Here is a 54,014-nt window from a genome sequence, read left to right as displayed (position 1 = left end):
ATCGAGATGATCGGGTAGCGGCCGACCAGATCAGCCCAGTAGGAGACCATCTGCTCGGGCGCCAGCGACTTGCCCTCGCCGGCCAGCTCGTACTTCCCGTTCTTGAAGAACTCGGTCGAGGCGGCGTCGATCGCCAGCATGACGTCGTCGCCCGGCTTGTAGCCGGCGGCCTCGATCGCCTTCATGACGAAGCCCAGCGCGTCCTCGGTCGAGGCGAGGTTGGGGGCGAAGCCGCCCTCGTCGCCGACGTTGGTGTTGTGGCCGGCGTCCTTGAGCTTCTTCTTGAGCGCCTGGAAGATCTCCGAGCCCATGCGGATGGCCTCGGCGCCGTTCTCGGCGCCGACCGGCATGACCATGAACTCCTGGATGTCGATCGGGTTATCGGCGTGGGCGCCGCCGTTGATGATGTTCATCATCGGCACCGGCAGCAGGTTGGCAAACGCGCCGCCGACGTAGCGGAACAGCGGCAGCGCGGCCTCTTCCGCGGACGCCTTGGCAACGGCGAGCGAGACGCCGAGGATGGCGTTGGCGCCGAGGCGGCCCTTGTTGGGGGTGCCGTCCAGCTCGATCATGGCGAGGTCGAGGGCGCGCTGGTTGGAGCCGTCGAGGCCGGCGATGGCGTCGAAGATCTCGCCGTTGACCGACTCCACGGCCTTCAGCACGCCCTTGCCGCCGTAGCGGCCCTTGTCGCCGTCGCGCAGCTCCACCGCCTCGTGCGCGCCGGTCGAGGCGCCCGACGGAACGGCGGCGCGGCCGAAGGCGCCGGATTCGAGCAGGACGTCCACCTCGACGGTCGGGTTCCCACGGCTGTCGAGGATCTCGCGGGCGTGGATTTCGGTAATGGCGCTCATGTTTGTCCTTCCTCCGCGTTGCGCGCGTCCTCTGGATGATCTTTCCAGGCGGATGATCTTTCCAGGCGAAAAAGAAGCGCGCGGGCTTGATAGCCCCGCGTGCGGGGGGATGCAAGGCCGCTGGGGCGCCAACACGCAGGGAAAGAGGCCCGGACGGCGGAGCACCCTATCCGGTTGTGCAGCGCACCTGCTTCCAAAGTCGCATAGACCACCTTGTCCCGTACCCGTAGCGTTCTAACGTTCGCTAGCGGGGCCGCCCGCGGCGGGCGGCACCATCCCCTGGGAATCACCCCAAGGCCAATCCAAGCGCGGAGGACCCAACCATGAAGACCTGGCGCAAGCCCCAGATCGTCGAAATCGCCGTCGGCACCGAAATCAACGCCTACGCCTGCGCCCGTCTCTGAGCGCCGGCCGGTTCCCATGCGTGACGACCGCCGCCTGATTCGGGCCGCCTGATTAGGGAAGGCACCCCATGCTGACGATCCTCGTCCTTGGCTCCGCCGCGGGCGGCGGTTTTCCCCAGTGGAACTGCAACTGCGCGGGCTGCCGCCGCGCCCGCTCCGGTGACCCGGCGGCCCGCCCGCGCACCCAGTCGTCGCTCGCCGTCAGCGGCGGCGACGGGCGCTGGCTGCTGCTGAACGCCTCGCCGGACATCGGCCAGCAGATCCTCGCCAACCCGGCGCTGCACCCGCAGACCGCCGTACGCCACAGCCCCATCGCCGCGGCGGTGCTGACCAACGCCGACATCGACCATGTGGCGGGCCTGCTGACGCTGCGCGAATCCCAGCCGCTGGCCGTCTACGCCACCGACCGGGTGCACCGCGTGCTGGAGGCGAACGCCGTCTTCCGCGTGGTCAACCCGGAGCTCGCGCCGCGCCGCGTCATGGCGCTGGACCGGCCCTGGGTTCCAGCCGACGCCGCCGGCACCCCCTTCCCCTTCGAGATCGAAGCCTTCGCCGTGCCCGGCAAGGTCGCGCTCTATCTGGAGGACCCGTCCGCCGCCGGCTTCGGCTCGGTGGCGGAGGACACGGTGGCCCTGCGCATCCGCGACCGCAACGGCGACGGGGAGTTCTTCTACATCCCCGGCTGTTCGGCCATGCCGGGCTGGCTGGCCGACCGGCTGCGCGGGGCGCCGCTGGTGCTGTTCGACGGTACCACCTGGACCGACGACGAGATGATCCGCGCCGGCACCGGCAGCAAGACCGGCCAGCGCATGGGCCACATGGCGATGTCCGGCCCGGACGGCTCCATCGCCGCCTTCGCGGGGCTGGGCGTGCGGCGCAAGGTCTTCGTCCACATCAACAACACCAACCCGGCGCTGCTGGACGACTCGCCCGAACGGGCCGCCGCCACCGCCGAAGGTTGGGAGATCGCCCACGACGGGATGGAGTTCACGCTATGACGTCAGCGCTGTCGCGCGAGGACCTGGAACGCGAGCTGCGCGCCATCGGCGAGCGCCAGTACCACGACCTCCACCCCTTCCACAAACTGCTGCACGGCGGGAAGCTGAAGCGCGGGCAGGTCCAGGCCTGGGCGCTGAACCGCTTCTACTATCAGGTCTGCATACCGAAGAAGGATCTGGCCCTGATGGCGCGGATGGACGATCCGGCCCTGCGCCGCATCTGGATCCAGCGTGTGCTCGACCATGACGGTTTCGGCGAGAGCCGGGAGCGCGAGGAGGGCAAGGTCGGCGGGATCGGGCGCTGGCTGCGCCTGACCGACGGGCTGGGTCTGGACCGCGACTATGTCACCTCGCTGAAGGGTATCCTGCCGGCCACCCGCTACGCCGTCGATTCCTACGTCAATTTCGTGTCGGGCAAATCGACGCTGGAGGCCGTCGCCTCGTCCCTGACCGAGCTGTTCGCCCCGGCCATCCACCGCGAGCGCATCGCCGGGTTCGAGGCCTATTACGCCTTCGCCAACGACGCCACCCTGTCCTACTTCCGCAAGCGGCTGGACGAGGCGCCGCGCGACGTCGAGTTCGGGCTCGACTACGTGCTCGACAACGCCCGGACACCGGAGCAGCAGCAGCAGGTGATCGCCGCCCTGCGCCACAAGGCGGAGCTGCTGTGGGCGCAGCTCGACGCGCTGCACCACGCCTATGTGTCTCCCGGCCTGATCCCGCCCGGCGCCTTCGTGCCGGACGACATGGAACCAACGGTCTACCGGCGATGACGGACGGCGTGACCGAGGAGGACCGGGTCCGGCTGGCCCCCGGCGTCATGCTCCGCCAGGACCGGGTGCGCGGCCACTGGCAGCTTCTGGGGCCGGAGCGCGTGCTGATCCTGGACGAGGTGGCGCTGGAGGTGGTGCGGGCCGTCACCGCCCAGCCTCAGACGGACCAGCCTCCGGTCACGGTGGGCATGGCCATCGGGGCGCTGGCCGCGCAATTCGACGCGCCGCGGGACGAGATCGCCGCAGACGTGTTGGAACTGTTGGGCGACATGATTGCGAAAGGGTTCCTGACCCGATGACCTTCTGTGGCGCCACGATCGGACTCGAACCGCCGCTGGCCCTGCTGGCGGAACTGACGCACCGCTGCCCGCTGCGCTGCGCTTACTGTTCCAATCCGCTGGCCCTCGACCCGGCCAGCCGGGAGCTGGACACCGCCGCCTGGTGCCGCGTGCTCGACGAGGCGGCGGACCTCGGCATCATCCAGGTGCATTTCTCCGGCGGCGAGCCGACAGCGCGCAAGGACCTGGAGGCGCTGATCGCCCACGCCACCGCGGCCGGGCTCTACGCCAACCTCATCACCTCGGCGGTTCTGCTCGACCGGGCGCGGCTGGAGCGGTTGCGCAACGCCGGGCTTCAGCATGTGCAGATCGGCTTCCAGGACACCCAGCCGGCCAAGGCCGAACTGATCAGCGGCTTCCCCGGCGGCCAGGCGAAGAAGCTGGAGGTGGCGCGCGCGGTCACCGACGTTGGCATGGCGCTGACCGTCAACGCCATCGTGCAGCGCCACAACATCGACCGCGTCGACGACTTCATCGACATGGCGCTGGAGCTGAAGGCGGGCCGGATCGAGATCGCCAACGTCCAATATTACGGCTGGGCGCTGAAGAACCGCGCCGCCCTGATGCCGACCCGCGAGCAGTTGGTCCATATGGACGAGCGGGTGCGCGCCCGCCTGCCGGAGCTGAAGGGCCAGCTGGTCGTCGACTACGTGGTGCCCGATTACTACGCCAAGCGCCCCAAGGCCTGCATGGGCGGCTGGGGCCGCAAGTTCCTGAACGTGACGCCCAGCGGCTCGGTTCTGCCCTGCCACGCTGCCGAGACGATTCCCGGCATGACATTCGACCGGGTGACGGAGCGCCCGTTGGCCGATATCTGGGCCAACTCCGCCGCGTTCCAGCGCTACCGCGGCACCGACTGGATGCCACAACCCTGCCGGAGCTGCGACCAGAAGGAGATCGACTGGGGCGGCTGCCGTTGCCAGGCGCTGGCCCTGACCGGAAACGCCGACAACACCGACCCGGTGTGCGACCTGTCGGAGCATCATGGTCTGCTCGCCGAGATAGCCGCAGAAGACGGCGGCACGGCCGAGGCGCCGATCACCTACCGGAGCTTCAGCCTGTAGGGGCGGGCCACAGAACCATAGCCCTCTCCCCTCCCGGGAGAGGGTGGCCCGAAGGGCCGGTGAGGGGGTCCTGCATTACCGGTACGTCCGGCACACGCACATCCCCCTCACCCTAACCCTCTCCCCGCTTTCGGCGGACCAAAGGTCCGCCTGTCGCGTCAGCGCAAACTTCGTTTGCTCGTGAGCGGAGGGGAGAGGGAATTGTCTCATTTCTTCGGGGCGGTTGCCGCCGAGGCGCTGGTCTTGGAGCCGCCGACCGCGGCGATCCGGCCCTTGATGTCGTCGTAGACGTTCTGCGGGACGATCTTCTTGCTGACCAGCTCGTCCTTGGACCGGTAGGGGCGGTTCTTCACGATGGCCTCGGACCGTGCCTCGCCGATGCCCGGCAGGGTCTGAAGCTCATCCTTGCCGGCGGTGTTGAGGTCGATGACCTTTGCTTTCGCCGTCCCCGTGGAAGAGGAGGACCCGCTGCCCATCGGCGGCGCGGTGGTGGTGCCGCTGTGGCCCGGCGGCATGGCCGGCTTGGCCTGCGGCATGGGCGTGGTGGAAGGCGTTGCGGACGGCGCGGTCGATTGCGCAAAAGCGGGAACGGCGATCATTGCGCCAACACTGGCGATGGCGGCGATGGCGCACAGGCGGATCGGCTTCATGGCGTTGCTCCATGGCTCATTCCGCGGGCGCTCCACCATAAGCGCGGCGCCCGCGGTGCCAAGGCAACGCCGCGGCCGGCGCGCCGTTCCCGAACCTGTCCTTTCGTCAGCCCTTTGCAAGCCGATCGAAGGCCTGGAGCCGCGCCAGCAGGGCCGGCATCTCTTTCAACGGGACCATGTTCGGTCCATCGCTGGGGGCGCAGTCCGGATTCTCGTGGGTCTCCATGAAGACGGCGGCGACGCCCACGGCGATGGCGGCGCGCGCCAGCACCGGAACGAACTCGCGCTGGCCGCCGGAGGTGGTCCCCTGTCCGCCCGGCTGCTGCACGGAATGGGTGGCGTCGAACACCACCGGGAAGCCGGTTTCCGCCATGATCGGCAGGGACCGCATGTCCGACACCAGCGTGTTGTAGCCGAAGCTGGCGCCGCGCTCGCACAGCAGCACCTTGTCGTTCCCCGACGCCACCAGCTTGGCCGCGACGTTCTTCATGTCCCAGGGGGCGAGGAACTGGCCCTTCTTGACGTTGACCGCCCGGCCCGTCTTGGCAGCGGCGATCAGCAGGTCGGTCTGGCGGCACAGGAAGGCGGGGATCTGGAGGACGTCCATCACCTCGGCCACCGCGGCGCACTGGTCGGCTTCGTGCACGTCGGTGATCACCGGGCAGCCGAACCGCTCCTTGATCTCGGCAAAGATCGGCAGCGCCTTGTCCATGCCGAGGCCGCGCGCCGTGCTGATGGAGGTGCGGTTGGCCTTGTCGAAGGACGACTTGTAGATCAGCCCGATGCCCAGCGCGCCGGTCATCTCCACCAGCGCCGCCGCCGTCTCCAGCGCGTGGTCGCGGCTTTCCATCTGGCACGGGCCGGCGATCAGGGTGAAGGGCCGGTCGTTGGCGATGGTCAGGGTGCCGATCTGGACGGTCTTGGCGGTGGTCATCCCGTGCTCTCCAAAAAAGCAATGCGAGGGGACGCATGCCGAAGGTCCCCTCGCGCTGCCCATTCCTTCCCAGATATCGGCGATCCCGGTCAACCGGAATGGCGTCAACCCAGATGCTGCTTGAAGAAGGCTGCCGTGCGTCCGTTGGCAAGCTCCGCCGCCTCGGCGTCGAAATGGGCGCCGCCGGCGCGGGCGAAGGCGTGATCGACGCCGGGGTAGACGTGGGCGGTGACGTTCGGGTTGCCCCTCACCGCGGCCAGGATCGTCTCCCGCGCCTCCGCCGGGACGAACTGGTCCTTCTCGGCGATGTGCATCAGCAGCGGCTTGGTGATGCTCACCGCCTCGCCGGCCAGACCATCCAGCCCGACGCCGTAATAGCTGACGTTGGCGTCGGAGTCGGAGCGCGCTGCCATCATGAAGGCGAGCCGGCCGCCCAGGCAGTAGCCGACCGACCCGGCCTTGCCGGTGCAATCCGGGCTCTGGCGCAGCCACGCGAGCGTGGCCTTGAGGTCGTCCACCGCCTTGTCCTGGTCCATGCCGTTCATCAGGGCGAAGGCGCGGTTCCACTCCTCCTGGGTCTTGTCGGTGATCTGGACGCCCGGCTCCTGCCGCCAGAACAGGTCCGGGCAGACAGCCAGCCAGCCCTGGGCGGCGAAGCCGTCGCACAGGTCGCGCATGACCTGATTGACCCCGAAGATTTCCTGGATGACGACGAGTCCCGGCGCCGGTCCGCCGCCCGCCGGCTTGGCTACATAGGCGGAAAAGCTGCCGCCGTCGCCGGCGGGGATGCTGATGTCGGTCATGGTTGTGTCCCTTCCCTTGGTTTTTCCCTGGCCCGTAACGCAAAAGCGGCGACCGTTGGCTCGGCCGCCGCTCTCACTATACCCATGGGAAACCCGGAACCGGAACACGCGGGGGAGGAAGGCCCTCCCCCGTATAGTCACATCAGACCAGCCGGCTCTGCTCGATCGCCGCCTTGATGAAGGAGGTGAAGAGCGGGTGCGGGTCGAAGGGCTTGGACTTCAGCTCCGGGTGGAACTGCACGCCGATGAACCAGGGATGGTCCGGGATCTCGACGATCTCGGGCAGCTCGCCGTCCGGCGACAGGCCGGAGAACAGCAGGCCGACCTTCTCCAGCCGGTCCTTGTAATAGACGTTCACCTCGTAGCGGTGGCGGTGCCGCTCGGTGATGTCGGTGGTGCCGTAGACCTCGGCGACCTTGCTGCCGGGGACCAGCTTCGCCGGGTAGGTGCCGAGCCGCATGGTGCCGCCGAGGTCGGTGCCCTCGGTGCGCTTCTCCAGGCTGTTGCCGCGCATCCACTCGGTCATCAGGCCGACCACCGGGTTGCCGGGCTTGCCCAGCTCGGTCGAGCCGGCGTCGACGATCCCGGCCATGTTGCGGGCCGATTCGATCACCGCCATCTGCATGCCGAAGCAGATGCCGAAATACGGCACCTTGCGCTCGCGGGCAAATTGGGCGGCGCGGATCTTCCCCTCCGTGCCGCGCGAGCCGAAGCCGCCCGGCACCAGGATGCCGTGGACGTTCTCCAGCCGCTGGACGGCGGTGTCGTCCTCGAAGATCTCCGAGTCGATCCAGTCCAGCTTGACCTTCACGTTGTTGGCGATGCCGCCGTGGGTCAGCGCCTCGGCCAGCGACTTGTAGCTGTCAAGCAGGCTGGTGTACTTGCCGACGACGGCGATGGTCACCTCGCCCTGCGGCTTGCGCACGCGCTCCATGATGCTGGTCCAGCGCGACAGGTCCGGCTTGCCCTCGGTCGGCAGGCCGAAATAGGCCAGCACCTGGGTGTCGAAGCCTTCCTCGTGGTAGCTGACCGGCACCTGATAGATCGAATCGACATCCAGGGCGGCGATCACGCGCTCCGGCCGGATGTTGCAGAACAGCGCGATCTTGCGGCGCTCGTTGTCCGGGATCGGGCGGTCGGCGCGGCAGAGCAGGATGTTGGCCTGGATGCCCATGCCCAGCAGCTCCTTCACGGAATGCTGGGTCGGCTTGGTCTTCAGCTCACCGGCCGTCGGGATGTAGGGCAGCAGGGTCAGGTGGATGAACAGCGCGTTCTCCGGACCGACCTCGTTGCCGAACTGGCGGATGGCCTCCAGGAAGGGAGTCGACTCGATGTCGCCCACCGTGCCGCCGATCTCGCAGAGGATAAAGTCCTCATCGGTCGTGTCGGCGCGGATGAAGTCCTTGATCTGGTCGGTGACGTGCGGAATCACCTGCACGGTGGCGCCCAGATAGTCGCCTCGGCGCTCCTTGGCGATCACCGTCGAATAGATGCGGCCCGTGGTGATGTTGTCGCCACGGCGCGCGGCCACGCCGGTGAAGCGCTCATAATGGCCGAGGTCGAGGTCGGTCTCAGCGCCGTCGTCGGTCACATAGACCTCGCCGTGCTGGTACGGGCTCATCGTGCCGGGGTCCACGTTCAGGTACGGGTCCAGCTTGCGAAGCCGCACCTTGTAGCCGCGCGCCTGGAGAAGCGCCCCAAGCGCCGCCGACGCCAGACCTTTGCCCAGCGAGGAAACGACGCCACCGGTGATGAAGATGTAGCGAGTCATGTCCGTCCGAAGACCTTCAGAGCCTGATCCGTTCCCCGAGTTCGGACCGTCCCCCGGGCGCTGCCCGGATCGACGATCCTCAAAAGAAAGAGGCGGCTTCGGGGGAGGCCGCCTCGCGTCGGACCCGGCCGGAGCCGGGTCGCGTTTGCCGGGCCGCTGTTACTGGGCGACCGGCGGGGCGGGCTGCGCCGGCGCGGCCGGCTGGGCGGGTGCCGCCGGGGCCACGGGCTGGGCCGGCATCGTGTCGATGATCGAGGTCGGCGCCTTGTGCGCGCCCGCCAGGATCGCCAGGACCAGGCTGGTCGCCATGAAGCAGCCCGCCAGGATGCCGGTGGTCCGCGTCAGCAGATTGGCGGTGCCGCGGGTGGACATCATGCCCCCCATATTGCCGCCGCCGATGCCGAGACCGCCGCCTTCCGACCGCTGGATCAGGATGACCCCGACGAGCGCCAGGGCGATCAGCAGGTGAATGACCAGAAGCACCGATTCCATGCAACCCGTTCCCTTGATCCCTTCCCGGAGCGATCCGCAGGGACCGCCCAAACCAACAGCGCGCCACGGACCTTGGCAAGGGCCCGTGGCGCGCGCCCACTGTTTTTAACGCGGTCCTGCGCGATATGCTAGCGGCAACTGGTGGCAATCGCCCAGAAATCGTCCGCCTTCAGCGCGGCCCCGCCGACCAGCGCGCCGTCCACATTCTCCACCGCCATCAGTTCCGCCGCGTTGCCCGGCTTGACCGAACCGCCGTAGAGGACGCGCACCGCGTCGGGATCGGCGGTCTTGCCGGCCAGTTCCGCCCGGATGTGGGCGTGCATCGCCTTGACGTCGTCGGGCGTGGCGGTCTTTCCGGTGCCGATGGCCCAGACCGGCTCGTAGGCGATGACGGTGTTGGCCGCGGTGGCGCCCTCCGGAATCGAGCCCTTGAGCTGGGTGGCGACGACGCTGTTCGCCTGCCCGGCGTCGCGCTGGGCCTCCGTCTCGCCGACGCAGATGATGGCGATCAGGCCCGCCTTGTGGGCGGCGGCGGCCTTGGCGGCGACCTGGGCGTCGGATTCGGCGTGGTCGGCGCGGCGCTCCGAATGGCCGAGGATGACGTAGCGGCAGCCGGCGTCGGTCAGCATGGCCGGGCTGACGTCACCGGTGTGCGCGCCGGAGGTCTTGGCGTGGCAGTCCTGCGCGCCCAGCGCCAGCGGGCTGCCGGAGATGGCGTCGCCCACCGGGAACAGCAGCGGGAAGGGCGGGCACACCAGCATGTCAAAGGCGACCGTCCCGGCCCCCGTCAGGCGTCCGGCGAGGTCCGAGGCGAGGTCGAGCCCGTCGGCCTTCAGCCCGTTCATCTTCCAGTTCCCGGCAATCAGTTTGCGGCGTGCGGCCATGGCGTTTTCGTCCTCCGGCTCTCGTTTGTTGGTGCGGGTGTTCGTTGGCAAAGTGCGCCCCCTGTCTAGCAAGGAGTGCGGGGCTTTTCCACCCGCCCAACGGGTTCTTTCCGATGGGGAATCGCGGGGGAAATGGGGTGTTGCCGGGCTTTCGCGGGGTGCCTATGATGCCGCCCCGGCCGCAGGGCCGCCCTTTGCGCACTCACTTCGGGTCCCATGCTTCAGTTCATCCGCACTTACGCCGGTTCGTGGGTCGTCAAGATCCTGTTCGTGCTCCTCATCGTCAGCTTCGCGGCCTGGGGCATCGGCGACATGATCCGCACAGGCGGGATCTCCAGCACCGTCGCCTCCGTCGGCAAGGTGGACATCGACCGGGCGGAGCTGGACCAGGAGTTCCGCCGCCAGATGGAGCGGCTGCGCCCGATGATGGGCGGCAACCTGACGACGGAGCAGGCGCGCCAGTTCGGCCTGCTCGACCAGTCGTTGTCGGCGCTGGTGCAGCGCGCGCTCTATGATCAGGCGGCGCGCGACGCCGGGATCTCGGTCGGGCCGGATGTGGTGCGCCAGCGCATCGCCGAGGAGCCGGCCTTCCGCAACGCGCAGAACCAGTTCGACGCGGCCCAGTTCCGCAGCGTTCTGCGCAACAACCAGCTCACCGAGGACGGCTACGTCGCCCTGCTGCGCCGCGAGACCGCGCGCGAGTTGGTGGCGGGAGCGGTCGGCGCCGGGGTGACCCCGCCGAAGCCGCTGGTCCAGGACCTCTACCGCTTCCGCGGGGAGCGTCGCGTGGCCGAGGTGGTCACCCTGCCCAACGCCGCCATCGGCGACGTCGGCGTGCCCGACGAGGCGGAGCTGACCCGCTATTACGAGGACCATCAGGTCCGCTTCACCGCGCCGGAATACCGCGCGTTGAGCATCGCCCAGCTCTCCGCCGACGAGATCGCCAAGGACATCCAGATCCCCGACGCCGAGCTGCGCGCCGCTTACAATGAGCGCGCCGACGAGCTCGGCACGCCGGAGCGCCGCACGGTGGAGATGGTCCTGGCCGACGACGAGGCGAAGGCGAAGCAGATCGCCGAGGCCGCCAAGGCCAAGGGCCTGACCGCCGCCGCCAAGGACGCCGGGACCGACGTCATCACGCTCGACAACGTCACCCGCAACGAGCTGCCGGAGATCGGCGACGCCGCCTTCGCGCTGGCCCAGGGTGCTGTCAGCGACGCGGTGCGCAGCGGGCTGGGCTGGCACGTCCTGACGGTCACCGCCATCCAGCCGGGGGCCACCAAGAGCTTCGAGGAGGCCCGCGACCAGCTCCTGGCCGAGCTGCGCAAGGAGAAGGCGATGGATTCGCTCTACTCCATCGCCAACCGGGTCGAGGACCAGCTCGCCAGCGGCGCCCCGCTGGAGGAGGTCGCCCAGGCCCAGTCGCTGCCGATCGCCAAGATCGCCGCGGTCGACAGCAGCGGCAAGGCGCCGGACGGCAAGGACGCCGCTCCCGGTCGTCCGAACGTCGCCGCCATGGTGCAGACCGCCTTCCAGCTCGCCTCCGGCGCCACCTCGAACCTGACCGAAGCGCCCAACAACGTCTTCTACGCCGTTCGCGTCGACGGCGTGACGCCGGCCGCGCCCAAGCCGCTGGCCGAGGTGCGCGATCAGGCCGTCGCCGGCTGGCAGGACGACAAGCGCGCCAAGCTGGCCGCCGAGAAGGCCCAGGACATCGCCGCCAAGCTGAAGCAGGGTTCGGAAGCCGCGGCGCAGGACGTCGCCAGCCAGTCCGGCGCCAGCTTCGCCATGACCACGCCCTTCACCCGCGACGCCCGCTCGGTGGAGGGCCTGCCGGGCGAGCTGGTGCGCAAGCTGTTCGAGGTGAAGCCCGGCGAGACGGTGACCGGCGCCACCGCCGACAGCCAGGTCGTCGCCCGCCTGAAGGAGATCATCCCGGCGGACCCGGCGGCCAGCGACGCCACGCTGGCGACCGTGGAGAGCACCGTCGCCCAGGGGCTGGAAAGCGACATCATGGCCCAGTTCGGCAACGCGCTGCGCAACAGCTACCCGGTCGAGGTTCACCGCAACCGCATCGACCAGTTCTTCGCCAGCGGCAACTAACCACACTCAGTCGCCCCACTCACTCGAGGCCCGTCCCGTGAAGGTTCAGCCGGAATTCGCCGCCTTCCACACCGCTTATGAGGCCGGCAAGCCGCAGGTGGTGTGGACCACGCTGGTCAGCGATCTGGAGACCCCCGTCTCCGCCTACATGAAGCTGGCCGACGGGCGCCCCTTCGGCTTCCTCTTCGAGTCGGCGGAGCGCGGGGCGGGATCGCGGCGCGACCGCTACTCGGTGATCGGCTTCAAGCCCGATCTGGTGTGGCGCTGCCGCCGCGACCGGGCGGAGGTGAACCGCAACGCCCTGCACGACCGCGACGCCTACGAGCCCATCGACACCGCCCCGCTGGAGTCGCTGCGCGCCCTCATCAACGAGAGCCGGATCGATTTGCCGGACGCCCTGCCGCCGATGGCCGCCGGCCTGTTCGGCTACCTGACCTACGACATGGTCCGGCTGATGGAGCGGCTGCCGGACGACAACCCGGACGAGCTGGGCATCCCCGACGCCATCCTGTCGCGACCGAGCATCGTCGCCATCTTCGACAGCCACACCGATTCGGTGACTCTGGTCACCCCGGTCTGGCCGAAGCCGGGAGTCGACGCCGTCGCCGCCCACGGCGACGCCCGCGAGCGTCTGATGGACGCGGTGGCCGATCTGGAGCGCCCCCTGCCCTACCGGCGGGAGCCGCGGACCAAGGACGGGCTGCCGCTCGCCTGGACCTCCAACACGACGCGCGAGGAGTATCACGCGATCGTCGAGCGGGCGAAGGAGTACATCCGCGCCGGCGACATCTTCCAGGTCGTGCCGTCCCAGCGCATCCGCTTCCCCTTCAAGCCGTCGCCGCTGGCGCTCTACCGCACGCTGCGCCGTCTGAACCCGTCGCCCTTCCTGTTCCACTGCGACTTCGGCGAGTTGTCGGTCGTCGGCTCCAGCCCGGAGATCCTGGTGCGCGTGCGCGACGGCAAGGTGACCGTCCGCCCCATCGCCGGCACCCGCAAGCGTGGCGCCACGGCGGCGGAGGACCAGGCGCTGGCCGAGGACCTGCTGAGCGATCCGAAGGAGTTGGCCGAGCATCTGATGCTGCTCGACCTCGGCCGCAACGACGTGGGCCGCGTGGCGCGCACCGGCACCGTCAAGGTGACGCAGAAGATGATCGTGGAGCTGTACAGCCACGTCATGCACATCGTCTCCAACGTCGAGGGCGACCTCGACCCCAAGCACGACGCGCTGGACGCCCTGATCGCCGGCTTCCCGGCCGGCACCGTCTCGGGCGCGCCGAAGGTCCGCGCCATGCAGATCATCGACGAGCTGGAGAAAGCCCGCCGCGGCGTCTACGCCGGCTGCGTCGGCTATTTCGGCGCGTCGGGCGCCATGGACACCTGCATCGCGCTGCGCACCGCCGTGTTGAAGGACGGCATGATGTATGTGCAGGCTGGCGGCGGCGTGGTCGCCGACAGCGATCCGGAGGCCGAGTATCAGGAGACCGTCAACAAGTCGATGGCCCTGATCCGCGCCGCGGAGGAAACCGTCCGCGAGACCTCCGCCCGGTAAGGACCGCATGCCCCTCGATGCGCTGCTGCTGCCGCTGATCGTCAAGATCGTGGCGGCGGCCCTGGTCGTCGTCGTCGCCTCGCTGGCGGCGGAGAAGGCCGGCCCCTTCTACGGCGGCATGATCACCGCCCTGCCCGTCTCCACCGGACCGGCCTTCGTTCTGCTCGCGATGGAGCATGGCGACGGCTTCGTCGCCGACGCCGCCCTGTCGGGGTTGGTCGGCAACGCGACGATCGTCCTCTATCTGGCGCTTCTGGTGCGGATTGCCCCGCGCTGGAGCATGCCCACGACCGTCATCACCAGCTCGGCCTTCTGGATCATCGTGGCGGCCACCCTGCGCTCCGCCGTCGACTGGACACTGCCGCTGGCGCTGCTGCTGACCATGGTTTGCTACGGGATCGCCGCCTGGGCGGCGTCGGCGCCGATTCCGGCGGACACGGTGATTCGGACCGCGCGGTCGCGCTGGTACGACATCCCGGCCCGCGCCGGCCTCGTCGGCCTGCTGGTCGCCACCGTGACGACGCTCAGCCACAGCATCGGGCCGGCGGCCACGGGAATCGCCGCCGTGTTCCCCATCGCCCTGACCAGCCTGACGGCGATCCTGCACGGCCGCCTGGGCGGCGGCGTGGTCGCCGCGGCAATGCGCAGCGCGCTGCTGACCAACCCCGGGCTTGCCCTGGCGCTGACCACCGCGCATCTGCTGGCCGAACCCGCCGGACGGTTTGTCGCGCTCGGCGCCGCGCTGGCGGTGTCGCTGTCCTGGGCCGGCGGCCTGCTGGTGTGGCGGCTGCGCCGCCCTCAGACGGCCTGAGTCTGCCTCAGGCCTGACCGCCGAAATCGAAGCCGGCGCCTTCCACGGCCTTCTTCACCGTCTCCGGGGCGACTCCGCCCTCCACGGCCACGGTGCCGGCGTCGAGGTCCACCGTCACGGCGGCGCCCGGCGCCAGCTTGCCGATGGCGTTGGTGACGGAGCGGGCGCAGCCGCCGCAGGTCATGCCGCCGACCTTGTAGGTGTCAGCCATGGAACTCTCCTCAAGCGGACCCGGCGGTCACCCGCCGGTGTGATGGGCGCGCACGACGGCGCTGACCGGAACCAGGACGAAGCCGCGTTTCTGCACCTCCGGCATCCAGGAGGCCAGTGCGTCGATTGTCGCATCGTGCGGATGGCCGATGGCGATGGCGTAGCCCTGCTTGCGCGCCACCTGCTCCGTCTTGGCGAGCTGGCCGCGCACCGCCGACACGGTCATCTCGTTGTCCAGGAAGATGTCGCGCCCGGCGAAGGGCATCTGAAGCTCCCGCGCGAGTGTCAGGCCGGCGCTCTTCGCGGTGGTCCGGCTGTCCAGCCACAACAGGCCGCGCCGCGCGATCTCACCCAGCACGGGCGCCATGGCCGCGGAATCCGCGGTGAAGCGGCTGCCCATGTGGTTGTTCACCCCGACATAACCGTCGAAGCTGTCCAGCGCCGCCTTGGTCCGGCGCAGGATCTCGCCCTTGTCGAGCGACACGCGCAACGCCTGCGGCCCCGGATCGGCCGAGCCGCTCGGCTCCATGGGAAGATGCAGCATCAGCTCGTGCCCGGCGGCGCGGGCGGCGCGGGCCTGGGCCGGCAGCTCGTGGGCGTAGGGCAGCCACGCCAGCGTCAGCGGCGCCGGCAGCGAGACCGTCCGGTTCGAGCGCTTGCGGTCCACCCCCATGTCGTCGATGACGATGGCGATGGCCGGCTTGCCCGGCGGGGCGCGGAAGGGCAGCGCGTTCTTCTTCCACAGCGGCGAGCCGGGCGCCACCTTGGGCGGTTCCAGCGGGGCGACGGGGGGCGGCAGCATCGCCACCACCGGCTTCGGCGTCAGGGCCGGCGGCGGAGGCGGCGCTGGTACCGGAACGGGGGCCGGGGCCTCGGTCACCTGGGGAGGAGGCTCGGGAACGGGAGCCGGAACGGCTTCGGCCTCGCGAACCGGCGGCGGCGGGGGCGGCGCTTCGGCGACCTTGGACGGCGGCGCCTTGATCGGCGCAGCGGGGGCGATGACCGGCGCCTCCCGCTCGACCACGGTCTCCGTCTCCGGCGCGTCGCGCCCGATGATGAAGCGCGCGCCGAGCGCCACCGCGAAGACCGCGATCACGCCGGCCAGCGCCAGCAGGACCAGCGAGACGGCGCGTCCCGAGGCGGCGGCAGGCGTTTTCGGCGATGGCTTCCGTGCCGCGGCTTTCTGGGGCTTGCGCGGCGTTGTCTTGGCCATGGGAAGGAATCTCGAACCCTGGTTTCCGGTTTGCGCGCAAGGTGGCACCGCCGCACCGTCCCTGCAACAGCGGAGCGGGGTGGAGGCTCCCGCCGGCTGGGACTATGCTGTGACCCGCCATGCTCCGCCCCCTCGCCCCCCTTGCGCTCCTCGTCGCCGCCATCGCTCCCCCGGCCCTCGCCGAGGAGGTCCGCTGCCCGCCCAGCCTGACCGTGCAGGCCCAGCCCGAGGCGCCCGGCGGCTGGTCGCCCTACCCGGCGAAGGACCAGCACACCCTCGCCGGCGTCGCGCTGGTGGAGGGCGACCGCTCGGCGCTGATGGCCACCCCTGCCCCGGCGGCGCTGGAGCCGGACCGCAGCCTGCGGCGGGGCCGTTCGGAAATCCGGCAATGGGACTTTCCCGCCGCCCGGCGCAGCAACGTCGTCCTGATCTGCCGCTACGGCGGGACGCAGGCCACGCTGGCCATCGACCTGCCGCGCACCGTGCGGCGCTGCCAGATCACCGAGGAGATCGATGCGCGCGGCACGGTCCTGGACAAGCCGACAACGCCGCCGCAGTTCCTCTGCCGCTGATTCTCCGCCGTTTGCGGGTTCGGACGGGCTGGAAATCCGTTGCTTCAGCCGCTAGGGTAGCCGCCTTGGAACAAGGCCGGAACGCTAGTCCGGGATGATCGGGCCGTGACCGACGGACCGGAAACGACAGGCCGGAAGGATGCCGGGGCGCCCCATGCTGCTGCTCATCGACAACTACGACAGCTTCACCTACAACCTCGTCCATTACCTGGGCGAACTGGGCGCCGAGCTGGACGTCCGCCGCAACGACAGCCTGACGGTGGAGGAGGCCATGGCGCTCCGCCCCGAGGGGATCGTGCTGTCGCCCGGCCCCTGCGATCCGGACAAGGCGGGCATCTGCCTGCCGCTGATCGACGCCGCCGCCAAGGCCGGCGTTCCGCTGATGGGCGTGTGCCTGGGCCACCAGGCCATCGGGCAGGCCTTCGGGGGCACGGTGCTGCGCGCGCCGGTGCCGATGCACGGCAAGGTCGACCGCATGTTCCACCAGGGTCGCGGCGTCCTGAAGGACCTGCCCTCCCCCTTCCGGGCCACCCGCTACCATTCGCTGATCGTCGAGCGTGCCACCCTGCCCGCCTGCCTCGAGGTGACCGGCGAGACGGAGGACGGCCTGATCATGGCGCTGTCCCACCGCGAGCTGCCGATCCACGGCGTGCAGTTCCACCCGGAAAGCATCGAGAGCGAGCACGGGCACAAGATCCTGGAAAACTTCCTGAACACGACCCGCCGGCTGGAGACCGCCGCATGAGCACGCCGTCCGCGCCGCACGGCGACCTGACCGACATGAAGGCGATCCTCGCCAAGGTCGCCGCCGGCGACGCCCTGAACGAGCCGGAGGCCGCGCTGGCCTTCGACATCATCATGTCGGGCAACGCCACCCCGTCGCAGATGGGCGGCTTCCTGATGGCGCTGCGCGTGCGCGGCGAGACGGTGGACGAGATCACCGGGGCCGCCCGCGTCATGCGCGCCAAGGCGATCCCGGTGGAGGCTCCCGACGGCACCATCGACACCTGCGGCACCGGCGGCGACGGGTCGGGCACCTACAACATCTCGACCGCCGCGGCGGTCGTCATCGCGGCCTGCGGCGTGCCGGTGGCCAAGCACGGCAACCGCGCCATGTCGTCCAAATCGGGCGCCGCCGACGTGCTGGGCGCGTTGGGCGTCAACCTGGACTGCGACATGGGTCTGGTGCGCAAGGCCCTGTGGGACGCGCGCATCGGCTTCCTGATGGCGCCGCGCCACCACCTCGCCATGCGCAACGTCGGCCCGACCCGCGTCGAGCTGGGCACCCGCACCATCTTCAACCTGCTGGGCCCGCTGTCCAACCCGGCCAGCGCCAAGCGCCAGCTCCTCGGCGTCTACGCCCGGCAGTGGGTGGAGCCGCTGGCCCATGTGCTGAAGCGCCTGGGGTCGGAGGCCGCCTGGATCGTCCATGGCTCCGACGGGCTGGACGAGATCACCACGACCGGCCCGACCACCGTCGCCCAGCTCAAGGACGGCGAGGTCACGGTGTTCGAGATCGAGCCGGAGCAGGCCGGCATCTTCCGCGCCCGGCCGGAGCTTCTGAAGGGCGGCGACGCCCATGTGAACGCCGAGGCCATCCGAGCGCTGTTCGACGGCGCTCAGGGTGCCTACCGCGACATCGTCCTGCTGAACGCCGCCGCCGCGCTGCACGTCGCGGGCAAGGCCGGCGACCTGAAGGAGGGCGTCGAGCAGGCCCGCCACGCCATCGACAGCGGCGCGGCCCGCGCCGTGCTCCAGCGCCTCGTCTCCATCACCAACTCGTCTGCCACCAACGAACCGGTTGCCGCGCCATGAGCGACGTCCTGACCCGCATCTGTGACGACAAGCGCGCGCTGGTCCAAGCCCGCAAGTCCGCCCGCCCGCTGTCCGCGGTGGAGGACGCCGCCCGCAGCGCCGACCCGGCGCGCGGCTTCATCCGCGCCCTGCGCCGCACGGTCGATGGCGGCCGCTACGGCCTGATCGCCGAGATCAAGAAGGCCAGCCCGTCCAAAGGGCTGATCCGCCCGGACTTCGACCCGCCGTCGCTGGCCCGCGCCTACCGCGAGGGCGGCGCCACCTGCCTGTCGGTGCTGACGGACGAGCCCTACTTCCAGGGCTGCGACGACTATCTGCTGGCCGCCCGCGCGGCGGTGGACCTGCCGGTGCTGCGCAAGGACTTCATGGTCGATCCCTACCAGATCGCCGAATCCCGCGCGCTCGGCGCCGACTGCATCCTTATCATCATGGCCGCGCTGAGCGACGCGCAGGCCGCCGAGATCGAGGACGCCGCCATCGCCTGGGGCCTGGACGTTCTGGTCGAGGTGCACAACCGGGAGGAGCTGGACCGCGCGCTGGCGCTGAAGACCCCGCTGCTCGGCGTCAACAACCGGAACCTGAAGACTCTGGCGGTGGACATCGCCACGACGGAGGAACTGGCGGCCCACGTGCCGGCCGACCGGATGCTGGTGGCCGAAAGCGGTCTCTACAGCCCAGCGGACCTGTCGCGCATGGCGGCTGTGGGCGCGCGTTGTTTCCTGGTCGGTGAATCGCTGATGCGGCAGGAGGATGTGACCGCGGCCACCCGCGCCCTGCTCGCCTGACACCAAATAAAAAGCAATGGGGAGGAGCGACGCCGTGCCGAACGTGACCATTGCCCGTGAAAGCCCGCTCCAGGACGAGGTGGTCCAGCTCATCGAGGAGCTGGACCGCTATCTGGGCGACTTGTACCCGGCCGAGAGCAACCATCTGCTCGACCTGCAGTCGCTGGCCAAGCCGGACATCCGCTTCCTGGTCGCCCGGCGTTCGGGAACCGTGGTCGGCTGCGGAGCCATGCGCATCGACAGCGAGGGCGGCTATGGCGAGGTCAAGCGGATGTTCGTCCAACCGACCGCGCGCGGCGGCCAGATCGGTCGCCGCCTGCTGGAGTGCATCGAGGACGAGGCGCGCGCCGCCGGCCTGTCCCTGCTGCGGCTGGAGACCGGCGTGTATCAGGACGAGGCCATCGCCCTTTACCGCAAGCAGGGCTTCACCGACCGCGGACCGTTCGGCCCCTACGGCCCGGACCCGCTGAGCCTGTTCCTGGAGAAACCCCTATGACCGACCAGCCCGCAAGCGGCTTCACCCATTTCGACGCCGAAGGCCGCGCGGTGATGGTGGACGTGTCCGACAAGGCCGACACCGAACGCACGGCGACCGCCCGCGGCTCCGTCCTCATGCAGCCGGAAACGCTGGCGCTGATCCTCCAGGGCGGCGTCAAGAAGGGCGACGTCCTGTCGGTGGCCCGGCTGGCCGGCATCATGGGGGCCAAGCGCACGCCGGACCTGATCCCGCTGTGCCACCCGCTGATGCTGACCTCGGTCAAGGTCGACCTGACCTGCGACCCCGAGCGCAACGCCGTGGACATCACCGCCACCTGCAAGCTGAAGGGCCAGACCGGCGTGGAGATGGAGGCGCTGACCGCCGTGTCGATCGCCGCGCTGACCGTCTACGACATGTGCAAGGCGGTGGACCGCGGCATGACCATCACCGAGGTGAAACTGCTGCACAAGGCCGGCGGCAAGAGCGGCGACTGGGGGAGCGCGGTCTGATGCTGCAGGTCGGTGAAGCCCGCGCCCGCATCCTCGCCGCCTTCACCGCCCTGCCGGCGGAGACGGTGGCGCTGCCCGACGCGCTGGGGCGCGTCCTGGCGGAGCCCGCCGTCGCCCGCCTGACCCAGCCGCCCTTCGCCGCCGCCGCCATGGACGGCTGGGCCGTCCGCGCCGCCGACATCGTCCTGGCGGCGGCGGATGCGCCGGTCACTCTGCGCCGCGTCGGTGAGTCCGCCGCCGGCCACGCCTTCGTCGGATCGGTCGGCGCGGGTGAGGCCGTGCGCATCTTCACCGGTGCCCCCCTCCCCGCCGGGGCCGACGCCGTGGTGATGCAGGAGGATTGCGAGGACGACGGGGACCGCGTGCGCGTCGGGCGCGCCGTGCCCGCGGGCCGCTTCGTCCGTCCCGCCGGTCTGGACTTCACCGCGGGAGAGGCGTTGCTTCCCAAGGGACGGCTGCTCACCGCCCGCGACGTCGCCCTGGCCGCCGCCGCCAACCTGCCCTGGTTGCGCGTCCACCGCCGCCCGCGGGTCGCCGTGCTCGCCACCGGGGACGAGATCGCCCTGCCCGGCGATCCGCTGGGGCCGAGCCAGATCGTCAGCTCCAACGCGCTCGGCCTGTGCGCGCTGGTCGCCAGCCAGGGCGGGCTCGCCCACAATCTCGGCGTGGCCAGGGACGATCCGGAGCATCTTGCCGCCATGGCCGCGGGGGCGGCGGGCTGCGACCTGCTGGTGACTACGGGCGGCGCCTCGCAGGGCGAGCACGACCATGTGCGCGACGTGCTGGGAGGGCTGTCGCTGGATTTCTACCGGGTGGCCATGAAGCCCGGCAAACCGTTGATCTTCGGGACGGCGAACGGCGTGCCGCTGCTCGGCCTGCCCGGCAACCCGGTGTCCACCGGGGTGGCCGCACTGCTGTTCCTGGTGCCGCTGCTGCGCCGTCTTCAGGGGCTGCCCGCCGAACACGCCACGCTCACGGTCCGGCTCGGCGCGCCGCTGAAAGCCAACGACGACCGCACGGATTTCCTGCGCGCCACCCTGTCCCCCGGAGCGGATGGCGAGCCCGTCGCCACTCCCTTCCCACGCCAGGACAGCGCGATGATGTCCCGGCTGGCCCAGGCGGACGCCCTGATCGTCCGCGAGCCGCAGGCAACCGCCGCCTCCGCGGGCGACCGCGTGACGGCGATCCCGCTGAGCGGCGGCATTCTGTCGCTTTAATCCCTTCCGCATTCGCCATCCAATTGGGGATCCTTTCGGGAGTCCTGTCCGTCGATTTGCGATTGATTTCATTCGTAGGGCTTGACGGGGGTTAAGAACCAAACTAGAACAAGATGGAACGTTTTGCTTTTGTTCCATATCTAGTGCGGAACCGGCCGGGAGGCACAAATGCTCACGCGCAAGCAGCACGAATTGCTGCTTTTCATCAACGAGCGGCTCGGACAGGGCGGTGTGTCCCCTTCCTTCGACGAAATGAAGGACGCTCTCAACCTGAAGTCCAAGTCGGGCATCCACCGCCTCATCACGGGGCTGGAGGAGCGCGGCTTCATCCGCCGCCTGCCCCACCGCGCCCGCGCGCTGGAGGTGCTGCGCCTGCCGGAGGGGCTTGAGACCGCCCGCACCCGGCCGCCGCGCGCCAAGTTCCAGCCCAACGTCATCAAGGGCGACTTCAGCTTCGCGGGACGCGAGGCGAACCCGGCGTCGGAATCGGTGCAGTTGCCGCTCTACGGCCGGATCGCCGCGGGCACGCCCATCGAGGCGTTGCGCGACGCTTCCGCCTTCGTGGACGTTCCCGCCGCCATGCTCGGCATGGGCGATCACTACGCGCTGGAAGTCGCCGGCGATTCCATGGTGGAGGCCGGCATCCTCGACCATGACACGGTGGTCATCCAGCGTTGCGACAGCGCGGACAACGGCTCGATCGTCGTCGCCCTGGTCGACGACGCCGAGGTCACGCTGAAGCGCCTGCGCCGCAAGGGCAACACCGTGGCGCTCGAACCGGCCAACGCCGCCTATGAGACCCGCATCTTCGGCGCCGACCGCGTTCGGGTGCAGGGCCGCCTCGTCGGTCTGGTGCGGAAGTACTGACGGCGGGGTGCTCCGGGGCGACGGTTCAGCGCGCCTCGGCCCTTCCATCGGGCAGCTTTCCTCCCATCGTCCACGGGCGGTCGCCGCGCCGCCCGCGCACGCTTTCCACCCGGATGCCCTGGTCCGACAGGGTGAGCGCCTGCGCGCCTCCCCGCCGCAGTTCCCAACGGTCGATGACCAGCGGCGCCCGGCACCCGCGTGACGGGGCCGCGGTCACCACGGCATCGGCCACCGCGCAATCCTCCGGCAAGGCGTCCGGCTGGCGCAGCAGCGCCACCGTCTTCCCCTGCGCACGGTAAAGGCACCCCAGAGCGTCGCAGCGCAACCGCCCGTCCAGGCTGACCCCGGCAAGCGGCCAGACATCCTGACCGGCCTTGTCCTCCGGCTTCTCCATGCCGTCGCGCCGCCTCCAGCTGTTGGCAATCCGGCCGTCGCTGGCAGTGGAGAGGCTGAGAATTCCCTCCGCGCTGCGCACGGCCATCAGCTTTCCGTCCTCAGCCACCAGAATGTCGGGGCGCGGCGCAAACACCGGGGCGACCAGCCCTCCGACCACAGCGGCCAGCCCCAGCCAGCGCCAGCGCCTTGTCCAGATGGCCAGCCACAGCCCACCCAGCGTGACCGCCGCGATGGCGGCGTCCGGCATGGCCGGCAGGAAGGCGGTGGCTCCGGGCAGCGCCGCGGTCCGCTCCGCCGTTTCGATGACCAGCCGAACGCCCCAGCTCATTGCCGTCACCGCCGGCCCCTCCAGCCCAAAGGGCAGCAGCAGGTAGGACAGCAGACTGAAGGGCATGATCCACACCGTCGTGATGGGGATCGCCACCATGTTGGACAGCACGCCGTAAAAGGCGACCTGCTGGAAATGGTAGAGTCCGTAGGGCGTCGTCGCGACCGTCGCCACCACGCTGGAAAAGGCGATGCCGCCCAGCGCCATGACGCCCTTGCCGAGCCAGCCCATTTCGCGCCGCCGCCGCACTGCCCAGGGCGTGAAGCGTTCGAAGGCGGCGATCAGGGCGACCACCGCCGCGAAGGACATCTGGAAGCTCGGCCCCAACATCCCCTCCGGGTCGTAGAGGACGGTGACGAAGCCGGCGAAGGCGACCAGCCGCATGCTGATCGGCGACCGGTCGGCGATCACCGCGCCCATGACGAGGCCGGTCATCAGCACCGACCGCAGCGTCGGCAAGGGCGCCCCCACCAGCAGCGTGTAGACGATGGCCGACAAGATGCCGGCCAGCGCCGCGATCTTCTTGATCGGCCAGCGCAGCGCGATCCAGGGAACCAGCGCCAGCAGGGCCCGCACCACCCAGAAGACGATCCCCGCGGCGATTCCCACATGCAGGCCGGAAATGGACAGGAGATGCGCCAGACCGCTGTCGCGGAAGGCGTCCATCATCGGCTCGGGGATTGCCGCAGCGTCGCCGTTCAGCAGGGCGGCGGTGACGCTGGCCTCCGCGGAATCGGCCACGACGGCGCGCACCCGCTCGGCGATGACGGCACGCGCCTGCTCAAAGGCCACGGTCACGCGTCGCCAGCCGCCGGGCGGCGGCGCCTCCTGCGCGACGGGGGCGCCCAGGACGAAACCGACCGCACCGAACCCCTCGAAATAGGCGCGCCGCTGCAGGTCGAAGGCCCCCGGCTCCGCGGGGGCGGCCGGCGGGTGGAGCATGGCGCGCAGCCGGACCACCGTCCCGGCCTCCGGCGGCGTCACCTTGGCCGGCAGATGCAGGCGGACCCGCTCCGGCGTCGCCTCCGGAGCCAGCCGCTCCACCGTCGGCTCACCGATCATCAGCCGCGTGCCCGTGGGCTGCCGCTCGATCGCCAGCACCCGCCCGGTCAGTTGCACCGGCCCAAGCTCCCGCGTCAGCATCGGTGCCGCCGCCGCCACGCTGTGCAGCTGCGCCGCGGCAAAACCCAACGCAACGCTGAGCAGCCCCAGCAGCAGGACGACCGGCGCCAGACGCCGCCGCGCCAGCCACAGCAGAGGCAGACAGCTGGCCGCGGCGCCCGGCCCGAGCCAGAGCGGGGGCTCGGCCGGCAGGCTGAAATACAGGGCCACGCCCGCCCCGGTTCCCACCGGAAGCCACAGCGCCCAGCGCTCCCGCTCGGCGGCGAGGCACTCCGCCGCCGCCGAGGCAAGGCGCATGGCGACGCCGCGTCGGACGGGACCGGCATCGTCCTCCTCCGCCGCCAAACCTCCGGCTATGCCCTCTTCAACCCCGTGGGCCATACTGCCGCCTATGCGCGCAAGGCAAATGCCTCCGGCGCCCTTAATGTGTTACACCACCGCACCAGCGCAGTCGCACCGCAGCAGTCGCGACCCCGCAGCCGCATCATTGTAGCAGCGCCGAACCCGGAATTGAGCCACCCATGACCGTCGTCACCCGTTTCGCCCCGTCGCCCACCGGCTTTCTCCACATCGGCGGTGCCCGCACCGCGCTGTTCAACTGGCTGTACGCCCGGCGCAACGGCGGCACCTACCTGTTGCGCATCGAGGACACCGACCGCCAGCGCTCGACGGACGCCGCGGTGGACGCCATCCTCGACGGCCTGTCCTGGCTCGGCCTCGACTGGGACGGCGACGCGGTCAGCCAGTTTGCCCGCAAGGACCGCCACGCCGAGGTGGCGCAGCAGATGCTGGCCGCCGGCCGCGCCTACTACTGCTACGCGAGCCCCGAGGAGCTGGAGGAGATGCGCGCCGCGCAGAAGGCCGCGGGCCAGCCGGTGCGCTACGACGGGCGCTGGCGCGACCGCGACCCGTCGGAGGCTCCGGCCGGCGTGAAGCCGGTGATCCGCCTGAAGGCGCCGCAGGATGGCGAGACGGTCCTGAAGGACCGCGTCCAGGGCGAGGTGACGGTGCAGAACGCCCAGCTCGACGACCTGATCCTGCTGCGCGCCGACGGCACCCCGACCTATCTGCTGGCGGTGGTGGTCGACGACCACGACATGGGCGTGACCCACGTCATCCGCGGCGACGACCATCTGACCAACACCTTCCGCCAGATCCAGATCTACAACGCCATGAGCTGGGACCTGCCGGAGTTCGGCCACATCCCGCTGATCCACGGCCCGGACGGCGCCAAGCTGTCGAAGCGCCACGGCGCGCTCGGCGTCGACGCCTACCGCGACATGGGCTACCTGCCGGAGGCGATCCGCAACTACCTGCTGCGGCTCGGCTGGGGGCATGGCGACGACGAGATCATCTCGACCGAACAGGCCGTGGAGTGGTTCAACCTGGAGGGCATCGGGCGCTCCCCCTCGCGCTTCGACTTCGCCAAGCTGGAGAACCTGAACGCCCACTACATGCGGCAGGCCGACGACGCCCGCCTCGTGGGCCTCGCCGCGCCGCGGCTGGAGGCCGAGCTTGGCCGCGCGCTGACCGAGTCGGAACGCGACCTGCTGACCCGCGCCATGAACGGGCTGAAGCAGCGCGCCCGCACCGTGGTCGATCTCGCCCAGAGCGCCCGCTTCTACCTCGCCGCGCGCCCGCTGGCGATGGACGACAAGGCCGCCGCGCTGTTGGACGGGAAGGGCCGCGGTGTCCTCGCCGAGCTCGCCGCCCGCTTCGAGGCCGAGGCCGACTTCACCGCCGCCGCGCTGGAGGGTCTGGTGCGCGCCTTCGCCGAGGAGCGGGGCGAGAAGCTGGGCAAAATCGCCCAGCCGCTGCGCGCAGCACTCACCGGCTCCACCGTGTCGCCGCCGATCTTCGAGGTGGCGGAGATCCTGGGCCGCGCGGAAACGCTGGCCCGGATGAAGGATGCCGCAACTGCAGCACGGGGATAACTTCCGTGCGTTGATATCCGCCCGGCATAGAACTATGCTGCGCGCATTCGAAAAGGGCGTTAAGCCCCAACCCTAAAGATAAGGACGTGCCGAGATGACCCAAACCGCGGACAAGGCCGATACCTTCACCCTGATCGACAACCGGACTGGAAAGCAGGTAAGCCTGCCCGTGATGAAGGGAAGCACGGGTCCGGACGTGATCGACATCCGCAAGCTCTACGCCGAGACCGGTTGTTTCACCTACGATCCGGGTTTCACTTCGACGGGCAGCTGCGAGTCCAAGATCACCTACATCGACGGTGATGAGGGTGTTCTGCTGCACCGCGGTTACGCCATCGACGACCTTGCCGAGCACGCGACCTTCCCGGAGGTCTGCTTCCTTCTCCTCAACAACCACCTGCCGAACGCCGCCGAGAAGGAAGAGTTCGAGGGCATCCTGCGCGGCCACTCGATGGTGCATGAGCAGCTGACCCGCTTCTACAGCGGCTTCCGCCGCGACGCCCACCCGATGGCGGTTCTCTGCGGCGTGACCGGTGCCCTCTCGGCCTTCTACCACGACTCGACGGACATCGAGGACCCGGTGCAGCGCAAGATCGCCGCGCACCGCCTGATCGCCAAGATCCCGGCGATCGCCGCGATGGCATACAAGTACTCGGTCGGCCAGCCGTTCATGTACCCGCGCAACGACCTGTCCTACGCCGAGAACTTCCTCTACATGACCTTCGGCACGCCGTGCGAGCCGTACAAGGTCAACCCGGTCCTGTCCAAGGCCATGGACAAGATCTTCATCCTGCACGCCGACCACGAGCAGAACGCCTCGACCTCGACCGTCCGTCTGGCCGGCTCGTCGGGCGCCAACCCGTTCGCCTGCATCGCCGCCGGCATCGCCTCGCTGTGGGGTCCGGCCCACGGCGGTGCCAACGAGGCCGTGCTGAAGATGCTGGAGGAGATCGGCTCGGTCGATCGCATCCCGGAGATCGTCCGCCGCGCCAAGGACAAGAACGACAACTTCCGCCTGATGGGCTTCGGCCACCGGGTCTACAAGAACTACGACCCGCGCGCCCAGGTCATGCGCAAGACCTGCCATGAGGTTCTGGCCGAGCTGGGCATCAAGGACGAGCCGCTCCTCGACATCGCCATGGAGCTGGAGAAGATCGCCCTCGAAGACCCGTACTTCGTCGAGAAGAAGCTGTACCCGAACGTCGACTTCTACTCGGGCATCATCCTGAAGGCGATGGGCTTCCCGACCAGCATGTTCACCGTGCTGTTCGCCGTGGCGCGCACCGTCGGCTGGATCTCCCAGTGGAAGGAGATGATCGAGGACCCGGTCCAGAAGATCGGCCGTCCGCGTCAGCTCTACACCGGCGCGACCAAGCGGGACTTCATCCCGCTGGCCGAGCGTGGCTAACCGGCCGACAGCACACATCGGGACGGGTGGCTCCGACGGAGCCGCCCGCAGCCCGGCTGCGTTCATCGTTCCGGCGCGGCGGGTCCGTCAGGGCCAGCCCGCCGCGAACGACAACAAGCCGCCGCTGTCGCGGCGGCTTCGCCGCATCGTCTTCTATGCGGTGATTGTGGCGATGATCGCCGCGGTGGTGCTGATCTGACCGTTTAGCCCTGGGTGATCGGGATGTGCGGCCCTTCCGCCGCCACACGCTCCATCCATGCGCGCACCGCCGGATAGCCGGACAGATCGAACCCACCCTCCTCCGCCACATGCGTGTAGGCGTAGAGCGCGATGTCGGCGATGCTGAAGCGATCGCCCACGAAGAAGCGGCGCTCCGCCAGATGCCCCTCCATGACGCCCAGCGCGTCGTAGCCGAGCCGGCGCTTGGTCACCAGCCCCAGCTTGCGCTCCTCTGTCATCTCCACATGGTGCGTGATCCAGAAGCGCACGGTCGCGACGTTCGGTTCGTGGCTGTACTGCTCAAAGAACATCCATTGCAGGACCCGCGCGCGGCCCTCCCGGTCGTCGGGCAGGTAAGGCGTGCCTTCCGCCAGATACCACAGGATCGCGTTGGATTCCGGCAGATGCCCGCCGTCCTCCATCTGCAGCGTCGGGATGCGCCCGTTCGGATTGCGGGCCAGGAACTCCGGCTTGCGGGTTTCCGCCCGGTCGATGTCCAGCTCGATCCGCTCATAGGGGATGCCGAGCTTGTGCAGCAGCAGCCGGCACTTGTAGCCGTTTCCGGAAGACAGGTTGTCGTAAAGGCGCAGCATGGGGGCGTGTCTCCGCTCCAAATCCATCCGATGGCGGATATAAACACGAAACGGGATCAGACGCCAGCGCGCCCCAGAGGAAGCGGCAGGCCGAGCCGTTCCAGCCGCGCCTGGTCCGCGGCGGCCTCCGCCAGCAGCCAGTGCCGGAAGGCGCGGAGCACGCCGCGCCCGCGCCCTTCCGCCGGCGCCGTCAGCACGTAGCGGTCGCCGCAGGGCACTGCCGGTCCGAAGGGGCAGACGAGCTGTCCCGTCTCCAGCGCCTCCAGCACCAGCGACGGGCGCCCCAGCGCGATCCCCTGACCCGCGATGGCCGCTTGAATGACCATCACCGATTCCGAAAAGCTCAGCCCGCGCGCTCCGTCCAGATTTGCTCCCGTGGCGGCGCGCCACAGGCTCCAATCCGGCGACGCCTGATAATGCAGCAGAGTCTGGCGGGACAGGTCGGCCGGGCCGGACAGCCGTTCCGCCAGCGATGGCGCACAGACCGGAAACAGCGGCTCTTCCGACAGGAGCGCCCCGTCTGGACCGGGATCGCCGCCGCGCACATAGCGGATCACCGCCCAGCCCGCCTCGGCCTCCGATGCGCGGTCGCTGTTGCCGCCCTCGATGTCCAGGCGCAGGTCCGGCCGGCCGTCCAGGAAGCGCCCCAGCCGCGGCACCAGCCACAGGGCCGCCCAAGTGCGCGGCGCGGCGATGCGCAGCCGCTCCGGCCCACGGTCGGCGATGCGGTCCCAGCTTTCCTGAAGGCGTCCGAGCCCGGCGGTGCAGGCCTGCGCGAGGTCGCGCCCAGCGTCGGTGAGAAGGAGGCCCTGCGGGGTGCGGTCGAACAGACGGACCTTCAGCCGCTTCTCCAGGTCCCCCACCTGCCGGCTGACCGCGCCATGGGTCAGTCCAAGCTCGTCGGCGGCGCGGGTCATGCTGCCGTATCGGGACGCCGCTTCGAAAGCGGCCAGAGCGGTGAAGGGAAGACGCGGCATCGGCGCTGCTGCTGGGGTTGACTGTGAGGATTCCTCACACCCCCGCCCGGCAAAATCAATTGTGGAGCGCAGGCGCAGCGGGCAGGCTTGGGCCGCGAACAGAACCATCCCGGCGCGTCCCATGACCACCCCCCTTGCCATCACCGACATTCCCGCTCTCGACGACCGCCGCCTGAGGGCAGAGCTGGAAGCCCTTCTGGAGGACGCGGTGAACAGCGGCGCCTCGGTCGGCTACCACGCCCCGCTGGAATCTCACTGGAAGCGAACCTTCTGGGACGGGGTGGAGGCCCAACTGTACGGGGGCGCACACCGTCTGCTGATCGCCCACGGACCGGAGGGAGAGTTGCTGGGAAGCGTGCAGTTGGCGCTGTGCACCAAGCCCAACGGCGCGCACCGTGCCGAAGTGCAGAAGCTGCTTGTCTTCACCCGCCATCGCCGGAACGGAGTCGCGCGGCGGCTGATGGCGGCGGTGGAGGACGCGGCCCGCGGTCTGGGGCGGTCCCTGCTGGTGCTCGACACGCTGAAGGGCGACAGCGGCGAGCCCTTCTACGAGGCGACGGGCTGGCGGCGGGCCGGACTGATCCCCGGCTACACCGTGGAAGCGGACGGCGCCTTCGGCGACACCGTCCTCTTCTACAAAACGCTGTGACGCCGCTTACTTCGTCTCGATCAGCTCGACTTTGTAACCGTCTGGGTCCTCGATGAAGGCGATCACGGTGGTGCCGTGCTTCATGGGACCGGGCGGACGCGGAATCTTGACGCCTTCCTTGGCGAGCTGCTCGCAGGTGGCGTAGATGTCCGGCACGCCCAGCGCGATGTGGCCGTAGGCGGTGCCGATGGCGTAAGGCTCGGCCTGGTCCCAGTTGTGGGTCAGCTCAAGGACGGCGGTGTCCTTCTCGTCGCCGTAGCCGACGAAGGCCAGCGTGAAGCGCCCACCCTCGTAATCGTTGCGGCGCAGCAGCTTCATGCCGAGCAGGCGGGTGTAGAAGTCCAGCGACTTCTCCAGATCATAGACCCGGAGCATCGTGTGCAGCAGGCGGAATTGGCTCATGGTCTCGTCTCCCAAGCGGGTTCTTGCGCTCTCGTCTTATCCGGCTTTGTCTTCTCCGACCGACCGGCGGCGACCTCCAGCACGACCTGGGCGGCGCGTTCGCTGGGCGGCGTCCCGCCCTGCCCCAGCCAGCGCGCCACCTCCGCCACCCCGTCGATCTGCGTCGCGCGGGCGGCGGGATCGTCGAGCAGGCGGCCCAGTTCGGACGCCAGCCGGTCGGGCCGGCAGTCCTCCTGAAGCAGTTCCGGCACCAGCATGCGGTCGAGCATCAGATTGACCAGATTGACGTATTTGACCCGGATCAGCCGCCGGTACAAGGCCACCGTCACGGGATTGAGGCGGTAGGCGATCACCGTCGGCAGGCGGGCCAGCGCCAACTCCAGCGCCACCGTCCCGGACGCCGCCAGCGCGGCCTCCGCCGCCACGAAGGCGTCGTATTTCGGGCCGTCGCCCTCGACGAGAATGGTGCGCAACGGCCAGCCCGCGACCTCCGCCGCGACGCGGTCGCGCACCGTCGCGACGGTCGGCACCACGGCGACCAGCTCCGGATGGGTCGGTAGCAGGCGTTCCAGCGTGGCGCGGAAGTCGGGGAGCAGGCGCGACACCTCGCCCTTACGGCTGCCCGGCAGAACGGCGACGATACGCGCCTCCGGTCCCAGCCCATGGGCCGCCCGGAAGCGTTGCGCATCGCCATGGCCGGCGCCGCTCTCCACCACCGAATGGCCGACGAAGGTGCAGGGAAGCCCTTCCTTCTCGAAATAGGGCGGTTCGAAGGGCAGGATGGCCAGCAGGTGATCGTAGACCGCCGCGTATTTGGCGGCGCGCTTCGGCTTCCAGGCCCAGACGGTGGGCGCCACATAGTGGATGAGCGGAATATCCGGCGCCTTCGCCTTGACCCGCTTGGACACCCGCACCGTGAAGCCCGGCGAATCGATGCCCACCACCGCGTCGGGCTGCAGCCGCTGGATCTCTGCGACCGTCTGGTTGATGCGGCGCAGCAGGTTCGGCAGATGGGGCAGCAGTTCGAACACGCCGAACAGGGTCAGCTCGCCCATCGGGAACAGGCTCTCCAGCCCTTCCGCGATCATCTTCTCGCCGCCGATGCCGGCGAAGCGCACCCGCCCGCCGGTCAGCCGCTTGCAGGCGGCCATCAGCCGCGCGCCCAGCGCGTCACCGGAAGGCTCCCCGGCGATCAGGAAAATCAGCGGATCGCTCATGACCGGGTCTCCGGCGGAACGGTGATGCCGACGACGAACAGACCCAGCCGGTCGGCGGCCTCGGCCACCGCGGCGCGGTCCACCAGCAGGCTGCCGCCCGCCTCGACGGCGATGCCGCGCAGCCCCGCGCGGGCGGCGTTCTCCACCGTTGTCACCCCCATGGTGGGCAGGTCGAGGCGGCGGTCCTGCTGCGGCTTCTTCACCTTGACCAGCACGCCACCTGACCCCGGTCGCGCCAGCCCGGCGCAACGGGCCAGCATGGCGTCGGTGCCCTCGATGGCTTCCACGGCGAGCACGATCCCCTGCTGCACCACGGCGCCCTGCCCGACGTCGAGCGCGCCGAGCGCGCGGGCGACCTCGACGGCGCGGGCGATGTCGCGCTCCGACTCGGCGTCCGGCCGCAGCCGGCCCACCGGCCCGGACGGGGTCAGAATCTCGCCAAGCAGGTCGTGCAGACCGACGACGCGGAACCCCTCCCCTTCGAGTTCGCGCGCGACGGAGCGCAGAAGCCCGTCGTCGCCGAGCGCGCGGGTGCCGACCTTGGCGAGGAACTTGGTGGTGTACCAGTCGGGAAGAAGCTCGGTGAAGGACGGCCGGCGCACAGGACCGGCGAAGACCAGATCCGCGACCTTTTCCTTCTTCAACCGGTCGATGATGCCGCCGGCGGCACCGAAGCGGCTCCACAGATGGGGAAGGCCCGCGACGGTGGCGGGGTCGGTGTGGCCGTCGAAGGCGACGACGAAGACCTCGCGCCCCTGGCCGCGCACCGCGGCGGCGATGCGGGCCGGCAAGGTGCCGCCGCCCGCCAGGATGCCGAGCTTGGGAAGAGGCTGCGACATGGCCGGGACTCTCCCAGGAAGCAGAAGCCAAAAAGAGGAGCGTGAAGGCTCCTCAGCCCTCGCGCGGCTGGCAGAGCGACCGCGAGGCGCGCGCGAAGGTCAGCACGTCGGCGACCAGCGTCTGCTGCCCCATGTCGCGCCCGACCTCGTCCATGCGCTCGGCGAAGGTGCCCTCGTTGCCGAACAGCAGGCGATAGGCGGCGCGCAAGGCGTGGATCTCGTCCTTCTGGAAGCCGCGACGCTCCAGCCCGACGAGATTCAGGCCGGCCAGACGGGCGCGGTCGCCCATGACGAGGCCGTAGGGTATCACGTCCTTCTCCACGCCGGACATGCCGCCGATCATGGCATGCGAGCCGATGCGGACGAACTGGCGGACCGCCGACAGACCGCCGATGGTCACGAAATCGCCCAGATGGACATGGCCGGCCAGGGTGGCGTTGTTCGCCAGGACCGCGTTGTTGCCGACGACGCAGTCGTGGGCGATGTGAACGCCGACCATGAACAGGCCGTTGTCGCCGACCCGTGTGACCATGCCGCCGCCCTCGGTGCCGGGGCTCATGGTGACATGCTCGCGGATCTGGTTGTTGCGCCCGATGATCAGCTCGGACGGCTCACCCCTGAATTTGAGGTCCTGCGGACGGTGGCCGATGGACGCGAAGGGGTAGATGACCGAGTCCTCGCCGATGCGCGTGCGGCCTTCGACCACCACATGGGAGGTCAGCCGCACGCGGTCGCCGAGTTGGACATCCGGTCCGACCACGCAGAAGGGACCGATGGAAACGTCTTCGCCCAGCCTGGCGGCCGGATCGACGACCGCCGTCGGGTGAATGGAAACGCTCATTTCTCGTCCAGGATCATGGCGGAATAGACGGCTTCGGCGACCAGGACACCGTTGACCTTGGCCTCGCCCTTGAACTTCCACACGTTGGCGCGCTGGCGCTGCTTGCTCACATGGATGTGGATGGTGTCGCCGGGGGTGACCGGGCGGCGGAAGCGCGCTTCGTCCACGGTCATGAAGTAGACCAGCTTGCCCTCGGACTCCTTGCCCAGCGTGGCGACCACCAGCACGGCGGAGGTCTGGGCCATCGCCTCGATGATCATCACGCCCGGCATCACCGGTCGCGAGGGGAAGTGACCCTGGAAGAACGGCTCGTTGATGGTGACGTTCTTCACGCCGGTGGCGCTTTCGCCCAGCGTGATGTCGATCACCCGGTCGATCATCAGAATCGGATAGCGATGCGGGATCATTTCCATGATCCGCATGATGTCGAGGTCGGCTATCTTCTTGTTGTCCGCCGTCACATCCATGGTCCGGCCGCCCGCCTTTCAAAATCCACGAAAACGCCCCGCGCTTCGCCTGCGGCGGCACGGGACGAAGCCCCTTGTGCCCCATTTCCAGGGATTTGGCAATCCCGACACCGACGGCTTTCCGGCTCCGCCCTTTGCGCAAAGAAAAAGCCGCCACGCCCCCCTTGCGGAGCGTGGCGGCTCGTTCCGGTGCGCCTTACTGCTTGGGAACGGTCAACGCGACCTGGGGCAGCTTCTTGTTCACCCGCTCCAGCACCACGTCGGTGACGTCGAGCTGGGTGTCGACCAGGACGAACTGCTGGCGGGCGAGGACCAGGTTGGCGCCGCGCTCGCGCGCGACGTCGGCCACGATCTCCACCATGTTCTTGTGGACGACGGCCATCGCCTCGTTCAGCGCGTTTTCCAGGGCGCGCTTGCGGCTCTGCACCGTCTTCTGAACGTCGCCGACCTGCTTCTCGAAGTCGCGGCGCTTGTTGGCCAGGGCGTCGGGAGCCAGCACGGTCTGCTGCTTGCGCAGTTCCTCCTCGGACTTGCGCAGCTTGTCCTCCAGCGAGGCGATTTCCTTCTGATAGGTCTCGCGCAGCGATTCGAAGGACTTCGAGACGCCCTTGGAGGCGTTCGACTCCTGCATGATCTTCTGAACGTCGACCACCGCGATGACCGGCGCCTTGAGGTTGTCGGTCGGCTTGTCCTGGGCGAAGGACGGCGTCGCCATCGCGACGCCCGCCATCACCGCACCGGCGGCGACCAGCGCCCTGAGCTTGCTGAACTGCATGTTAGAACCTGGTTCCAAAGCTGAAGCGGAAGATCTCTTTCTTGTCGTAATCTTCCTTGATAATCGGGACCGCAAAGTCAAGGCGGATCGGCCCGAAGGGCGAGCGCCAGGACAGACCGGTGCCGACCGACAGGCGGACCGATTCGTCGTCGGGAACGAGCGGGTCGTTGATGTCGACCTTGCCCAGCGTTCCGACATCGGAGAAGGCGTGGCCCTTCAGCCCGAACTCTTCGGGCAGGCCGACCGGGAAGCTCATCTCCACCGAAGCGCGGTAGTAGCGGGTGCCGCCCAGGGCGTCGCCGGTGCGCAGGTCGCGCGGGCCGATGCCGGCGGTGTTGAAGCCACGCAGCGTGTCGCCGCCCAGGAAGAAACGGTCGGACAGGGCGATGCCATCGTCACCGATGCCGACGATGTAGCCGATTTCGCCCGTCGTACTCAGCACCCAGCTTTCGTCGAACAGCGGCAGGTAATAGCCGGCGCCGAGACGGTTGCGCAGGAAGCGCGCGTCGCCCCCCAAACCCGCAAGATCGTTCGTCAGGCGGATGTAATAGCCTTCCGTCGGGTTCAGGCGGCTGTTGCGGCGATCGTAGGTGAGTTCCTGGCCGATCAGCGAAGTCAAGCGGGCGCCCTTCTGCTCCTGAATGTAGCGGGACGCCGAGCTGGGAACGCTGGTGATGTCGGTGTTCTGGAGCTGGTAGTAGACGCGCTGGCGCAGGTTCTCGGTCAGCGGATAGCCCATGCGCAGGGCCATGCCGGTGCTCTTCTCGTCGAAGGAGCTTTCGTCCTGATAGTCGCGGGTGATGCGGAACAGGTCGAAACCGGCCGACAGGTCGCGGTCGAGGAAGTACGGCTCGGTGAAGGAGACGTCGTATTCCTGGCGGCTGCCCGACACGGTGGCACCGAAGCGCAGGTCCTGGCCGCGGCCCAGCAGATTGCGCTCGCGGATCGAGAAGTCGGCCAGCGGACCGTCGGAGGTCGAGTAGCCGGCGCCGATGGAGATTTCACCGGTGGACTGCTCGGTCACTTCGACGTTCATCACGGTGCGGTCGGGCGCCGAGCCCTCCGCGGTGGTGATGTTGACGCGCTCGAAATAACCCAGGTCCTTGATGCGCTGCTCGGAGCGGCGCAGCTTGGTCGTGCTGAACGGGTCGCCTTCGGACAGCAGCATCTCGCGCCGGACCACCTTGTCCAGCGTGCGGACGTTGCCGGTCACGTCGATGCGCTCCACGAAGACACGCGGCCCCTCGACAATGTCATAGACAATGTCGATGGTCTGGTTTTCACGGTTGCGCGAAATCCGCGGCCGGACGTCCACGAAGGCGTATTGCAGGTCGCCGACCGCGTTGGACAGCCTGGTGATGGTGTTCTCCACCTCCTGCGCGTTGTACCAGTCGCCCTCGCGCGTGGTCAGCACGCTGCGCAGCTGCTCCGGGTCAAGCGCCTTCAGGGAGGTGCTGATGTCCATCTTGCCGAACTTGTAGCGCTCGCCCTCGTCCACCGTGAAGGTGATGACGAAGTCCTCGCGGTCCGGCGTCAGCTCCGCCACGGCGGAGACGACGCGGAAGTCGGCGTAGCCTTCCTTGAGGTAGTAGCGGCGCAGCAGGTCGCGGTCGTAGTTCAGCCGGTCCGGATCGTAGTTGTCGTCCGACGTCATGAAGCGCCACCAGGCGCTCTCCCGCGTCTGGATCGCCTCGCGCAGCGTCCCGTCGGAGAACTTCTCGTTGCCGATGAAGGTGATGCTGCGCACGCCGGTGCGCACACCCTCGTTGATCTCGAACACCAGATCGACGCGGTTCTGGTCGAGCTGGATGATCTTCGGCTCGACGGTCGCGGCGAAGCGGCCCTGGCGGCGGTAGATGTCCAGGATGCGCTGCACGTCGCTCTGGACGCGGGTGCGGGTGTAGACGACGCGGGGACGGAGCTGGATTTCCTTCTCCAGGTTCTCCTTCTCGATGCGCCGGTTCCCCTCGAAGGCGATGCGGTTGATGATCGGGTTTTCCGCCACCTGCACCACCAGCGCGTCGCCGTCGCGCTTCAGCACGACGTCGGCGAACAGGCCCGTGTTGAACAGGGCCTTCAGCGACTGGTCGATGCGATCGGGATCGAAGGGATCGCCGGGCGCCACCGCGAGGTAGGAGCGGACCGTCGTCGGCTCGATGCGCTGGACGCCCTCCACCCGGATGTCCCGGATGGTGCCGCCCGAGAACATCTGGGCGACCAGCGTCCCGTCGCCGAACGCGGCGGATTTCGCCGCGCCCGGTTTGGGCGCGCCCGCCTGGGCCCAGGCTGCGTGGGAAAGGGCAAGAGAAACCGTCGTCATGGCGCAACCGGCCATCAGGCCGAACGCCAGAACCCTGCTCGACACCCGCAAAGCTCGCTCCCTGGCTTTGGGGGCATCCCTCAGGAAATGAGCCCCCTAAAGAAATCCACCACGCGAAGCTGAACGAGATCGTTCCACGTGGCGAAAACCATGAGCGTTAATACCAAAGCAAGCCCGATGCGGAAACCGTATTCTTGCGCTTTAGGTCCGAGAGGACGCCCACGGAGTCCTTCAAGGGCGTAAAACATCAGATGCCCGCCGTCAAGCAGCGGAACCGGAAACAAATTGATCATGCCGAGGTTCACCGACAGGAAGGTCATGAACCAGATCAGCGGATACCAGCCGGATTGCGCGACCTCGCCGGACATCTGGGCGATGCGCAGCGGCCCGCCCAGCTCCTCGGTGCCGCGCGACCCCTCGATCATCTGGCCGAGCGCCACGAAGGTGCCGGACACCATGCCGACGACCTCCCGGCCCGCCTGCCACAGGGCGGTCACCGGGTCATGGCGCTTCGTCTCAGCCCCGCCGCGCATGATTCCGAGCTGGCCGATGCGATGGGTGTTGCCGAGTCGGTCGGTGACCTCGCGCACGTCCGGAGTCGCCGTCAGATTGACCGGGCGGCCGTCGCGCTGCACCACCATTTCCAGCGGCGCCCCCGGCTGCATGGAGACGATCTGCCGGATTTCCTCGAATCGCTGGATGCCGCTGCCGTTGATCGAGACGATCAGGTCGCCCGGTTGGAGACCGGCGCGCTCCGCGGCGCTGCCCGGCTGCACGCCGCCGACGTCCGGCGGTGTGAAGGACTGGCCGGCGGTGGCGAAGAGAATGGTCAGGGCGACGATGGCGAACAGGAAATTCGCGATGGGTCCCGCCGCCACAATGGCCGCGCGCTGGCCGAGCCGCTTGTGGTGGAAGGAGACCGCCTGCTCCTCGGCGCTCATGCTCTGCGTGTGGGCGCCGGGCGTGCTCGCCGGGTCGGCGTCGCCGAACATCTTCACATAGCCGCCGAGCGGAATGGCGCTGAACTTCCAGCGCGTTCCGGAGCGGTCGGTCCAGCCGAACAACTCCGGGCCGAAACCGATGGAGAAGACCTCGATCCGCACGCCGTTGCGGCGCGCCACGAGGTAGTGGCCGAGTTCGTGCACAAACACGAGCACGGTGAGGACCAGCAGAAAAGACAGAAGCGTGGTCCCGAAGCCGCCCATGACGTCCATCACATCCTTTGCATCCCGGAGCGGCCCCGTCGCGGTCCGCGCCCGGAAAAAGACTCAGCGTGCCAGCGCTTCGACCCGGTCCGCCGCGACGCGGCGCGCCTCGGCGTCGGTGTCGCGCACCGCGCCCAGGTCGCGGAGCGGCCGGTGCGGCAGCGTGCCCAACACCCCCTCGACGATCCGTTCGATGTCGAGAAAGCCGATCCGGCGGTCGAGAAACGCCTGCACGGCCACCTCGTTGGCGGCACTGAGAATAGTAGGAGCGCCCCCACCGCTTTGCAAGGCGGCCCGGGCGAGCCGCAGGGCCGGGAAACGCTCCGGGTCCGGCGCCTCGAAGGTCAGGGTTGCGGCCTTGACGAGGTCCAGCCGTTCGGCGGGCGTGGGGATGCGCGCCGGCCAGCCGAGCGCGTAGGCGATCGGCGTGCGCATGTCCGGCGTGCCGAGCTGCGCCAGGACCGAGCCGTCCACATACTCGACCAGCGAATGCACGACCGACTGCGGGTGGACCAGCACGTCGATCTTCTCCTCGGGAACCCCGAAGAGGAAGTGCGCCTCGATGATCTCCAGCCCTTTGTTCATCATGGTGGCGCTGTCGATGGAGATCTTGGCGCCCATCTCCCAGGTCGGGTGGGCCACCGCCTGCTCGCGCGTCGCCGCGGCCATGAAGGCGCGGTCCCTGGTCCGGAAGGGGCCGCCGGACGCCGTCAGGATCAGGCGCTGCACGCTGTCCAGACGGTCGAAGTCGAAGACCTGGTATATCGCCGAATGCTCGCTGTCGACCGGCAGCAGGTTGGCGCCGTGGCGGCGCACCTCCTCCATCATCAGGGCGCCGGCACAGACCAGAACCTCCTTGTTGGCGAAGGCGACGCAGGCGCCGCGGCGCACCGCGGCCAGCGTGGGCTCCAGCCCGGCGGCGCCGACGATGGCGGCCATCACCCAGTCCGACGGACGCTCCGCGGCCTCGGCCACGGCCTGCGGCCCGGCGGCGGCCTCCACGCCGGTTCCGGCCAGAGCCTCCTTGAGGTCGGCGTAGGCGGCGGGGTCGGCGACCACAGCCAGCTTCGGGCGAAGTTGCCGCGCCTGTTCGGCGAGGAGGGCAACGTTGCGGTTGGCGGTCAGCGCCTCAACCGGGAAGCGCTCCGGATCGCGGGCGACGAGGTCCACCGTCTGCGTGCCGACCGACCCGGTCGAACCGAAGATCGTCACGCGGCGCGGCGCGTCCTCCGCCCCTTCAGCCTTCACAACCATGACCCCGTCACCACCATGCGATTGCCGTGCCGATGGTCGCGTGGAACAGGGCCAGCACCGGGGCGGCGGCGAGCAGCCCGTCGATGCGGTCCAGGATTCCCCCGTGACCAGGAATGAGATGGCCGCTGTCCTTCACGTTGTAACGGCGCTTGACCGCGGATTCGAAGAGGTCGCCCGCTTGCGCCACCACAGCCAGGACGGCGCCCACCGCAAGAGCCAGCAGCGGCCGTTGCGCGCCCGCGGCCAGAGCCACCCCCCACCCCACCAGGGCGGAGGAGGCCATGCCGCCGATCAGGCCGGCCCAGGTCTTCTTCGGGCTGATGCGCGGAGCCAGCTTCGGCCCGCCGATGCTGCGGCCGGCAGCGTAGGCGCCGATGTCGGTCGCCCAGACGCCGAGCATGGTGAAGAGGAACAACGCGAGGCCGGACTCCGGATCGTCGCGCAGCCACATCAGCCCGGCCAGACCGGCCACGACATAAAGGATGCCGCCCCCGGACAGGCCGCGATCCGGCCCGCCCGAGGCCACCGCGACGCCGGCCGTGGCCAGGATGGCGACGACGACGGCCGCCCACGGCCCGGCGGCGATCTGCGCGGCCAGCGCCAGCAGGACGCCCGCCACCGATAACGCGATGGCAGCACCCTTGCGGCGGCAGGGAACGAGGTTGCCCCACTCGATGGCGGAAGCCACGGCGCCGAGCGCGATCAAGGCGTGGAAAATCCAACCGCCGGCCCAGACCGCGGCCAGGACGAGCGGAGCCAGGACGAGCGCCGAGATGGCGCGCGTCTTCAAATCGCCGGATTTAGCGGGTGCCGGTGGTTGCGCCGAAGCGACGTTCCCGTCGGTGGAACTCTTCAATCGCCGCCTCCAGGTCACGCTTGGAAAAATCAGGCCAGAGCGTGTCCACGAAGACCAGCTCGGCATACGCCGCCTGCCAGAGCAGGAAGTTGCTGATGCGCTTCTCGCCGCTGGTGCGGACGATCAGGTCGGGGTCCGGGATGTCGGCGGTGAACAGACGTTCGGACAGCCGATCCTCGGTGATGTCCGCAGGATCGAGCGTCCCCGCCTTCACCTCTTCGGCCAGACGCCGCGCCGCCAACGTGATTTCCTGGCGGGAGCCGTAGCTCAACGCCACCACGAGGGTCAGCTTGCGGTTGTCGCGCGTGAGGGTCTCGGCGTTCTCGATCAGGCTGACGATGTCCTTGGACAAACGGGCCCGGTCGCCGATGACGCGCAGGCGCACGCCGTTGCGGTGGAGGTCGGCAATCTCGCTGCGCAGATAAAAGCGCAGGAGCTGCATGAGGTCGGACACCTCCTCCTCCGGCCGACGCCAGTTCTCGGACGAGAAGCTGAAGATCGTCAGATAGCCGATCCCCAACTCGCCCGCGGCTTCGACCGTCCGGCGGACGGCGTCCACGCCCTTTTTATGGCCGGCGGTGCGGGGCAGCCCTCTGGACTTCGCCCAACGCCCGTTGCCGTCCATGATCACGGCCACGTGCGCGGGCGGGCGCAGGGGGCGGCTGTCTTCCGCGTCGCGCATGCCGTCAGACCTGCATGATGTCCTTTTCTTTCGCCGCAAGCGCATCATCGACCAGCTTGATGTACTGGTCGGTCAGCGCCTGGACCTTCTCGCCGAGCCCCTTGTGCTCGTCCTGCGAGATGTCGCCGGCCTTCTCGGCCTTCTTCAGGCCGTCCATGCCGTCGCGGCGCACGTTGCGCACGGCGACGCGGGCCTGCTCGGCGTACTTGTGGGCGACCTTGGCGAGCTCCTTGCGGCGCTCCTGCGTCAGGTCGGGCAGCGGCACGCGGATCGACTGGCCTTCCGTCTGCGGATTCAGGCCGAGGCCCGAATCGCGGATGCCCTTCTCCACGGCCTTGACCATGCCGCGATCCCAGACCTGCACGACGATCAGGCGCGGCTCCGGCACGCTGACGGTGCCGACCTCCTTGAGGTGCATGCGGGCGCCGTAGGCCTCGACGGTCACGGGCTCAAGCAGGCTGGCGGAGGCGCGGCCGGTGCGCAGGCCGCTCAACTCCTTGCGAAACGCCTCAAGCGCTCCTTCCATGCGGCGCTTGAGATCCGACTGGAGGTCCGATGTATCAGGCGCAGCCACGGCTCACTCCGTTTCTTCGTTGATGATCGTAAACTTGCCCCGGCCCTGCATCACCTCGGCGAAGGCGCCGGGGGTGTGGATCGAGAACACGAGTATGGGGATGTGGCTCTCACGCGCCAAGGAGATCGCGGAAGCGTCCATCACCTGCAGGTCGTTCGCCAGGACTTCGAGATAGCCCAGGCGCTCGTAACGCTGCGCGTCCTTCACCTTCTTCGGGTCGGCGGTGTAGACGCCGTCCACCTGCGTGCCCTTCAGCAGGGCGTCGCAGCCCATCTCCGACGCGCGCAGCGCGGCGGCGGTGTCGGTGGTGAAGAAAGGGTTGCCGGTTCCGGCGGCGAAGATCACCACGCGGCCCTTCTCCATGTGCCGGATGGCGCGGCGCCGGATGTAGGGCTCGCACACCGACGACATGGGGATGGCCGACTGCACGCGGGTCGCGACACCCATCCGCTCCAGAGCGCTCTGCATCGACAGGGCGTTCATGACGGTGGCGAGCATCCCGATGTAGTCGGCCGAGGCGCGCTCCATGCCGCTCGCCGCACCCTTCACCCCGCGGAAGATGTTGCCCCCGCCGATGACCAGGCTGACCTGGACGCCCAGCTGGATCACCGCCTTCACCTCGTTGGCGACGCGGTTGACCACCTCCGGGTCGAGGCCGTAGTCGCGCTGACCCATCAACGCCTCGCCCGACACCTTCAGCAGGACTCGTTTGAAGCGGATGCCGTCAGCCGGCTCGGTGGTCCCGGTGGTCTGGGCCATGGGGGGCTTTCTCCCGGTTGGTGTGAAGAGTGCGTGCGGCGGGTCGCCGGGTCCTTACTTCTGGCCGGCGGCGGCGGCGACTTCGGCGGCGAAATCGCTCTCCGCCTTCTCGATGCCCTCGCCCAGCGCGAAGCGGACGAAGCCCGTCACCTTGACCGGGGCGCCGACGTCCTTGGCGGCGTTCTCGACCACCTTGCGGACCTTGGTCTCGCCGTCGATCACGTAGGTCTGCTCCAGCAGCACCACTTCCTCGTAGTACTTGCGGATGCGGCCTTCGAGCATCTTCTCGACGATGTTCTCCGGCTTGCCCGAGGCGCGGGCCTGGTCGGCGAGCACGTTGCGCTCACGCTCCAGGGCGGAGGTGTCGACGTCGGCGATGTCCAGAGCGTCCGGACGGGCGGCGGCGATGTGCATAGCGATCTGCTTGCCCAGATCGTTCAGCTTCGCGGCGTCCCCGGTCGACTCCAGGGCGACCAGGACGCCGATCTTGCCGAGGCCCGGCGCGATGGCCGAGTGGACGTAGGACACGACGACGCCCGCCGGAACCGACAGCTTGGCCGAGCGGCGGATGTTCATGTTCTCGCCGATGGTGGCGATCAGGTTGGTCAGCTCTTCCTGGACCGTGCGGCCGGCGTCCGGATAGGCGGTGCCCTTCAGACCCTCGACGTCGCCCGAACCCGACAGGACCAGCTCGGCGGCCTTCAGGGAGAAGGCCTGGAACTTGTCGTTGCGCGCGACGAAGTCGGTCTCGGCGTTCACCTCGACGACGGCGCCGGCGGTGCCGGCGGTGGCGACGGCGACCAGGCCCTCGGCGGCGACGCGGCCGGACTTCTTGGCGGCGGCGGCGAGGCCCTTCTTGCGCAGCCAGTCAACGGCGCCCTCGAGGTCGCCCTGGGTCTCGGCCAGCGCCTTCTTGCAGTCCATCATGCCCGCGCCGGTCTTCTCGCGCAGTTCCTTGACGAGCGCGGCGGTAATCTCGGCCATGGTTTCGCCCTCTTCCTTCCGAACGGATCCAAGCGGATCGGGTTGATCCTAACAACTCATAAAAAAGGCAGCCGGGCCATAGGTCATAAGGCCCGGCTGCCCCGTATCACCGGGTTCAGGCCTGGGCTTGCTCAGCCGGCGCGGCCTCTTCCGCTTCGGCTTCCGGCAGCTGCTCGGCCGGAGCCTCCTCGCTGGAGCCGACGTCGATGCCGGCGGCGCTCATCTCAGCCTGCAGACCGTCGAGCACGGCGCCGTTCACCAGCTCGCAGTACAGGTCGATGGCGCGCAGGGCGTCGTCGTTGCCCGGAATCGGGAAGGCCACGCCGTCCGGATCGGAGTTGCTGTCGATCACCGCGATGACCGGGATGCCCAGCTTGTTGGCTTCCTTGACCGCGATCGACTCCTTGTTGGTGTCGATGATGAAGAGGACGTCCGGCAGGCCGCCCATCTCCTTGATGCCGCCCAGCGCGCGCTCCAGCTTGTCGCGCTCGCGGGTCAGCTCCAGGATTTCGCGCTTGGTCAGGCCCGAGGTGTCGCCGCCCAGACGCTCTTCCATCTCGCGCAGGCGCTTGATCGACTGGGAGATGGTCTTCCAGTTGGTCAGCATGCCGCCGAGCCAGCGGTGGTTGACGTAGTACTGGCCGCACTTCGACGCGGCCTCGGCCACCTTCTCCTGGGCCTGGCGCTTGGTGCCGACGAACAGGACGCGGCCGCCGCCGGCGACGACGTCACGGACGGCCTGCAGGGCGCGGTGCAGCGCCGGGACGGTCTGCTCCAGGTCGATGATGTGCACGCCGTTGCGCACGCCGAAGATGTACGTACCCATCTTCGGGTTCCAGCGACGGGTGTGGTGACCGAAGTGGACGCCGGCTTCGAGCAGCTGGCGCATGGTGAAAGACGGGATAGCCATTTGGAAAAGTCCTTTTCCGGTTGCTCCGCCGCGGGCACTGTCCGTTTGACAGGACACCGGATCGGGCCATCGGGGTAAAGCCGAGGGACCGCCAGCCCGCGTGAGGTTTTGACGACGGCGCTTACATAGCCCGCCGCAACCGCTTTGGCAACACCGGTTTGCCAATTGGTTGGGGCCAATTGCGGAGCTGCGCGCACCGCTTCGTCATGGCAAGCGTGTTCTTTACAGCTCCACCACCTCCACCACACCGGGCACCGCCTTGAGCGCGGCGCGGCTCTGGTTGGTGATGTTGAAGGAACCGGGAAGCTGGATCTCCACCTCCTTCAGCGGGTCGATCTCGACCAGCAGGTGGATCTTGCCTTTGCCCCGGGCCAGCCGCTCCAGCATGCCGCGGATGCTCTCCACCGGCGCGTTGTCGCGCACCACCACCTTCAGGCCGTCCGAGACTTGGGCGACGGCGTCCTCCAAGGGCTTCACCTCCTGGCAGGTCAGGCGGATGTCCTCGCCGTTCATCTGGACGTCCACGGTCATCAGCACCGGGCGCCCGGCCTCCAGGAGGTCGCGGTTGGTCGCCAGCACCTCGGAGAAGACCGTCACCTCGTAGCCGCCGCTGCCGTCGGACAGCTCCACGAAGGCGAAGCGGTTGCCCGACTTCGCGGTCTTCTCCTTGCGGCTGACCACGATGCCGGCGACGCTGCGCCGGGTCGAGCCGCCGCCGGTCACCGCCGTGGCGAGGTCCGCCGAGCGCACCACCCGCATGCGGGCCAGCGGGCCGGCGAAGGCGTCCAGCGGGTGGGCGGACAGGTAGAAGCCGATGGCGCCGAACTCGTGCTTCAGCTTTTCCAGCGGCTCCCACTCCTTCACCTTGGGCAGGTCCGGTTCCTTCAGCCCGCCACCGGCGCCGCCGAAGAGATTGCCGATGCCGCTGTCGCGCTCCGCCGCCTCGGCCTGGGCGTAGCGGATCAGCGTCTCCAGCGCCGCGTGCACCTGGGCGCGGTTCGGGTTGATGCCGTCGAAGGCACCGGCGCAGGTCAGGTTTTCCAGCTGGCGCTTGTTGATGGTCTTCAGGTCGAGGCGGCGGGCGAAGTCGAACAAACTCTTGTAGGGACCGTTCTTGCGCCGCTCCTCCACCACCGCCTTCATGGCGGGCAGGCCGACGCCCTTCACCGCGGCCAGCGCATAGCGCACCGCCTTGGTGCCGTCGGGCAGCGCCTCGACCCCGAAGATGCTGTCGGACTTGTTGATGTCCGGAGTCAGCAGCTTGATCTTCAGCCGCACCAGCTCCTGCCGGAAGACGTTCAGCTTGTCGGTGTTGCCGAGGTCGAGCGTCATCGACGCCGCCATGAACTCCACCGGGTGATTCGCCTTCAGATAGGCGGTGTGGTAGGCGACCAGGGCGTAGGCGGCGGCGTGGCTCTTGTTGAAGCCGTACCCGGCGAACTTGGCCACCTGATCGAAGATCATGCTGGCCTGATCGGGGTCCACGCCCTTGCCCTTGGCACCGACGACGAACTTGTCGCGCTCCTTGTCCATCTCCTCCTTGATCTTCTTGCCCATGGCGCGGCGCAGAAGATCGGCGCCGCCCAGCGAATAGCCGGACAGCACCTGGGCGATCTGCATGACCTGCTCCTGGTAGATCATGATCCCGAAGGTCTCCTTCAGGATCGGCTCCAGGGCCGGATTCATGTAGTCGGGCAGCTCCTCCCCGTTCTTCACCTTGATGTATTTGGGGATGTTGTCCATCGGACCGGGGCGGTAGAGCGACACCAGCGCGATGATGTCCTCCAGCCGGTTCGGCTTCAGCCGGCGCAGCACGTCGCGCATGCCCGAGCTTTCCAGCTGGAACACGCCGGTCGATTCGGCGCGGCCGAGGATCTCGTAGCTTCGCGGGTCGTCCAGCGTGACGGTGGTCAGGTCCGGCTTCTCGGGGATCAGGTCCACCGCCGTCTTCAACACGGTCAGCGTCTTCAGGCCGAGGAAGTCGAACTTCACCAGCCCAGCCTGCTCGACGAACTTCATGTTGAACTGGGTGACCGGCATGTCGGAGCGCGGGTCTCGGTACAGCGGCACCAGATCGTGCAGCGGCCGGTCGGCGATCACCACGCCCGCCGCGTGGGTCGAAGCGTGGCGATACAGCCCCTCCAGCTTCAGCGCGATGTTGACGAGGCGCGCCACCGTCTCGTCGCCGTCGCGGGCTTGGCGCAGCATCTCCTCGCTGTCGAGCGCCTGCTGGAGAGTCACCGGGTTGGCCGGGTTGTTCGGCACCAGCTTGCAGATCTTGTCCACCTGCCCGTAGGGCATCTGCAGCACGCGCCCGACGTCGCGCAGCACGGCGCGGGCCTGCAGCTTACCGAAGGTGATGATCTGGGCGACGCGGTCGTAGCCGTACTTGTCCTGGACGTAGCGGATCACCTCCTCGCGGCGGTCCTGGCAGAAATCCACGTCGAAGTCGGGCATGGACACGCGTTCGGGATTCAAGAAGCGCTCGAACAGCAGGCCGAAGCGCAGCGGGTCCAGGTCGGTGATGGTCAGCGCCCAGGCGACGACCGAGCCGGCGCCCGAACCGCGGCCCGGCCCCACCGGGATGTCGTGCGCCTTGGCCCACTTGATGAAGTCCGACACGATCAGGAAGTAGCCGGGGAACTTCATCGACACGATGACGTCCAGCTCGAACTCCAGCCGCTGGAAGTAGGTTTTGCGGGTTTCCGCGCGCTGCTCCGGCGTCATGTCGGGCGTGTAGACGACGCTGTTCAGCCGCATCTCCAGGCCCTCGCGGGACTGGGCGCGCAGTTCCTCCCCTTCGTCGCGGCCGCCCTCGCAGGGGAAGGGCGGCAGGATCGGCTTGATCGGCTTCAGCAGGAAGGAGCAGCGCCGGGCGATGGCGACCGTGTTGTCCACCGCCTCCGGCAGGTCCTTGAACAGGTCCCGCATCTCCTCGGCCGACTTGAAACGGTGGTCGGGGGTCAGGCGGCGGCGCTCGGTCTGGCTGATGTAGGCGCCCTCGGCGATGCAGAGCAGCGCGTCATGCGCCTCGTACATGTCCTCGGTCGCAAAATAGCAGTCGTTGGTGGCGACCAGCGGCAGATCGTGGGCGTAGGCGAGGTCGATCAGCGCCGGTTCGATGGCGTCCTCGATCACCGCGAAATGGTCGCGGTGGCGCTGAAGCTCGACGTAGAGCCGGCCGGGGAACAGCCGCTTCAGCCGTTCCAGCACGTCGAGCGCCAGATCCTTCTGCCCTTCGCCCAGCAGCCGACCGACCGAGCCGGCGGGACCGCCGGTCAGCGCGATCAGCCCGGCCGAATGGCCCTCCAGCGCGTCCAGCGGAATCTGCGGCCCGGCCATCGGGTCCGATTCCAGGAAGGCCTTGGAGACCAGCTTCATCAGGTTCCGGTAGCCCTCGTCGGTCTGGCAGAGCAGGACGAGCTGGTCGGGGACCGACGCCGCCTTGCCCGGCAGGCCCGGCTTGCCGTTGGCGGGTCCGACTCGGGTGATGCCCAGGACCGTGCCGATGATCGGCTGCACGCCCGAATCCGCCGCGGCCAGCGCGAACTCCAGCGCGCCGAACAGGTTGCCGGTGTCGGTCACGGCCACCGCCGGCATCTCCTTCTTCTGGCAGAGCTTGACCAGCTCCTTCACCTTGATGGCGCCCTCGGACAGGGAATAGGCGGAGTGGACGCGCAGGTGGATGAAGTCGGCGTGGGGCATGGCGGGGATGGGCACCGGTTCCAGCGAAGGGGGACGTCTCCCCTTAGTCGTCGCGCATCCCGTCCCGCACTGCAAGGGACCAAGCGCGGGCCCGGCCATGCGGCGATGCGCCAACCCGATCGAGGGCAAGGGAAGAGTCCCCGATCATGCGTGTTCGTGCTATCGAAAGAGGCAGAGCCACGATCCAAGAATGACCCGTTCCATGCGCCGCATCCGCTCCAGCGCCGTCCTGGCGGTGCTGGCGGCCACGCTCCTCACGGCTTGCCAGACCACCGGCGCCCCCGCACCGTCCGCGGAGCAGACCCACCGGCCGCCGCCGACCGATACGCCCGCCTCTCCCCTGTCCGACGCGCCGGGGCGAGTCGTCGCGCAGAACAAGGGCTGGGTCGTGCGGGCCCATCCGGCGACCAAGACCGGCTCGGCCTACTGCTACGCCACGCGGACCGACGACTCCTCCCCCCTCTCCTTCCGAGCGACGGCGAAGGGGGCGGCCATGCTGGTCAACGCCGACCAGCACGCCCAGGCCGGCAAGGACACGGAAAGCCGCCTGACCGCCATCTTCCCCGACGGCGAGACCATGGCGCTGGAGGCCAGCCCCCTGCCCGACGGCGGCGTGGTGGTTCCGGTCGAGCTGCCGAAATACGAGGACCTGTTCGAGCCCTTCATGCGGTCGCGCGCGGTGACGCTGCAGCGGGACGGCGGCGGGGCGGAGATCGGCGACGTCAATCTCGGCGGTTCCTCCTGGGCGCTGGCCGCCCTGGACGAGTGCCGCATCCTGCACACGGACAAGTGAAGCGATTCGGGGATCTGACCCGCAACGGGTGCATCGGACACCGCATTGACCGACGGGTTGCCCGCCTCTAGCCTCCACCCCATGCGCACCGCCCACATCGGCCTTGCCGTCGCCGTCGCGGCGATCTGGGGCTTCAACTTCGTCGCCATCAAGGTCGGCCTCGCGGACTTTCCGCCGATCCTGTTCTGCGCCCTGCGCTTCGCGCTGGCGGCGCTGCCGCTTCTCGTGCTGGGGGTTCGCGGCGGTCCGCCGGTGCCTTGGCGCTTCATCCTGGGCATCGGGATGGTGCTGGGGGTGGTGAAGTTCTCGCTGCTGTTCGTCGGGATGGACATCGGCATGCCGGCGGGGCTGTCGTCGCTGGTGCTGCAATCGCAGGCCTTCTTCACCGCCCTGTTCGCCGCGGCGGTGCTCGGCGAACGGCCCGGTCCGAAGCAGGTGCTGGGCATGGCGGTGGCCTTCGCCGGGATCGGCCTGATCGCGCTGGAGATGCCGGCGGGCGATTCGCTGCTCGGTCTGGGGCTGGTCATGGCCGCCGCGGCCACCTGGGGTGTGGCGAACCTGCTGATGAAGCAGGCCAGGGCGCCGGACCTGTTCCGCATGATGCTGTGGGTCAGCGTGGTGCCGCCCATCCCGCTGCTGCTGCTGTCGCTTGGGATGGAGGGCCCGGAGCGGGCGTGGCAGGCCCTGACCCATCTGACTCCGCTGGGTGTCGGGGCGGTGGCCTACATCGCCTTCGGGGCAACGCTGTTCGGCTTCGCCGCCTGGGGCTTCCTGCTGCGTCACTACCCGGCGAGCCTGGTGGCCCCCTTCTCGCTGCTGGTGCCGGTCTTCGGCATGAGTTCCAGCGCGCTGGTCCTGGGGGAGAGCTTCACACCGCTGAAGATGGCCGGCGCGCTTCTGGTCCTGGCCGGGCTGGCGGTGGCCGTGCTGAAGCTGCCCTCCGCACGGCCCGCCACCCGCCGCTCGTAATCGCTCAGGTCAGGTTCTTCTTCAGGAACTCCACGGACCGCCCCCAGGCAAGCTCGGCCGCCTCCTTGTTGTAGCGCTCCGCCGACGTGTCGTTGTGGAAGGCGTGATTCACGTTGTCGTACATGAAGAGTTCGTAGGACTTGCCGCCCTTTTTCAGGGCCTCCTCATAGGCCGGGACCTTGGCGTTCACATTGTTGTCCAGCCCTGCGTAGTGAAGCTGAAGCGGCGACTTGATGGTCGTGACGAGCGCCGGGTCGGGCGACGGGCCGTAGAAGACGACGCCCGCCTTGAGGTCCGGCGCCTTGATGGCCAACCGGTTGGTCATGCCGCCGCCCCAGCAGAAGCCGATGGCGCCCACCTTGGCGTTGGAGTAGCGGTAGGCCATCAGGTCGCTCATCGACGCGATCAGGTTGTTCACCACCTTGTCGGGGTCGAGCTGGCCGATCATCTCCCGGGCACGGTCGGGGTCCTGCGGGGTGCCGCCGAGCGGGGACAGCAGGTCCGGCGCCATGGCGACGAAACCGGCCACCGCCAGCCGCCGCGTCACGTCTTCGATGTAGGGGTTCAGGCCGCGGTTCTCGTGGATCACCACCACCGACGGCGCCTGCTCGGCCAGCTTCGGGCGGGCCCGGTAGGCCTGAACGTCGCCGGTCGCCCCCTGGAAGGTGACGCGGTCCGTGGCGATTCGGCTGTCGTCCTCCGGGATCTCGGCGGCCAGGGCGTAGTTCGGCTCGATCTGGGAGAGGATCGCCGGAATGGCCGCCGCGCTGCCCGCCAGCACCGCCAGCCGCTCCAGGAAGACGCGGCGCGGCAGCGGCCGGTGGGTGTACTCGTCGTACAGATCGATGATCTTCTGATCCATGGACTCCGGTCCCTCCTTGTTGAGTTGCGCGAAGTCTGCCCCAGGACGCGCCGATCACCAATCCGCCGAACGGCGATGCCACTCTTACGCGGTTTGGCCGGTCATGCGGTGCGGACCCGGACGGCGATCAAACCCTGGCGTGCTCCACGAGAAGACCGTCGCTCATCTCGAACACCCGGTCCATGCGGTTCGCCAGTTCCAGATTGTGGGTTGCGATCAGCGCGCCGACGCGCGCCTGCCGGACGATGGTGGTCAGCATGGCGAAGACCCCCTCCGCCGTGTGCGGGTCGAGGTTGCCCGTCGGCTCGTCGGCGATCAGCAGGCCCGGCCCGTTGGCCAGCGCGCGGGCGATGGCGACCCGCTGCTGCTCGCCGCCGGACAGGCGGGCCGGACGGTGGCCGGCGCGCGGCTCCAGCCCGACCATGCGCAGCAGTTCCATGGCGCGCTCGCGGGCGGTGCGCTTCGCCACCCCGTTGATCATCTGCGGCAGCACGATGTTCTCCAGCGCGGAGAATTCCGGCAGCAGGTGATGGAACTGGTAGACGAAGCCGACCGAGCGGCGGCGCACCTCCGTCCGCTTCCCGTCGTCCAGGGCGGAGACGTCGGTGCCGGCGATGCGCACGGTGCCGGCGGTCGGCCGCTCCAGCAGGCCGGCGATGTGCAGCAGGGTCGATTTGCCGGCGCCCGACGGGCCGACCAGGGCGACCAGCTCACCCGCATGGACGGTCAGCTCCGCCCCGCGCAGCACCTGAAGCTCCGTCCCCGCCTGCTCGAAGGTTCGGACGATCCCTGACAGTTCCAGCATCGGCTCACTCATAGCGCAGGGCCTCCACCGGATCGAGACGGGCCGCCCGCCAGGACGGGTAGACGGTGGCGGCGAAGGACAGGCCCAGCGCCATCAGGGTGACCTGGACCACCTCCGACCAATCGATCTTGGCCGGCAATTGCGACAGGAAATAAATCTCGGCGTTGAACAGGTTGGTGCCGGTCAGCGCCTGGATGCCCTGGCGGATCGTCTCGATGTTCAGCGCGAAGGACACGCCCAGCGCCACCCCCACCAGCGTTCCCGCCACCCCCACCGAGGCGCCGGACAGGAAGAAGATGCGCATGATCATGCCGCGGGTGGCGCCCATGGTGCGCAGGATGGCGATGTCCCGCCCCTTGTCCTTCACCAGCATGATCAGGCTGGAGATGATGTTGAAGGCGGCGACCGTGATGATCAGCGACAGGATCAGGAACATCACGTTGCGCTCGACCTGGAGCGCGGTGAAGAAGCTGGCGTTGGACTGCTGCCAGTCCACCACCCGCCCCACTCCGGCCACCGCCGACTGGATGGCGTCGCGCGCCGCGCGGATCTGGGTCGGGTCGCTGACGAAGACTTCCAGCGAGGTCACCGCCTCGCCGGTGCGGAAGAAGGCCTGCGCCTCCGGCAGGGGCAGGAAGATGAAGCTGTTGTCGTACTCGAACATGCCGACGTCGAACACGGCGCCGATGGTGAAGCTGCGCATCCGCGGCACGGTGCCGAAGGCGGTAACGTTGCCCTGCGGCGCGATCAGGGTCATCTGATCACCGACCGCCAGCCCCAGCCGCTGCGCCATGCGGATGCCGATGGCGATGTTGTCGTCGCCGAAGGCGTCTGCCGTGCCGCGCACGATGTTGCGGGACAGCGTCGGCCGCACCCGGAAATCCTCCGGCCGCACGCCGCGCACCACCGCGCCGGAGGCGACCCCGCGCACCGACACCAGCGCCTGCCCCTCAACCGTCGGGGTCACGCCGACCACGCCGGGCACGCCCTGGAGGCGCTGCACCAGCGGGTCGTAGTCGGGCAGAGGACCGCCGCGGACGCTGTAGACGTTGAGGTGGCCGTTCAGGCCGAGCACGCGGCCTAGAAGCTCCGCCCGGAAGCCGTTCATCACCGACATCACGATGATCAGCGTCGCCACGCCGAGCGCGATGCCCAGCAGCGAGAATCCCGCGATGACCGAAATGAACCCTTCCTGGCGGCGCGCCCGCAGATAGCGCATCGCGACCATGCGTTCGAAGGCGGAGAAGATCATGCGGCTCCCGATGAGCGAAAGGCCGGCGACGGAGGTCCGGCAAAAGCAAAGGCGGCGGACCGCAACCAGTCCGCCGCCCCGCAACATAAGTGCTTAACCGTGGCAGGAAAAGGGCGACCTTCCAGCGACCTTCCAAGGCGCCCGCTCTCCCGCCCCACGGTGTTACGCCGAGAGCTTCTCCAGCGCGCGCTCCACCGACAGCTCCTGCTTCTCGCCGGTGGCACGGCGCTTCAGCTCGACCATGCCGTTCTTCAGGCCGCGCGGTCCGACGACGAGCTGCCACGGCAGGCCGATCAGGTCCATGTCGGCGAACTTGACGCCCGGCCGCTCGTCGCGGTCGTCGTACAGCACGTCCATCCCATTGGCGCGGAGCTTGTAGTACAGCTCCTGGCAGACGCGGTCGGTCTCGGCGTCGCCGACCTTCAGGTTGACGAGGCCGACGTTGAAGGGCGCCACGGCGTCCGGCCAGATGATTCCGTTGTCGTCGTGGCTGGCCTCGATGATGGCGCCCATCAGACGCGACACGCCGATGCCGTAGGAGCCCATCTCGACCGGGACCGGCTCGCCGCCCGGACCGGCGACGACGGCGTTCATCGGCTTCGAGTACTTGGTGCCGAAGTTGAAGATGTGGCCGACCTCGATGCCGCGGGCCGACACCAGATCCGTCTCGGCGACCGGGCAATTGCCGGGCTCGTGCTTCTCGTCTGTGGCCGCGTAGATCGAGGTGTAGGTGTCGAAGAAGGGCTGCAGGTCCTCGTCGAAGCCCGGCGCGTTCTGCAGCACGTCCAGGGTCAGCCAATCCTTGTGGCAGAAGACACCGCTCTCGCCGGTCTCGGCCAGGATGATGAACTCGTGGCTGAGGTCGCCGCCGATGGGGCCGGTGTCGGCGCGCATCGGGATCGCCTTCAGACCCATGCGGGCGAAGGTGCGCAGATAGGCCAGGAACATCTTCTGGTAGGAGCGCCGGGCGCTGGCCGCGTCGATGTCGAAGCTGTAGGCGTCCTTCATCAGGAACTCGCGCCCGCGCATCACGCCGAAGCGGGGGCGGATCTCGTCCCGGAACTTCCACTGGATGTGGTAGAGGTTCAGGGGAAGCTGGCGGTAGCTCTTCACGAAGGCGCGGAAGATGTCGGTGATCATCTCCTCGTTCGTGGGACCGAACAGCATCTCGCGGTCGTGACGGTCGGTGATGCGCAGCATCTCCTTGCCGTAATCGTCGTAGCGGCCGCTTTCCTTCCACAGCTCCGCCGACTGGATGGTCGGCATCAGCAGCTCCTGGGCGCCGGCGGCGTCCTGCTCCTCGCGGACGATCTGCTCGATCTTCTTCAGGACCCGGTGGCCCAGCGGCAGCCAGGCGTAGATGCCGGCGCTGGTCTGGCGGATCATCCCGGCCCGCAGCATCAGGCGGTGCGAGACGATCTGCGCCTCGGTCGGGGTCTCCTTGAGGGTCGGCAGGAAGAAGGTGGACAGCCGCATGGCTCTGCTCTCGGTTTCGAGGGGAATCGTCCGGCCGTTCGCCGGGCCGCAACAGGGAGAGCGACTTTAGGAAGCCACCGCGCGCTTGTCCATCGTCACGGCGTGCAGCGAGGGGCGCTTCGGCCTATCGGGCGGTGCGGCAATAGGCGTAAACCTCCGCCTCGCTCGGCCCGCCGATGGGCTGGCCGTTGAAGTAGAGCCGGTTGGCGTACCAGGTCAGATAGCCGACCTCGACGCCCGGCGCCGCGGCACCCTGCGGCACCGGGAAGCCCATGCGGCGGGCGAAATCCACCGTCACCGGAATGTCGAAGCGCTCCAGCGGCGGCGCGGCCCCGGCCGAGCCCGGCAGG

General features: G+C 68.9%; 55 protein-coding genes (1 of these 55 cut by a window edge). 22 read left to right on the top strand and 33 right to left on the bottom strand.

Features of this window, described 5'->3' with window-relative positions; translation table 11 throughout:
* Positions 1 to 851: phosphopyruvate hydratase (locus tag FHW79_RS21445; RefSeq protein WP_183180790.1), on the bottom strand; the 851-nt coding region annotated here is incomplete at its 3' end.
* A 323-nt stretch (positions 852 to 1,174) separates the two neighbouring features.
* Between FHW79_RS21445 and pqqA the strand changes: the two genes are divergently transcribed.
* The 5 genes from pqqA to pqqE all read left to right on the top strand — a co-directional run bounded on the left by pqqA (position 1,175) and on the right by pqqE (position 4,428).
* Positions 1,175 to 1,255: a pyrroloquinoline quinone precursor peptide PqqA gene (gene pqqA / locus FHW79_RS33555; protein WP_014240199.1), complete on the top strand. Its 81-nt coding sequence runs from the start codon at positions 1,175 to 1,177 to the stop codon at positions 1,253 to 1,255.
* 68 nt (positions 1,256 to 1,323) lie between these two features.
* Positions 1,324 to 2,253 carry a pyrroloquinoline quinone biosynthesis protein PqqB gene (gene pqqB / locus FHW79_RS21435; RefSeq protein ID WP_183180789.1) on the top strand — a complete coding sequence of 310 codons (930 nt, stop codon included), beginning with the start codon at positions 1,324 to 1,326 and terminating at the stop codon, positions 2,251 to 2,253.
* Positions 2,250 to 3,026: a pyrroloquinoline-quinone synthase PqqC gene (gene pqqC / locus FHW79_RS21430; RefSeq protein ID WP_183180788.1), complete on the top strand. Its 777-nt coding sequence runs from the start codon at positions 2,250 to 2,252 to the stop codon at positions 3,024 to 3,026. The genes pqqB and pqqC overlap by 4 nt, the downstream gene beginning before the upstream one ends.
* Complete coding sequence (locus FHW79_RS21425; RefSeq protein ID WP_183180787.1) at positions 3,023 to 3,325, top strand: PqqD family peptide modification chaperone; 303 nt, start codon at positions 3,023 to 3,025, stop codon at positions 3,323 to 3,325. Before pqqC ends, FHW79_RS21425 begins: the two co-directional genes overlap by 4 nt.
* The gene (gene pqqE, locus FHW79_RS21420) at positions 3,322 to 4,428 is read left to right on the top strand and encodes a pyrroloquinoline quinone biosynthesis protein PqqE (RefSeq protein WP_183180786.1); all 1,107 of its coding nucleotides are present in this window, start codon (positions 3,322 to 3,324) and stop codon (positions 4,426 to 4,428) included. The genes FHW79_RS21425 and pqqE overlap by 4 nt, the downstream gene beginning before the upstream one ends.
* Positions 4,429 to 4,634: 206 nt before the next feature.
* On the opposite strand, the gene FHW79_RS21415 is transcribed toward pqqE, so the two are convergent.
* The 6 genes from FHW79_RS21415 to tpiA all read right to left on the bottom strand — a co-directional run bounded on the left by FHW79_RS21415 (position 4,635) and on the right by tpiA (position 9,962).
* Positions 4,635 to 5,078 carry a helix-hairpin-helix domain-containing protein gene (locus FHW79_RS21415; protein ID WP_183180785.1) on the bottom strand — a complete coding sequence of 148 codons (444 nt, stop codon included), beginning with the start codon at positions 5,076 to 5,078 and terminating at the stop codon, positions 4,635 to 4,637.
* Between the two features lie 106 nt (positions 5,079 to 5,184).
* Entirely contained in the window at positions 5,185 to 6,012 is an 828-nt protein-coding gene (kdsA, locus tag FHW79_RS21410; protein WP_183180784.1) for a 3-deoxy-8-phosphooctulonate synthase, read from the bottom strand.
* A gap of 104 nt (positions 6,013 to 6,116) precedes the next feature.
* Positions 6,117 to 6,815 (bottom strand): dienelactone hydrolase family protein, encoded by a 699-nt coding sequence (locus FHW79_RS21405; RefSeq protein ID WP_183180783.1) that lies wholly within the window; start codon positions 6,813 to 6,815, stop codon positions 6,117 to 6,119.
* Between the two features lie 142 nt (positions 6,816 to 6,957).
* Positions 6,958 to 8,586, bottom strand: a complete 1,629-nt coding sequence (locus FHW79_RS21400; protein ID WP_174439567.1) for a CTP synthase — start codon at positions 8,584 to 8,586, stop codon at positions 6,958 to 6,960.
* Between the two features lie 159 nt (positions 8,587 to 8,745).
* Positions 8,746 to 9,078 carry a preprotein translocase subunit SecG gene (secG, locus tag FHW79_RS21395; RefSeq protein ID WP_183180782.1) on the bottom strand — a complete coding sequence of 111 codons (333 nt, stop codon included), beginning with the start codon at positions 9,076 to 9,078 and terminating at the stop codon, positions 8,746 to 8,748.
* Positions 9,079 to 9,206: 128 nt separating this feature from the next.
* Positions 9,207 to 9,962 (bottom strand): triose-phosphate isomerase, encoded by a 756-nt coding sequence (tpiA, locus tag FHW79_RS21390; protein ID WP_183180781.1) that lies wholly within the window; start codon positions 9,960 to 9,962, stop codon positions 9,207 to 9,209.
* A 216-nt stretch (positions 9,963 to 10,178) separates the two neighbouring features.
* Here tpiA and FHW79_RS21385 point away from each other — a divergent pair, with 216 nt between their 5' ends.
* From FHW79_RS21385 to FHW79_RS21375, 3 genes are read left to right on the top strand one after another with little or no spacing between them, the layout of a single operon-like run.
* A complete protein-coding gene (locus tag FHW79_RS21385; RefSeq protein ID WP_183180780.1) occupies positions 10,179 to 12,065 on the top strand; it encodes a SurA N-terminal domain-containing protein in 1,887 nt (628 codons plus the stop codon).
* A gap of 37 nt (positions 12,066 to 12,102) precedes the next feature.
* Positions 12,103 to 13,614: an anthranilate synthase component I gene (gene trpE, locus FHW79_RS21380; protein WP_183180779.1), complete on the top strand. Its 1,512-nt coding sequence runs from the start codon at positions 12,103 to 12,105 to the stop codon at positions 13,612 to 13,614.
* Positions 13,615 to 13,621: 7 nt separating this feature from the next.
* Positions 13,622 to 14,425: a hypothetical protein gene (locus FHW79_RS21375; protein WP_183180778.1), complete on the top strand. Its 804-nt coding sequence runs from the start codon at positions 13,622 to 13,624 to the stop codon at positions 14,423 to 14,425.
* 7 nt (positions 14,426 to 14,432) lie between these two features.
* On the opposite strand, the gene FHW79_RS21370 is transcribed toward FHW79_RS21375, so the two are convergent.
* Both FHW79_RS21370 and FHW79_RS21365 read right to left on the bottom strand, forming a co-directional pair.
* Complete coding sequence (locus FHW79_RS21370) at positions 14,433 to 14,636, bottom strand: heavy-metal-associated domain-containing protein (RefSeq protein WP_014240183.1); 204 nt, start codon at positions 14,634 to 14,636, stop codon at positions 14,433 to 14,435.
* 27 nt (positions 14,637 to 14,663) lie between these two features.
* Positions 14,664 to 15,848 (bottom strand): divergent polysaccharide deacetylase family protein, encoded by a 1,185-nt coding sequence (locus FHW79_RS21365; RefSeq protein ID WP_183180777.1) that lies wholly within the window; start codon positions 15,846 to 15,848, stop codon positions 14,664 to 14,666.
* Positions 15,849 to 15,967: 119 nt separating this feature from the next.
* On the opposite strand from FHW79_RS21365, the gene FHW79_RS21360 reads away from it, so the two are divergent.
* The 8 genes from FHW79_RS21360 (at position 15,968) to lexA (ending at position 22,091) form a co-directional block, all read left to right on the top strand.
* On the top strand, positions 15,968 to 16,420 hold the full coding sequence (locus tag FHW79_RS21360) for an STY0301 family protein (protein ID WP_183180776.1): 453 nt from the start codon (positions 15,968 to 15,970) through the stop codon (positions 16,418 to 16,420).
* Between the two features lie 154 nt (positions 16,421 to 16,574).
* Positions 16,575 to 17,165: an aminodeoxychorismate/anthranilate synthase component II gene (locus FHW79_RS21355; protein ID WP_035673146.1), complete on the top strand. Its 591-nt coding sequence runs from the start codon at positions 16,575 to 16,577 to the stop codon at positions 17,163 to 17,165.
* Positions 17,162 to 18,235: an anthranilate phosphoribosyltransferase gene (gene trpD, locus FHW79_RS21350; RefSeq protein ID WP_183180775.1), complete on the top strand. Its 1,074-nt coding sequence runs from the start codon at positions 17,162 to 17,164 to the stop codon at positions 18,233 to 18,235. The genes FHW79_RS21355 and trpD overlap by 4 nt, the downstream gene beginning before the upstream one ends.
* Positions 18,232 to 19,020, top strand: coding sequence for an indole-3-glycerol phosphate synthase TrpC (trpC, locus tag FHW79_RS21345; RefSeq protein WP_137114366.1), 789 nt, complete (start codon positions 18,232 to 18,234; stop codon positions 19,018 to 19,020). Before trpD ends, trpC begins: the two co-directional genes overlap by 4 nt.
* Positions 19,021 to 19,054: 34 nt before the next feature.
* Positions 19,055 to 19,516 carry a GNAT family N-acetyltransferase gene (locus FHW79_RS21340; RefSeq protein WP_183180774.1) on the top strand — a complete coding sequence of 154 codons (462 nt, stop codon included), beginning with the start codon at positions 19,055 to 19,057 and terminating at the stop codon, positions 19,514 to 19,516.
* The gene (gene moaC, locus FHW79_RS21335) at positions 19,513 to 20,007 is read left to right on the top strand and encodes a cyclic pyranopterin monophosphate synthase MoaC (RefSeq protein ID WP_183180773.1); all 495 of its coding nucleotides are present in this window, start codon (positions 19,513 to 19,515) and stop codon (positions 20,005 to 20,007) included. Before FHW79_RS21340 ends, moaC begins: the two co-directional genes overlap by 4 nt.
* Positions 20,007 to 21,224 (top strand): gephyrin-like molybdotransferase Glp, encoded by a 1,218-nt coding sequence (glp, locus tag FHW79_RS21330; protein ID WP_183180772.1) that lies wholly within the window; start codon positions 20,007 to 20,009, stop codon positions 21,222 to 21,224. The genes moaC and glp overlap by 1 nt, the downstream gene beginning before the upstream one ends.
* 168 nt (positions 21,225 to 21,392) lie before the next feature.
* Positions 21,393 to 22,091 (top strand): transcriptional repressor LexA, encoded by a 699-nt coding sequence (gene lexA, locus FHW79_RS21325; RefSeq protein ID WP_114858480.1) that lies wholly within the window; start codon positions 21,393 to 21,395, stop codon positions 22,089 to 22,091.
* Positions 22,092 to 22,116: 25 nt separating this feature from the next.
* Here the strand turns inward: lexA and FHW79_RS21320 are convergent, their stop codons facing one another.
* Positions 22,117 to 24,318: a ComEC/Rec2 family competence protein gene (locus tag FHW79_RS21320; RefSeq protein ID WP_247884526.1), complete on the bottom strand. Its 2,202-nt coding sequence runs from the start codon at positions 24,316 to 24,318 to the stop codon at positions 22,117 to 22,119.
* A 140-nt stretch (positions 24,319 to 24,458) separates the two neighbouring features.
* Here FHW79_RS21320 and gltX point away from each other — a divergent pair, with 140 nt between their 5' ends.
* The 3 genes from gltX (at position 24,459) to FHW79_RS21305 (ending at position 27,478) form a co-directional block, all read left to right on the top strand.
* Positions 24,459 to 25,871 carry a glutamate--tRNA ligase gene (gltX, locus tag FHW79_RS21315; RefSeq protein WP_183180771.1) on the top strand — a complete coding sequence of 471 codons (1,413 nt, stop codon included), beginning with the start codon at positions 24,459 to 24,461 and terminating at the stop codon, positions 25,869 to 25,871.
* 94 nt (positions 25,872 to 25,965) lie between these two features.
* The gene (gene gltA / locus FHW79_RS21310) at positions 25,966 to 27,279 is read left to right on the top strand and encodes a citrate synthase (RefSeq protein ID WP_183180770.1); all 1,314 of its coding nucleotides are present in this window, start codon (positions 25,966 to 25,968) and stop codon (positions 27,277 to 27,279) included.
* Positions 27,272 to 27,478 (top strand): hypothetical protein, encoded by a 207-nt coding sequence (locus FHW79_RS21305; protein ID WP_014240168.1) that lies wholly within the window; start codon positions 27,272 to 27,274, stop codon positions 27,476 to 27,478. The genes gltA and FHW79_RS21305 overlap by 8 nt, the downstream gene beginning before the upstream one ends.
* Positions 27,479 to 27,482: 4 nt before the next feature.
* Here FHW79_RS21305 and FHW79_RS21300 read toward each other — a convergent pair whose 3' ends face one another.
* Both FHW79_RS21300 and FHW79_RS21295 read right to left on the bottom strand, forming a co-directional pair.
* A complete protein-coding gene (locus FHW79_RS21300; protein ID WP_183180769.1) occupies positions 27,483 to 28,091 on the bottom strand; it encodes a glutathione S-transferase family protein in 609 nt (202 codons plus the stop codon).
* Positions 28,092 to 28,147: 56 nt separating this feature from the next.
* The gene (locus tag FHW79_RS21295; RefSeq protein ID WP_183180768.1) at positions 28,148 to 29,068 is read right to left on the bottom strand and encodes a LysR substrate-binding domain-containing protein; all 921 of its coding nucleotides are present in this window, start codon (positions 29,066 to 29,068) and stop codon (positions 28,148 to 28,150) included.
* A gap of 121 nt (positions 29,069 to 29,189) precedes the next feature.
* Between FHW79_RS21295 and FHW79_RS21290 the strand changes: the two genes are divergently transcribed.
* Positions 29,190 to 29,717 (top strand): GNAT family N-acetyltransferase, encoded by a 528-nt coding sequence (locus FHW79_RS21290; protein WP_183180767.1) that lies wholly within the window; start codon positions 29,190 to 29,192, stop codon positions 29,715 to 29,717.
* Between the two features lie 6 nt (positions 29,718 to 29,723).
* Here the strand turns inward: FHW79_RS21290 and gloA are convergent, their stop codons facing one another.
* The 16 genes from gloA to dnaE form a co-directional block, all read right to left on the bottom strand.
* Positions 29,724 to 30,119 carry a lactoylglutathione lyase gene (gene gloA, locus FHW79_RS21285; protein WP_014240164.1) on the bottom strand — a complete coding sequence of 132 codons (396 nt, stop codon included), beginning with the start codon at positions 30,117 to 30,119 and terminating at the stop codon, positions 29,724 to 29,726.
* Complete coding sequence (gene lpxB, locus FHW79_RS21280; RefSeq protein WP_183180766.1) at positions 30,116 to 31,336, bottom strand: lipid-A-disaccharide synthase; 1,221 nt, start codon at positions 31,334 to 31,336, stop codon at positions 30,116 to 30,118. Before lpxB ends, gloA begins: the two co-directional genes overlap by 4 nt.
* Entirely contained in the window at positions 31,333 to 32,175 is an 843-nt protein-coding gene (gene lpxI / locus FHW79_RS21275) for a UDP-2,3-diacylglucosamine diphosphatase LpxI (protein WP_183180765.1), read from the bottom strand. The genes lpxB and lpxI overlap by 4 nt, the downstream gene beginning before the upstream one ends.
* Before the next feature lie 52 nt (positions 32,176 to 32,227).
* Positions 32,228 to 33,016, bottom strand: a complete 789-nt coding sequence (gene lpxA / locus FHW79_RS21270; RefSeq protein ID WP_183180764.1) for an acyl-ACP--UDP-N-acetylglucosamine O-acyltransferase — start codon at positions 33,014 to 33,016, stop codon at positions 32,228 to 32,230.
* Positions 33,013 to 33,483, bottom strand: a complete 471-nt coding sequence (gene fabZ, locus FHW79_RS21265; protein WP_014240160.1) for a 3-hydroxyacyl-ACP dehydratase FabZ — start codon at positions 33,481 to 33,483, stop codon at positions 33,013 to 33,015. The genes lpxA and fabZ overlap by 4 nt, the downstream gene beginning before the upstream one ends.
* Before the next feature lie 196 nt (positions 33,484 to 33,679).
* Positions 33,680 to 34,258, bottom strand: coding sequence for an OmpH family outer membrane protein (locus tag FHW79_RS21260; protein ID WP_183180763.1), 579 nt, complete (start codon positions 34,256 to 34,258; stop codon positions 33,680 to 33,682).
* A gap of 1 nt (position 34,259) precedes the next feature.
* The gene (gene bamA, locus FHW79_RS21255; RefSeq protein ID WP_183180762.1) at positions 34,260 to 36,629 is read right to left on the bottom strand and encodes an outer membrane protein assembly factor BamA; all 2,370 of its coding nucleotides are present in this window, start codon (positions 36,627 to 36,629) and stop codon (positions 34,260 to 34,262) included.
* 29 nt (positions 36,630 to 36,658) lie between these two features.
* Positions 36,659 to 37,792, bottom strand: coding sequence for an RIP metalloprotease RseP (gene rseP / locus FHW79_RS21250; protein WP_183180798.1), 1,134 nt, complete (start codon positions 37,790 to 37,792; stop codon positions 36,659 to 36,661).
* A gap of 54 nt (positions 37,793 to 37,846) precedes the next feature.
* Positions 37,847 to 39,037, bottom strand: a complete 1,191-nt coding sequence (locus FHW79_RS21245) for a 1-deoxy-D-xylulose-5-phosphate reductoisomerase (RefSeq protein WP_183180761.1) — start codon at positions 39,035 to 39,037, stop codon at positions 37,847 to 37,849.
* A 7-nt stretch (positions 39,038 to 39,044) separates the two neighbouring features.
* Positions 39,045 to 39,893, bottom strand: coding sequence for a phosphatidate cytidylyltransferase (locus FHW79_RS21240; protein ID WP_183180760.1), 849 nt, complete (start codon positions 39,891 to 39,893; stop codon positions 39,045 to 39,047).
* Positions 39,838 to 40,575, bottom strand: a complete 738-nt coding sequence (locus FHW79_RS21235) for an isoprenyl transferase (protein ID WP_183180759.1) — start codon at positions 40,573 to 40,575, stop codon at positions 39,838 to 39,840. The genes FHW79_RS21240 and FHW79_RS21235 overlap by 56 nt, the downstream gene beginning before the upstream one ends.
* 4 nt (positions 40,576 to 40,579) lie before the next feature.
* Positions 40,580 to 41,149: a ribosome recycling factor gene (gene frr / locus FHW79_RS21230; RefSeq protein WP_035673102.1), complete on the bottom strand. Its 570-nt coding sequence runs from the start codon at positions 41,147 to 41,149 to the stop codon at positions 40,580 to 40,582.
* Positions 41,150 to 41,152: 3 nt separating this feature from the next.
* Entirely contained in the window at positions 41,153 to 41,908 is a 756-nt protein-coding gene (gene pyrH / locus FHW79_RS21225) for a UMP kinase (RefSeq protein ID WP_014240152.1), read from the bottom strand.
* A gap of 54 nt (positions 41,909 to 41,962) precedes the next feature.
* Positions 41,963 to 42,892: a translation elongation factor Ts gene (gene tsf / locus FHW79_RS21220; protein WP_183180758.1), complete on the bottom strand. Its 930-nt coding sequence runs from the start codon at positions 42,890 to 42,892 to the stop codon at positions 41,963 to 41,965.
* Between the two features lie 115 nt (positions 42,893 to 43,007).
* Positions 43,008 to 43,802: a 30S ribosomal protein S2 gene (rpsB, locus tag FHW79_RS21215; RefSeq protein ID WP_145678218.1), complete on the bottom strand. Its 795-nt coding sequence runs from the start codon at positions 43,800 to 43,802 to the stop codon at positions 43,008 to 43,010.
* A gap of 222 nt (positions 43,803 to 44,024) precedes the next feature.
* Positions 44,025 to 47,507 (bottom strand): DNA polymerase III subunit alpha, encoded by a 3,483-nt coding sequence (gene dnaE, locus FHW79_RS21210; RefSeq protein WP_183180797.1) that lies wholly within the window; start codon positions 47,505 to 47,507, stop codon positions 44,025 to 44,027.
* 190 nt (positions 47,508 to 47,697) lie between these two features.
* On the opposite strand from dnaE, the gene FHW79_RS21205 reads away from it, so the two are divergent.
* A complete protein-coding gene (locus tag FHW79_RS21205) occupies positions 47,698 to 48,300 on the top strand; it encodes a hypothetical protein (protein WP_183180757.1) in 603 nt (200 codons plus the stop codon).
* Positions 48,301 to 48,381: 81 nt separating this feature from the next.
* On the top strand, positions 48,382 to 49,269 hold the full coding sequence (locus tag FHW79_RS21200; protein ID WP_183180756.1) for an EamA family transporter: 888 nt from the start codon (positions 48,382 to 48,384) through the stop codon (positions 49,267 to 49,269).
* 4 nt (positions 49,270 to 49,273) lie between these two features.
* Here the strand turns inward: FHW79_RS21200 and FHW79_RS21195 are convergent, their stop codons facing one another.
* The 5 genes from FHW79_RS21195 to FHW79_RS21175 form a co-directional block, all read right to left on the bottom strand.
* Positions 49,274 to 50,131: a dienelactone hydrolase family protein gene (locus tag FHW79_RS21195; protein ID WP_183180755.1), complete on the bottom strand. Its 858-nt coding sequence runs from the start codon at positions 50,129 to 50,131 to the stop codon at positions 49,274 to 49,276.
* A 127-nt stretch (positions 50,132 to 50,258) separates the two neighbouring features.
* Positions 50,259 to 50,948 (bottom strand): ABC transporter ATP-binding protein, encoded by a 690-nt coding sequence (locus FHW79_RS21190; RefSeq protein WP_183180754.1) that lies wholly within the window; start codon positions 50,946 to 50,948, stop codon positions 50,259 to 50,261.
* Positions 50,941 to 52,188 carry a lipoprotein-releasing ABC transporter permease subunit gene (locus tag FHW79_RS21185; protein ID WP_183180753.1) on the bottom strand — a complete coding sequence of 416 codons (1,248 nt, stop codon included), beginning with the start codon at positions 52,186 to 52,188 and terminating at the stop codon, positions 50,941 to 50,943. Before FHW79_RS21185 ends, FHW79_RS21190 begins: the two co-directional genes overlap by 8 nt.
* Positions 52,189 to 52,350: 162 nt before the next feature.
* On the bottom strand, positions 52,351 to 53,664 hold the full coding sequence (proS, locus tag FHW79_RS21180; protein ID WP_183180752.1) for a proline--tRNA ligase: 1,314 nt from the start codon (positions 53,662 to 53,664) through the stop codon (positions 52,351 to 52,353).
* A gap of 124 nt (positions 53,665 to 53,788) precedes the next feature.
* Positions 53,789 to 54,014: the 3' portion of a hypothetical protein gene (locus FHW79_RS21175; protein WP_183180751.1), read on the bottom strand. 173 nt of this gene lie beyond the right edge of the window; only the last 226 of its 399 coding nucleotides appear in the window; its start codon lies beyond the right edge, outside the window — the gene reads right to left on this strand; its stop codon occupies positions 53,789 to 53,791.

The organism is Azospirillum sp. OGB3 (assembly GCF_014192915.1).
In the GTDB taxonomy this organism is placed as follows: Bacteria; Pseudomonadota; Alphaproteobacteria; order Azospirillales; family Azospirillaceae; genus Azospirillum.
Note: the sequence above shows the minus strand (reverse complement) of the source record. Positions and strands in the feature narration are given on the sequence as shown.

Excerpts from the sequence above, each read along its gene's own strand:
- pqqA (WP_014240199.1), top strand. The coding sequence starts at position 1,175 with ATGAAGACCTGGCGCAAGCCCCAGATCGTCGAAATCGCCGTCGGCACC.
- pqqB (WP_183180789.1), top strand. The coding sequence starts at position 1,324 with ATGCTGACGATCCTCGTCCTTGGCTCCGCCGCGGGCGGCGGTTTTCCC.
- pqqC (WP_183180788.1), top strand. The coding sequence starts at position 2,250 with ATGACGTCAGCGCTGTCGCGCGAGGACCTGGAACGCGAGCTGCGCGCC.
- FHW79_RS21425 (WP_183180787.1), top strand. The coding sequence starts at position 3,023 with ATGACGGACGGCGTGACCGAGGAGGACCGGGTCCGGCTGGCCCCCGGC.
- pqqE (WP_183180786.1), top strand. The coding sequence starts at position 3,322 with ATGACCTTCTGTGGCGCCACGATCGGACTCGAACCGCCGCTGGCCCTG.
- FHW79_RS21415 (WP_183180785.1), bottom strand. The coding sequence starts at position 5,078 with ATGAAGCCGATCCGCCTGTGCGCCATCGCCGCCATCGCCAGTGTTGGC.
- kdsA (WP_183180784.1), bottom strand. The coding sequence starts at position 6,012 with ATGACCACCGCCAAGACCGTCCAGATCGGCACCCTGACCATCGCCAAC.
- FHW79_RS21405 (WP_183180783.1), bottom strand. The coding sequence starts at position 6,815 with ATGACCGACATCAGCATCCCCGCCGGCGACGGCGGCAGCTTTTCCGCC.
- FHW79_RS21400 (WP_174439567.1), bottom strand. The coding sequence starts at position 8,586 with ATGACTCGCTACATCTTCATCACCGGTGGCGTCGTTTCCTCGCTGGGC.
- secG (WP_183180782.1), bottom strand. The coding sequence starts at position 9,078 with ATGGAATCGGTGCTTCTGGTCATTCACCTGCTGATCGCCCTGGCGCTC.
- tpiA (WP_183180781.1), bottom strand. The coding sequence starts at position 9,962 with ATGGCCGCACGCCGCAAACTGATTGCCGGGAACTGGAAGATGAACGGG.
- FHW79_RS21385 (WP_183180780.1), top strand. The coding sequence starts at position 10,179 with ATGCTTCAGTTCATCCGCACTTACGCCGGTTCGTGGGTCGTCAAGATC.
- FHW79_RS21375 (WP_183180778.1), top strand. The coding sequence starts at position 13,622 with ATGCCCCTCGATGCGCTGCTGCTGCCGCTGATCGTCAAGATCGTGGCG.
- FHW79_RS21370 (WP_014240183.1), bottom strand. The coding sequence starts at position 14,636 with ATGGCTGACACCTACAAGGTCGGCGGCATGACCTGCGGCGGCTGCGCC.
- FHW79_RS21365 (WP_183180777.1), bottom strand. The coding sequence starts at position 15,848 with ATGGCCAAGACAACGCCGCGCAAGCCCCAGAAAGCCGCGGCACGGAAG.
- FHW79_RS21360 (WP_183180776.1), top strand. The coding sequence starts at position 15,968 with ATGCTCCGCCCCCTCGCCCCCCTTGCGCTCCTCGTCGCCGCCATCGCT.
- FHW79_RS21355 (WP_035673146.1), top strand. The coding sequence starts at position 16,575 with ATGCTGCTGCTCATCGACAACTACGACAGCTTCACCTACAACCTCGTC.
- trpD (WP_183180775.1), top strand. The coding sequence starts at position 17,162 with ATGAGCACGCCGTCCGCGCCGCACGGCGACCTGACCGACATGAAGGCG.
- trpC (WP_137114366.1), top strand. The coding sequence starts at position 18,232 with ATGAGCGACGTCCTGACCCGCATCTGTGACGACAAGCGCGCGCTGGTC.
- moaC (WP_183180773.1), top strand. The coding sequence starts at position 19,513 with ATGACCGACCAGCCCGCAAGCGGCTTCACCCATTTCGACGCCGAAGGC.
- glp (WP_183180772.1), top strand. The coding sequence starts at position 20,007 with ATGCTGCAGGTCGGTGAAGCCCGCGCCCGCATCCTCGCCGCCTTCACC.
- lexA (WP_114858480.1), top strand. The coding sequence starts at position 21,393 with ATGCTCACGCGCAAGCAGCACGAATTGCTGCTTTTCATCAACGAGCGG.
- FHW79_RS21320 (WP_247884526.1), bottom strand. The coding sequence starts at position 24,318 with ATGGCCCACGGGGTTGAAGAGGGCATAGCCGGAGGTTTGGCGGCGGAG.
- gltX (WP_183180771.1), top strand. The coding sequence starts at position 24,459 with ATGACCGTCGTCACCCGTTTCGCCCCGTCGCCCACCGGCTTTCTCCAC.
- gltA (WP_183180770.1), top strand. The coding sequence starts at position 25,966 with ATGACCCAAACCGCGGACAAGGCCGATACCTTCACCCTGATCGACAAC.
- FHW79_RS21300 (WP_183180769.1), bottom strand. The coding sequence starts at position 28,091 with ATGCTGCGCCTTTACGACAACCTGTCTTCCGGAAACGGCTACAAGTGC.
- FHW79_RS21295 (WP_183180768.1), bottom strand. The coding sequence starts at position 29,068 with ATGCCGCGTCTTCCCTTCACCGCTCTGGCCGCTTTCGAAGCGGCGTCC.
- FHW79_RS21290 (WP_183180767.1), top strand. The coding sequence starts at position 29,190 with ATGACCACCCCCCTTGCCATCACCGACATTCCCGCTCTCGACGACCGC.
- gloA (WP_014240164.1), bottom strand. The coding sequence starts at position 30,119 with ATGAGCCAATTCCGCCTGCTGCACACGATGCTCCGGGTCTATGATCTG.
- lpxB (WP_183180766.1), bottom strand. The coding sequence starts at position 31,336 with ATGAGCGATCCGCTGATTTTCCTGATCGCCGGGGAGCCTTCCGGTGAC.
- lpxI (WP_183180765.1), bottom strand. The coding sequence starts at position 32,175 with ATGTCGCAGCCTCTTCCCAAGCTCGGCATCCTGGCGGGCGGCGGCACC.
- lpxA (WP_183180764.1), bottom strand. The coding sequence starts at position 33,016 with ATGAGCGTTTCCATTCACCCGACGGCGGTCGTCGATCCGGCCGCCAGG.
- fabZ (WP_014240160.1), bottom strand. The coding sequence starts at position 33,483 with ATGGATGTGACGGCGGACAACAAGAAGATAGCCGACCTCGACATCATG.
- FHW79_RS21260 (WP_183180763.1), bottom strand. The coding sequence starts at position 34,258 with ATGCAGTTCAGCAAGCTCAGGGCGCTGGTCGCCGCCGGTGCGGTGATG.
- rseP (WP_183180798.1), bottom strand. The coding sequence starts at position 37,792 with ATGGACGTCATGGGCGGCTTCGGGACCACGCTTCTGTCTTTTCTGCTG.
- FHW79_RS21245 (WP_183180761.1), bottom strand. The coding sequence starts at position 39,037 with ATGGTTGTGAAGGCTGAAGGGGCGGAGGACGCGCCGCGCCGCGTGACG.
- FHW79_RS21235 (WP_183180759.1), bottom strand. The coding sequence starts at position 40,575 with ATGCGCGACGCGGAAGACAGCCGCCCCCTGCGCCCGCCCGCGCACGTG.
- pyrH (WP_014240152.1), bottom strand. The coding sequence starts at position 41,908 with ATGGCCCAGACCACCGGGACCACCGAGCCGGCTGACGGCATCCGCTTC.
- tsf (WP_183180758.1), bottom strand. The coding sequence starts at position 42,892 with ATGGCCGAGATTACCGCCGCGCTCGTCAAGGAACTGCGCGAGAAGACC.
- rpsB (WP_145678218.1), bottom strand. The coding sequence starts at position 43,802 with ATGGCTATCCCGTCTTTCACCATGCGCCAGCTGCTCGAAGCCGGCGTC.
- dnaE (WP_183180797.1), bottom strand. The coding sequence starts at position 47,507 with ATGCCCCACGCCGACTTCATCCACCTGCGCGTCCACTCCGCCTATTCC.
- FHW79_RS21205 (WP_183180757.1), top strand. The coding sequence starts at position 47,698 with ATGACCCGTTCCATGCGCCGCATCCGCTCCAGCGCCGTCCTGGCGGTG.
- FHW79_RS21200 (WP_183180756.1), top strand. The coding sequence starts at position 48,382 with ATGCGCACCGCCCACATCGGCCTTGCCGTCGCCGTCGCGGCGATCTGG.
- FHW79_RS21195 (WP_183180755.1), bottom strand. The coding sequence starts at position 50,131 with ATGGATCAGAAGATCATCGATCTGTACGACGAGTACACCCACCGGCCG.
- FHW79_RS21190 (WP_183180754.1), bottom strand. The coding sequence starts at position 50,948 with ATGAGTGAGCCGATGCTGGAACTGTCAGGGATCGTCCGAACCTTCGAG.
- FHW79_RS21185 (WP_183180753.1), bottom strand. The coding sequence starts at position 52,188 with ATGATCTTCTCCGCCTTCGAACGCATGGTCGCGATGCGCTATCTGCGG.
- proS (WP_183180752.1), bottom strand. The coding sequence starts at position 53,664 with ATGCGGCTGTCCACCTTCTTCCTGCCGACCCTCAAGGAGACCCCGACC.